At 67.8% G+C, this 55,352-nt stretch carries 55 protein-coding genes and 1 pseudogene (1 of these 56 running past the window's edge); 26 read left to right on the top strand and 30 right to left on the bottom strand.

Annotation, left to right across the window (positions count from 1 at the left end; translation table 11 throughout):
• Nucleotides 1-105: 105 nt before the first annotated feature.
• Entirely contained in the window at nt 106-1,476 is a 1,371-nt protein-coding gene (glnA, locus tag E4P24_RS01535; RefSeq protein WP_188148010.1) for a type I glutamate--ammonia ligase, read from the top strand.
• Nucleotides 1,477-1,608: 132 nt separating this feature from the next.
• On the opposite strand, the gene E4P24_RS01530 is transcribed toward glnA, so the two are convergent.
• The 3 genes from E4P24_RS01530 to E4P24_RS01520 all read right to left on the bottom strand — a co-directional run bounded on the left by E4P24_RS01530 (nt 1,609) and on the right by E4P24_RS01520 (nt 5,132).
• Complete coding sequence (locus E4P24_RS01530; protein ID WP_004065476.1) at nt 1,609-2,574, bottom strand: phosphatase PAP2 family protein; 966 nt, start codon at nt 2,572-2,574, stop codon at nt 1,609-1,611.
• A gap of 1 nt (nt 2,575) precedes the next feature.
• Nucleotides 2,576-3,913: a YhjD/YihY/BrkB family envelope integrity protein gene (locus E4P24_RS01525; protein ID WP_188148009.1), complete on the bottom strand. Its 1,338-nt coding sequence runs from the start codon at nt 3,911-3,913 to the stop codon at nt 2,576-2,578.
• An 88-nt stretch (nt 3,914-4,001) separates the two neighbouring features.
• The gene (locus E4P24_RS01520) at nt 4,002-5,132 is read right to left on the bottom strand and encodes a tRNA (guanine(26)-N(2))-dimethyltransferase (protein ID WP_188148008.1); all 1,131 of its coding nucleotides are present in this window, start codon (nt 5,130-5,132) and stop codon (nt 4,002-4,004) included.
• 144 nt (nt 5,133-5,276) lie between these two features.
• On the opposite strand from E4P24_RS01520, the gene E4P24_RS01515 reads away from it, so the two are divergent.
• From E4P24_RS01515 to E4P24_RS01480, 8 genes are all read left to right on the top strand, one after another.
• Complete coding sequence (locus E4P24_RS01515; protein ID WP_004065483.1) at nt 5,277-5,621, top strand: SWIM zinc finger family protein; 345 nt, start codon at nt 5,277-5,279, stop codon at nt 5,619-5,621.
• 96 nt (nt 5,622-5,717) lie between these two features.
• Entirely contained in the window at nt 5,718-6,545 is an 828-nt protein-coding gene (locus tag E4P24_RS01510; protein WP_004045348.1) for a hypothetical protein, read from the top strand.
• 60 nt (nt 6,546-6,605) lie between these two features.
• Nucleotides 6,606-7,457, top strand: a complete 852-nt coding sequence (gene prs, locus E4P24_RS01505; protein ID WP_004065487.1) for a ribose-phosphate diphosphokinase — start codon at nt 6,606-6,608, stop codon at nt 7,455-7,457.
• Nucleotides 7,458-7,511: 54 nt separating this feature from the next.
• Nucleotides 7,512-7,742, top strand: coding sequence for a hypothetical protein (locus tag E4P24_RS01500; RefSeq protein ID WP_004045346.1), 231 nt, complete (start codon nt 7,512-7,514; stop codon nt 7,740-7,742).
• Nucleotides 7,743-8,378: a uracil-DNA glycosylase family protein gene (locus E4P24_RS01495; RefSeq protein WP_006600772.1), complete on the top strand. Its 636-nt coding sequence runs from the start codon at nt 7,743-7,745 to the stop codon at nt 8,376-8,378.
• Between the two features lie 288 nt (nt 8,379-8,666).
• Nucleotides 8,667-9,083 (top strand): HIT family protein, encoded by a 417-nt coding sequence (locus E4P24_RS01490; RefSeq protein ID WP_008610406.1) that lies wholly within the window; start codon nt 8,667-8,669, stop codon nt 9,081-9,083.
• 88 nt (nt 9,084-9,171) lie between these two features.
• The gene (locus tag E4P24_RS01485) at nt 9,172-9,987 is read left to right on the top strand and encodes a hypothetical protein (RefSeq protein ID WP_004065504.1); all 816 of its coding nucleotides are present in this window, start codon (nt 9,172-9,174) and stop codon (nt 9,985-9,987) included.
• 68 nt (nt 9,988-10,055) lie between these two features.
• A complete protein-coding gene (locus E4P24_RS01480; RefSeq protein ID WP_188148007.1) occupies nt 10,056-10,799 on the top strand; it encodes a ParA family protein in 744 nt (247 codons plus the stop codon).
• Between the two features lie 87 nt (nt 10,800-10,886).
• Here the strand turns inward: E4P24_RS01480 and E4P24_RS01475 are convergent, their stop codons facing one another.
• The 3 genes from E4P24_RS01475 to E4P24_RS01465 form a co-directional block, all read right to left on the bottom strand.
• Nucleotides 10,887-12,020 carry a site-specific integrase gene (locus tag E4P24_RS01475; protein WP_006600775.1) on the bottom strand — a complete coding sequence of 378 codons (1,134 nt, stop codon included), beginning with the start codon at nt 12,018-12,020 and terminating at the stop codon, nt 10,887-10,889.
• A 1,269-nt stretch (nt 12,021-13,289) separates the two neighbouring features.
• The gene (locus E4P24_RS01470; protein ID WP_115802063.1) at nt 13,290-15,398 is read right to left on the bottom strand and encodes a minichromosome maintenance protein MCM; all 2,109 of its coding nucleotides are present in this window, start codon (nt 15,396-15,398) and stop codon (nt 13,290-13,292) included.
• A gap of 53 nt (nt 15,399-15,451) precedes the next feature.
• Nucleotides 15,452-16,057: a hypothetical protein gene (locus tag E4P24_RS01465; protein WP_004065519.1), complete on the bottom strand. Its 606-nt coding sequence runs from the start codon at nt 16,055-16,057 to the stop codon at nt 15,452-15,454.
• Nucleotides 16,058-16,226: 169 nt separating this feature from the next.
• On the opposite strand from E4P24_RS01465, the gene E4P24_RS01460 reads away from it, so the two are divergent.
• The 4 genes from E4P24_RS01460 to E4P24_RS01445 all read left to right on the top strand — a co-directional run bounded on the left by E4P24_RS01460 (nt 16,227) and on the right by E4P24_RS01445 (nt 20,401).
• Complete coding sequence (locus E4P24_RS01460) at nt 16,227-16,805, top strand: biotin transporter BioY (protein WP_115860596.1); 579 nt, start codon at nt 16,227-16,229, stop codon at nt 16,803-16,805.
• Nucleotides 16,806-17,507, top strand: a complete 702-nt coding sequence (locus E4P24_RS01455; RefSeq protein WP_008608952.1) for an energy-coupling factor ABC transporter ATP-binding protein — start codon at nt 16,806-16,808, stop codon at nt 17,505-17,507.
• Complete coding sequence (locus E4P24_RS01450) at nt 17,501-18,205, top strand: CbiQ family ECF transporter T component (RefSeq protein ID WP_188148006.1); 705 nt, start codon at nt 17,501-17,503, stop codon at nt 18,203-18,205. Before E4P24_RS01455 ends, E4P24_RS01450 begins: the two co-directional genes overlap by 7 nt.
• 81 nt (nt 18,206-18,286) lie before the next feature.
• On the top strand, nt 18,287-20,401 hold the full coding sequence (locus E4P24_RS01445; RefSeq protein WP_188148005.1) for a (Fe-S)-binding protein: 2,115 nt from the start codon (nt 18,287-18,289) through the stop codon (nt 20,399-20,401).
• 42 nt (nt 20,402-20,443) lie between these two features.
• Here E4P24_RS01445 and E4P24_RS01440 read toward each other — a convergent pair whose 3' ends face one another.
• The 9 genes from E4P24_RS01440 to alaS form a co-directional block, all read right to left on the bottom strand.
• Nucleotides 20,444-21,406, bottom strand: a complete 963-nt coding sequence (locus tag E4P24_RS01440; RefSeq protein WP_004065537.1) for an L-lactate dehydrogenase — start codon at nt 21,404-21,406, stop codon at nt 20,444-20,446.
• 192 nt (nt 21,407-21,598) lie between these two features.
• Nucleotides 21,599-22,051, bottom strand: coding sequence for a ferritin-like domain-containing protein (locus E4P24_RS01435; RefSeq protein WP_004045327.1), 453 nt, complete (start codon nt 22,049-22,051; stop codon nt 21,599-21,601).
• A gap of 117 nt (nt 22,052-22,168) precedes the next feature.
• The gene (locus E4P24_RS01430; RefSeq protein WP_188148004.1) at nt 22,169-22,543 is read right to left on the bottom strand and encodes a VOC family protein; all 375 of its coding nucleotides are present in this window, start codon (nt 22,541-22,543) and stop codon (nt 22,169-22,171) included.
• 44 nt (nt 22,544-22,587) lie between these two features.
• A complete protein-coding gene (locus E4P24_RS01425) occupies nt 22,588-22,911 on the bottom strand; it encodes a ferredoxin family protein (RefSeq protein WP_004045325.1) in 324 nt (107 codons plus the stop codon).
• 202 nt (nt 22,912-23,113) lie between these two features.
• Nucleotides 23,114-23,404, bottom strand: a complete 291-nt coding sequence (locus tag E4P24_RS01420) for a hypothetical protein (protein ID WP_004065541.1) — start codon at nt 23,402-23,404, stop codon at nt 23,114-23,116.
• A 108-nt stretch (nt 23,405-23,512) separates the two neighbouring features.
• Nucleotides 23,513-24,676: an acyl-CoA dehydrogenase family protein gene (locus E4P24_RS01415; protein ID WP_115860602.1), complete on the bottom strand. Its 1,164-nt coding sequence runs from the start codon at nt 24,674-24,676 to the stop codon at nt 23,513-23,515.
• A gap of 163 nt (nt 24,677-24,839) precedes the next feature.
• Complete coding sequence (locus E4P24_RS01410) at nt 24,840-25,553, bottom strand: type 1 glutamine amidotransferase (RefSeq protein WP_004045322.1); 714 nt, start codon at nt 25,551-25,553, stop codon at nt 24,840-24,842.
• A gap of 114 nt (nt 25,554-25,667) precedes the next feature.
• Nucleotides 25,668-26,444 carry an alpha/beta fold hydrolase gene (locus tag E4P24_RS01405; protein ID WP_115802058.1) on the bottom strand — a complete coding sequence of 259 codons (777 nt, stop codon included), beginning with the start codon at nt 26,442-26,444 and terminating at the stop codon, nt 25,668-25,670.
• Nucleotides 26,445-26,558: 114 nt separating this feature from the next.
• Nucleotides 26,559-29,327 carry an alanine--tRNA ligase gene (gene alaS / locus E4P24_RS01400; RefSeq protein WP_115802057.1) on the bottom strand — a complete coding sequence of 923 codons (2,769 nt, stop codon included), beginning with the start codon at nt 29,325-29,327 and terminating at the stop codon, nt 26,559-26,561.
• Between the two features lie 122 nt (nt 29,328-29,449).
• Between alaS and E4P24_RS01395 the strand changes: the two genes are divergently transcribed.
• Together E4P24_RS01395 and E4P24_RS01390 are read left to right on the top strand one after the other, a co-directional pair.
• Nucleotides 29,450-29,935: a TspO/MBR family protein gene (locus E4P24_RS01395; protein ID WP_188148003.1), complete on the top strand. Its 486-nt coding sequence runs from the start codon at nt 29,450-29,452 to the stop codon at nt 29,933-29,935.
• Nucleotides 29,936-30,082: 147 nt separating this feature from the next.
• On the top strand, nt 30,083-32,443 hold the full coding sequence (locus E4P24_RS01390) for a GAF domain-containing protein (RefSeq protein WP_188148002.1): 2,361 nt from the start codon (nt 30,083-30,085) through the stop codon (nt 32,441-32,443).
• Nucleotides 32,444-32,510: 67 nt separating this feature from the next.
• Here the strand turns inward: E4P24_RS01390 and E4P24_RS01385 are convergent, their stop codons facing one another.
• On the bottom strand, nt 32,511-33,494 hold the full coding sequence (locus E4P24_RS01385; protein WP_004065554.1) for a replication factor C small subunit: 984 nt from the start codon (nt 33,492-33,494) through the stop codon (nt 32,511-32,513).
• A gap of 105 nt (nt 33,495-33,599) precedes the next feature.
• Between E4P24_RS01385 and samp2 the strand changes: the two genes are divergently transcribed.
• The 3 genes from samp2 to E4P24_RS01370 all read left to right on the top strand — a co-directional run bounded on the left by samp2 (nt 33,600) and on the right by E4P24_RS01370 (nt 34,691).
• Nucleotides 33,600-33,800, top strand: a complete 201-nt coding sequence (gene samp2 / locus E4P24_RS01380; protein ID WP_004065555.1) for a ubiquitin-like modifier protein SAMP2 — start codon at nt 33,600-33,602, stop codon at nt 33,798-33,800.
• 7 nt (nt 33,801-33,807) lie between these two features.
• Nucleotides 33,808-34,227, top strand: a complete 420-nt coding sequence (locus E4P24_RS01375) for a GNAT family N-acetyltransferase (protein WP_006600780.1) — start codon at nt 33,808-33,810, stop codon at nt 34,225-34,227.
• A gap of 83 nt (nt 34,228-34,310) precedes the next feature.
• A complete protein-coding gene (locus E4P24_RS01370) occupies nt 34,311-34,691 on the top strand; it encodes a helix-turn-helix domain-containing protein (RefSeq protein ID WP_004065559.1) in 381 nt (126 codons plus the stop codon).
• Between the two features lie 9 nt (nt 34,692-34,700).
• Here E4P24_RS01370 and E4P24_RS01365 read toward each other — a convergent pair whose 3' ends face one another.
• The 3 genes from E4P24_RS01365 to larB form a co-directional block, all read right to left on the bottom strand.
• The gene (locus E4P24_RS01365; RefSeq protein ID WP_144858771.1) at nt 34,701-36,074 is read right to left on the bottom strand and encodes a phosphoglucomutase/phosphomannomutase family protein; all 1,374 of its coding nucleotides are present in this window, start codon (nt 36,072-36,074) and stop codon (nt 34,701-34,703) included.
• A 62-nt stretch (nt 36,075-36,136) separates the two neighbouring features.
• The gene (locus E4P24_RS01360; protein ID WP_004045312.1) at nt 36,137-36,376 is read right to left on the bottom strand and encodes a GIY-YIG nuclease family protein; all 240 of its coding nucleotides are present in this window, start codon (nt 36,374-36,376) and stop codon (nt 36,137-36,139) included.
• A 391-nt stretch (nt 36,377-36,767) separates the two neighbouring features.
• The gene (larB, locus tag E4P24_RS01355) at nt 36,768-37,529 is read right to left on the bottom strand and encodes a nickel pincer cofactor biosynthesis protein LarB (RefSeq protein ID WP_188148001.1); all 762 of its coding nucleotides are present in this window, start codon (nt 37,527-37,529) and stop codon (nt 36,768-36,770) included.
• A 184-nt stretch (nt 37,530-37,713) separates the two neighbouring features.
• Here larB and E4P24_RS01350 point away from each other — a divergent pair, with 184 nt between their 5' ends.
• The gene (locus tag E4P24_RS01350; protein ID WP_004045310.1) at nt 37,714-37,881 is read left to right on the top strand and encodes a DUF1931 family protein; all 168 of its coding nucleotides are present in this window, start codon (nt 37,714-37,716) and stop codon (nt 37,879-37,881) included.
• Nucleotides 37,882-38,045: 164 nt separating this feature from the next.
• Here E4P24_RS01350 and rpiA read toward each other — a convergent pair whose 3' ends face one another.
• From rpiA to E4P24_RS01330, 4 genes are all read right to left on the bottom strand, one after another.
• Nucleotides 38,046-38,738 (bottom strand): ribose-5-phosphate isomerase RpiA, encoded by a 693-nt coding sequence (gene rpiA, locus E4P24_RS01345; RefSeq protein ID WP_115802052.1) that lies wholly within the window; start codon nt 38,736-38,738, stop codon nt 38,046-38,048.
• Nucleotides 38,739-38,798: 60 nt separating this feature from the next.
• A complete protein-coding gene (locus E4P24_RS01340; protein ID WP_004045308.1) occupies nt 38,799-39,923 on the bottom strand; it encodes an ORC1-type DNA replication protein in 1,125 nt (374 codons plus the stop codon).
• Between the two features lie 134 nt (nt 39,924-40,057).
• Nucleotides 40,058-40,327: a hypothetical protein gene (locus E4P24_RS01335; protein WP_008606091.1), complete on the bottom strand. Its 270-nt coding sequence runs from the start codon at nt 40,325-40,327 to the stop codon at nt 40,058-40,060.
• A gap of 54 nt (nt 40,328-40,381) precedes the next feature.
• Nucleotides 40,382-42,376, bottom strand: a complete 1,995-nt coding sequence (locus E4P24_RS01330) for an endonuclease MutS2 (protein WP_115891745.1) — start codon at nt 42,374-42,376, stop codon at nt 40,382-40,384.
• Between the two features lie 177 nt (nt 42,377-42,553).
• On the opposite strand from E4P24_RS01330, the gene larE reads away from it, so the two are divergent.
• Nucleotides 42,554-43,450, top strand: a complete 897-nt coding sequence (gene larE, locus E4P24_RS01325; protein WP_004065572.1) for an ATP-dependent sacrificial sulfur transferase LarE — start codon at nt 42,554-42,556, stop codon at nt 43,448-43,450.
• A gap of 54 nt (nt 43,451-43,504) precedes the next feature.
• On the opposite strand, the gene E4P24_RS01320 is transcribed toward larE, so the two are convergent.
• Nucleotides 43,505-44,143, bottom strand: coding sequence for a histidine phosphatase family protein (locus E4P24_RS01320; protein WP_004065573.1), 639 nt, complete (start codon nt 44,141-44,143; stop codon nt 43,505-43,507).
• A 74-nt stretch (nt 44,144-44,217) separates the two neighbouring features.
• Between E4P24_RS01320 and E4P24_RS01315 the strand changes: the two genes are divergently transcribed.
• Entirely contained in the window at nt 44,218-44,700 is a 483-nt protein-coding gene (locus tag E4P24_RS01315; RefSeq protein WP_115802049.1) for an SRPBCC domain-containing protein, read from the top strand.
• Between the two features lie 30 nt (nt 44,701-44,730).
• Here the strand turns inward: E4P24_RS01315 and E4P24_RS01310 are convergent, their stop codons facing one another.
• Together E4P24_RS01310 and tatCo are read right to left on the bottom strand one after the other, a co-directional pair.
• Nucleotides 44,731-45,051, bottom strand: coding sequence for a hypothetical protein (locus E4P24_RS01310; RefSeq protein ID WP_115860611.1), 321 nt, complete (start codon nt 45,049-45,051; stop codon nt 44,731-44,733).
• A gap of 112 nt (nt 45,052-45,163) precedes the next feature.
• On the bottom strand, nt 45,164-46,531 hold the full coding sequence (tatCo, locus tag E4P24_RS01305; RefSeq protein ID WP_115860613.1) for a Sec-independent protein translocase protein TatCo: 1,368 nt from the start codon (nt 46,529-46,531) through the stop codon (nt 45,164-45,166).
• 130 nt (nt 46,532-46,661) lie between these two features.
• Here tatCo and tatCt point away from each other — a divergent pair, with 130 nt between their 5' ends.
• From tatCt to E4P24_RS01285, 4 genes are all read left to right on the top strand, one after another.
• The gene (tatCt, locus tag E4P24_RS01300; RefSeq protein ID WP_004065582.1) at nt 46,662-48,818 is read left to right on the top strand and encodes a Sec-independent protein translocase protein TatCt; all 2,157 of its coding nucleotides are present in this window, start codon (nt 46,662-46,664) and stop codon (nt 48,816-48,818) included.
• Between the two features lie 119 nt (nt 48,819-48,937).
• Entirely contained in the window at nt 48,938-49,114 is a 177-nt protein-coding gene (locus E4P24_RS01295) for a ribbon-helix-helix domain-containing protein (RefSeq protein WP_004045298.1), read from the top strand.
• A complete protein-coding gene (locus E4P24_RS01290; protein ID WP_004045297.1) occupies nt 49,107-49,826 on the top strand; it encodes a queuosine precursor transporter in 720 nt (239 codons plus the stop codon). The genes E4P24_RS01295 and E4P24_RS01290 overlap by 8 nt, the downstream gene beginning before the upstream one ends.
• A gap of 56 nt (nt 49,827-49,882) precedes the next feature.
• Nucleotides 49,883-50,059 (top strand): hypothetical protein, encoded by a 177-nt coding sequence (locus E4P24_RS01285; protein ID WP_004065585.1) that lies wholly within the window; start codon nt 49,883-49,885, stop codon nt 50,057-50,059.
• 72 nt (nt 50,060-50,131) lie between these two features.
• Here E4P24_RS01285 and E4P24_RS01280 read toward each other — a convergent pair whose 3' ends face one another.
• The 3 genes from E4P24_RS01280 to E4P24_RS01270 all read right to left on the bottom strand — a co-directional run bounded on the left by E4P24_RS01280 (nt 50,132) and on the right by E4P24_RS01270 (nt 52,424).
• A complete protein-coding gene (locus E4P24_RS01280) occupies nt 50,132-50,533 on the bottom strand; it encodes a hypothetical protein (protein ID WP_004045295.1) in 402 nt (133 codons plus the stop codon).
• A gap of 160 nt (nt 50,534-50,693) precedes the next feature.
• The gene (locus E4P24_RS01275) at nt 50,694-51,473 is read right to left on the bottom strand and encodes a 23S rRNA (uridine(2552)-2'-O)-methyltransferase (RefSeq protein WP_115802046.1); all 780 of its coding nucleotides are present in this window, start codon (nt 51,471-51,473) and stop codon (nt 50,694-50,696) included.
• Between the two features lie 165 nt (nt 51,474-51,638).
• Complete coding sequence (locus E4P24_RS01270) at nt 51,639-52,424, bottom strand: Lrp/AsnC family transcriptional regulator (protein WP_004065591.1); 786 nt, start codon at nt 52,422-52,424, stop codon at nt 51,639-51,641.
• 381 nt (nt 52,425-52,805) lie between these two features.
• Here E4P24_RS01270 and E4P24_RS01265 point away from each other — a divergent pair.
• Nucleotides 52,806-55,056, top strand: a pseudogene (locus E4P24_RS01265) (amino acid permease).
• On the opposite strand, the gene E4P24_RS01260 reads toward E4P24_RS01265, so the two are convergent.
• Nucleotides 55,053-55,352: the 3' portion of a low molecular weight phosphatase family protein gene (locus E4P24_RS01260; RefSeq protein ID WP_115860615.1), read on the bottom strand. 162 nt of this gene lie beyond the right edge of the window; only the last 300 of its 462 coding nucleotides appear in the window; the start codon falls outside the window, past its right edge; it ends in the stop codon at nt 55,053-55,055. The pseudogene E4P24_RS01265 and the gene E4P24_RS01260 overlap by 4 nt on opposite strands.

Genomic DNA, 55,352 nt, shown 5'->3' with positions numbered 1-55,352 from the left:
GGCATTAGAATTTTACGAATATCCAATTCTGTGGCGAGGTGCGGGGAATTGCATTAAGCGGAAATGTCTTTATAGTGCGGGTGTTCGAATCGCGTGTTCAGGAAAATGACGGAAGACAACGCACTCACCGACGGCGGCCTGAGCGACGAGGCACAGGCAGTCATCGACGAAATCGAAGAGAAGAACGTCGACTTCCTCCGACTCCAGTTCACCGACATTCTCGGAACGGTGAAGAACGTCTCCATCCCGGCTTCGCAGGCCGAGAAGGCGTTCACCGAGGGCATCTACTTCGACGGTTCCTCCATCGACGGCTTCGTGCGCATCCAGGAGTCCGACATGCGCCTCGAACCCGACCCGTCGACGTTCGCCGTCCTCCCGTGGCGGAAGAAGGAAAACAGCGCCGCCGGCCGTCTCATCTGTGACGTGTTCAACACGTCCACCGGCGAGCCCTTCAGCGGCGACCCGCGCGGCGTCCTCAAGCGCGCTATCGAGCGCGCCGAGGAACTCGGCTATGACGTGAACGTCGCTCCCGAACCGGAGTTCTTCCTGTTCGAAGAAGACGAAGACGGCCGCGCGACGACCGTCACGAACGACGCCGGCGGCTACTTCGACCTCGCCCCGAAGGACCTCGCGTCCGACGTGCGCCGCGACATCATCTACGGCCTCGAAAGCATGGGCTTCGACATCGAAGCCTCGCACCACGAGGTCGCCGAGGGTCAGCACGAGATTAACTTCACGTACGACGACGCCCTCTCGACGGCCGACAACGTCGCAACGTTCCGGTCCGTCGTCCGCGCCATCGCGGCCGAACACGACCTCCACGCGACGTTCATGCCCAAGCCAATCCCGCGCATCAACGGCTCCGGCATGCACACGCACATCTCGCTGTTCAAGGACGGCGAGAACGCGTTCCACGACGGCGACGACGAGTTCGACCTGAGCGACACGGCCAAGAGCTTCGTCGCGGGCATCCTCGACCACGCGCCCGCCATCACGGCGGTCGCTGACCCGACGGTCAACTCCTACAAGCGCCTCGTCCCCGGCTACGAAGCGCCGGTCTACATCGCGTGGTCCGACCGCAACCGCTCGGCGCTCATCCGCAAGCCGGCCGCCCGCACGCCGGCCGCCTCGCGCATCGAGGCCCGCTTCCCCGACCCGTCCTGTAACCCGTACCTCGCGTTCGCCGCGCTCATCCACGCCGGTCTCGACGGCGTCGAGAAGGACCTCGACTGCCCCGACCCGGTCCGCGAGAACATCTACGAGTTCGACGAGGCAAAGCGCGAAGAGTACGGCATCGAGACGCTCCCGAAGGACCTCGGCGGCGCCGTCGACGCCCTCGAAGAGGACGAAGTCATCCAGGAGGCCCTGGGCGACCACGTCTTCGAGAAGTTCGTCGAAGCCAAGCGCTCCGAGTTCAAGGACTACCTCGTCGACGTCTCCCAGTGGGAGCTCGACCGGTACCTCGAGACGTTCTAAGCGTCGCGCACGCCCAACACCGATTTTTCTTTCGCGCCCGCTCGCCGGAGAGCGACAGCCACCGGTATCGCAGTCGGCGAGAAACCAGAGACAACACTACCTAGAACCGGAGCAACACACCGAAACAGGCTCTCAGTCGGCGCGCCGGGTCGCTCCGTTTCCGAGCCCGAGTCGGCCCTGTATCCGCGGCGCGACGAGGATGAACGCGACCACCGCCGCGGTGACGAGCACCGTCACCGGAACCGAGGCGTCGGCAACGTCGACGCCGACCCAGAGGCCGCCCGCGCCGAGGAACGCGACGAGCGCGACCGGCGGCGACAGCGTCGGGAGCGACTCGTGGCCGGCGAGTCGCGTCCAGCCGAGGAGACCGCCGAGCGACCCGCCGAGCGCCGCCGCGGCGTTTTCGGTGTGCCCGGAGAGACCCGTGGCGAACACCACCGCGAGCGCGAGGACGCTGAGGCCGGCCGCGATGGCGAACAGGCGCGCCGGGTCGAGATGGCCGGTCGCGTCGGGGTCGTCCGCGGCGGCGACCACGGACACCGCCTTCAGGAAGCCGAGGCCAAGGAGGACGCCGACGACGATGTCGACACCGTAGTGGACGCCGAGGAAGACCCGCGAGAGCGAGACGATGCCGACGACGACCGCCGCGGCGACGAGCCGGCGGCGACGGTCCCACACGTCGAGAAGCGAGACCGCGGCCCCGTAGACGACGGTCGTCCCGAGGGCGTGGCCGCTCGGGAACCCGAAGCCGTCGTCCGTCGTGAACGAGACGAACAGGTCCGAAAGCGGCGACGGCCACGCGGGCGCAGCGGCGACGGCCGCGGTCGGCGGTCGCGGCAGGGCGAAGCCGACTTTCAGCGCGGTGACGAGCGCCAGCGACCCGAGCGCGAGGCCGACGAAGGAGGCCGCGGTTCGCCGCGGGCGCGCCGTGATTCGGGGCCGACAGAGCCAGTACAGCGAGGTGAACGCGACGAAGAAGAACCACTGGTCTCCGAGTTGGGTGACGAGACCGAACAGGAAGACGAGCGCGTCCGGGGCGTCCGCGAGCACCAACTCCCCGAACCCGCGGGTCTGAAGCGAAAGCGCGGACCGGAACATCTCAGCCGCGGCGTTTGCGGACCGCGTCGATGGCGCGCCCGGGGACGCCGAGGGCGCTCAGGCCGATGCCGAAGATGACGAACAGGACGTAGAGTCCGAGCGTCGATAGGAAGATGATGAGCATGGCGACGACCGCGATGAGGTCCGACTGGAGGTAGTGAAACGCGCCGAGCGTGAGGACGACGCCGTAGCCGAGCACGAGGTAGGGACCCCACCCGCGGGCCTTGCCGCGGCGCATCCGGCGGCGGACGTAGCGCTTCAACTCGGCTTCGAGCTTGGGCTTTTCGACCGTCCGGTCGGTCACGTCGTCCTCGAATGCGTCGAGGTCGGCCCGAAGTTCCTCGACCTGCGATTCCAGCTCCTCGATGTCGGGAGCGCCGCGCGGGGAGACGGACGCGCCGGTCTCCGCGTCGTCGGCGTCCTCCGTCCGCGGCCCATCGGTGTCACCTCGGTCGTCGCTCATATCCGTACGAGCGTCATGTCGGCCTCCCGTATGTTGTACCTGCCGGTCCACTCCGGGCGGTCCCCCCGGCGGGTCACGCGGTTCTGCGGGCGACGCGTCGCCCCCGACCCCCGCGAGGACCGCGTTGACGACCGCGCCGGAAAGCAGGATGAGCCCCGAGAAGTAGAACCACGTCACGAGCAACAGGAGCGTCCCGAGCGCGCCCGCGACCGACGCGCCGGCCACCGACGCGTAGATGCCGAAGCCGACCCCGAGGAGGGTCCAGCCGACGGCCGCGAAGACGGTCCCCGGCACGACCTGTCGCGGCGAGAGGTCGGCGTCGGGGAAGACGTAGTACAGCGGGAAGAACGCCGCACAGAGCGTGAGCAACAGCAAAAGCGGCGAGAGCAGTTGGAGAAACGGCACGTCGAGGAGGCCGAGCAGCGCGGTCAGCACCGCGACGCCGATGGTGCCGACGCCGATGCTGGCGAGGGCGATAGCGCCGTCGCGGAGCTGGTCGAGGAGGCCACCCGCCTCGGAGCCGTAGATGCGCGAGAAGGCGATGTCGAGGCCGCGAAAGAGCTTCAGCGCGCCCCACACCGTCAGCCCGAGGCTCACCGCCCCGACGCTTCCCTGCCCGGTTCGGTCGGAAAGCGCCTCCTCGACGAGGTCCTGTCCGGTCGGGACGAGGTACTGCTCGACGAGCGTCTGGAGTTGCGCCTGCAGTTCCGCGCCGCCGACGGCGGTGGCGACGACGACGCCGAGGACGAGAAGCGGAATCAGCGAGACGAGCGCGTAGTACGAGATGCTGGCCGCGAGAAACGAGATTTCCTTCTCCCGAATCGTGTCGACGACCGCCCGCGCGACGGGAACGGCGGTTCGGATGTTGGCGCTCACGTATCACCGAAACGACACGGGAGGCAAAGAAGCTACCCGCCGAAGCGGCGGTGTGTACCGGTTACGACGCGGTTCGCCGTCGCCCTCGTCACGCCTCGGGGTCGAGCGCGGCGGTCGCCTCGCGTATCTCAGCGACCGTCGCGTCGGTCTTGAACGCGGTGCCGTGGTAGTGGGCGGGGGTGGCGTCGTAGCCGGCGTCGCGGAGGGTTTCGAGGAACGTCTCCATCTTCGAGGCCGACCGGCCCCAGAGCTTACAGAGGCGGTGCTGGTCGAAGTGGGTCGGCGTATCGAGTTCGACCGCGAGCGTGTCGAGGAGCTTTCGGGCGCGTTTCGCGGTGCCGAAGTCCTCTGTCACCTCGTCGCGGACGGCCCCGGCGAACGCCGGTTCGGAGACGGGACCGAGCCAGATGGGGCCGGCTTCGAGAATCCGGGTCGAGTCGCAGTTGGCGCACGCCTCGGGCGGGTGGGCGATGAGCGAGCGCTCGGCCTCGCGGTGGAGGCAGTCCTCGCAGTGGTAGACGAAGCCGGTCGATTCGAGGAGTTTGTCGGCCTTCGTCGCCCGCTCGTCGAGTTCGAGATACGCCCGCGCGTAGTGACGCGTCGCGTGCGAGAGAATCGGGACGGCCGCCTTGTCGTAGCGGGCGGCGGTGCGGACCATCGCGCCGAGGAGCGTCCGAAGCCCCATCTCGGGGTGGTAGTCGGTGTTCTGCGGGAGACAGCCGTACTTCCGGATGCCGCTTTTCTGGTGTGCGCCGCACAGCGGGGCGGTGTCGGTGGCGGTGACGCAGACGAGGTCGCGGGTGTTGGCGAAGGCGGGGTCCGCGAAGGGTATCGGCGTGCCGAAGGGGTCGAGGTCGACCACGTCGAAGACCTCGTCGTACATGAGGGCGTTGGCGTTGCGGTGGACCGCCTCGCCGCCGTTGCCGGCGCGGTCGAGGTTCGACTGGGCGAGTTCGACGGCGTCGGCGTCGAGGTCGGCGCAGGTCACGTCGTAGCCCTCGGCGGCGGCGCGGACGCCCCGGATGCCCGAGGCGGCCATCGCGTCGAGGTAGCTCTCGGCGCGGGGTTCGCGCTCGCGGAAGGCGCGGAGGACGGCCGCGGTGATGTCCCGGTTCAACTCCTGTGTGGGGTTGTAGAAGACATCGTCGCCGGTCCCCGCTGACGCCCCGTCGCGGGCGTCGGGAACCTCGATTTCGACGCCTCCCTCGCTCACGTGCATACCCGCAGTCGCCCGCGCGGGCGGAAACCGGTTGCGATGCGATTGTGCGGTGCGGTTGTACGACGCGATTGCGACGCGATTGCGGCGGTCGGTCCACCCCGCGGCATCGAATGCGTTTTCACCGCCACCGACGAACTCGGGAGCGTGGATTCGGCCGACGACTGGCGAGCGGCGCTCGCGGAGACCGGGCGACTCTCGCCGCAAATCGTGCAGGCCATCGTCGACGCCCACGGCGACCGGGGCGTCACGGCCATCGAGGCCGTCTCCGAGCGGCGGGTGAAGCGCTACCGCGACTTCGACGTGGTCGTCGGCTACGACGACGAGTACGTGGTCGAAGACCGGGGCTGTACCTGCAAGGACTCCCAGTACAACCTCGACCCAGACGAGGGCGAGCGCTGTTGGCACGTCCTCGCGGTCGACGTGGCCGAGGCCCTCGACGAACTCGACCACCACGACATGTGGTACTCCGACGTGCGGGAGTTTCTGTAAGCACACGGCTCACTCGCGCGCCCGTTCGGCCCGTCGCCGCGCCGCGGGAACGACCACAATCCTTTCCGAACCCCGCCGCGAACCTCGGGCCAACGGATGGCTGATTTCGACCTCTCTATCGACGAAAAGCGGGTGTACGCGGACAAGTCCGGCAAGCAGACGGCGTACGTCGCCGCCGGCGTCGGGGTCGTGACCGTCGACGTCTCCGACGACCTCGTCGGGGGGTTCCGCATCGACCGCCGGTGTACCGCGCTGGACGCCGCCGGGTCGCCCGGGGAAGTCGTCGTCGCCACCGACGAGGACGTGCTGCTCGTGCAGGGCGACGACTACCACGAACTCGACTTCGGCCCCGCGGCGGCCGTCGGCTTCCACCGCAATCGCGTCGTCGCCGCCGACGACTCGGGTCGGGTCGCCCGCTTCGACGAGTCCGGGTGGACCGACCTCGGCGCGGTCGGGGCGGTCCGCGCCCTCGACGGGAGCCTCGTCGCGGCCGACGACGGCGTCTACCGAATCGGTGACGGCGGCCTCTCGCACGTCGGCTTGAACGACGTGACCGACGTGTCCGACCCCGCGGGCCGCCTCGGCGGCGACTCGGGAACCCCGCTCGCCGCGACCGACTCGGGACTGTACGCGCTCGGCAACGGCTGGATGGACGCGCTCGACGGGGCGTTTTCGGCGGTCGCGTCGATGCCGGACGGCCGCGCCCACGCGGTCGGCCCGGACGGCGTCGTCGCGCGCGACGAGGAGTCGGGCGCGTGGGAGGCCGCGCCGATTCCGCTGGACGAGTCGGTCGTCGCGCTCGCCCACGACGCGCGGGCCGCCTACGCCGTCACCGACGCGGGGAGCTTCTGCGTTCGGCTGACCGGGGGCGACTGGCGGACGCAGGTGCTCGGGTTAGAGACGGTCGGCGTCGCGGTTCGCTGACACGCGACGCGGCTGAACGCAACGAAAAGCGGTTTTACCCCCCACGAGAGACGAACGGGTATGCTCGTACCCGGCGCATCCTCGCAGGCACTCGCGGCCGCGCTCGCCGACGAACTCGGCGAGTCGCTCGCGGCCGTCGAGTACGACCGCTTCCCCGACGGCGAGACGCTGGCCGCGGTCCCCGGTTTCGACGCCGACGCCGCCACCATCGTCGCCAGCACCGCCAGCAACGACGCCTACGTCGAACTGCTCCAACTGCAAGACGCCGTCCGCGAGGCCGGCGCATCGGCGGTCACGACGGTCATCCCGTACATGGGCTACGCCCGACAGGACAAGGCGTTCGAGGCCGGCCACCCGATTTCGGCCCGCGCGGTCGCCCGCGCCGTCAGCACGACGACCGACCGCGTCGTGCTCGTCAACCCCCACGAGGACGCCGTCGCCGACTTCTTCGACGTGCCCGTCGACATCGTCGACGCCGCCGGGCGACTCGCGGAGCCGCTCCCCGAACTCGACGCCCCGCTGTTTCTGTCGCCCGACTCGGGAGCCATCGACATCGCGGAGACCGTCCGCGACGCCTACGGCGAGGGCGAGACCGACTACTTCGAGAAGGTGCGCCACTCCGGGACCGACGTGGACATCACGCCGAGCGACGCCGACTTCGCGGGCCGCGACGTGGTCATTACCGACGACATCATCGCCACCGGGTCGACCATGAGCGAGGCCGTGTCCGTCCTCGCCGACGGCGGCGCGAAGCGCGTCTTCTGTGCGACCGTCCACCCGCTTCTCGCGCGCAACGCCCGCACGAAACTCGCGCGCGCCGGTATCGAGCGCGTCGTCGGTACCGACACCATCGAACGCGACGTGAGCGAGGTGTCCGTCGCGCCCGTTCTCGCCGGCGAAATCGAACGATAACGTATCACACACTCTCTCGAAACGGTTTTGCCAGTCCCCGCATCTCGGGATAGTATGGGACGCTACGGAGACATCGACTACCCGCGGATGACCAAGACCGGCCTCGGACTGGGGCTCGCGCTGTTCCTGTTCGGCGCTATCGGCGCGAAAGTCGCCCTCGCCGTGAGCGGCGGTGCCATCCCCGGCTGGGAGCGAACGCTGTTTTTCGACGCCGAGTGGCTCGGCATCGCGCTGGTGCTGTTCTCGCCGATTATCTTCGGCATCGTGCTCCCGCTGACGGAGTAGATGGTCGACGCCGACCCGCGGTTCCCCGACGCCGACGAGACGCTCGTCCTCGAACCCGACTGCGCGCGCTGTCCGGCGCTCGTCGACTGCCGCAACCGCATCTCGTGGGGCGTCGGCCCCGACGACGCGACCGTGATGGTCGTCGGGGAAGCGCCGGGCGCGGGCAACCCCGACGCCGACCGCTGGCGGGGCGGCAACTGGACCGGGATGTCCTACACGGCCCGGCACTCCGGCCGCCGCATCCGCGAGACGATGGCCGCCGTCGGCTACGAATCGGGCGTCTTCTACACGAACGCCGTCAAGTGCTTCCCTTCGGACGGCGAGGGGTCGAACCGCGCGCCCACGGCCGCCGAGAAGGCGAACTGCCGCGACCACCTCGTTTCCGAACTCGAAGCCGTCGACCCCGACGTGGTGGTCCCGACCGGCCGCCACGCGACCGAAAGCGTCCTCGCGCTCGACGACGCCTCGCTGGACGGCTTCCTCGATACCGTCCTCGACCCCGTCGAGAGCGAGCGGTTCGGCTACACCGTGGTCCCGCTTTTACACCCCTCGTACCGCGACGTGTGGCTGTCGCGTCTCGGCTACGAGTTAGACGAGTATCTGGCCGACTTGGAGGCGTTGCTTCCCGAGCGGTAACCCACCGATCATTGCGCAATTCAGTAGATGTATTGCGCAATCTGAGATGGATTGCGCGCAATATCAACTAGTTCGCCGAGGGAACAGCGGGAGGTTGCGCAATCGAGGGTCGATTGCAGTTGCGATTGCGTGCAATTGGCGCAGTTGCGTCTCTCACAGACGAGACCCTCCACAATCGGCCGGGGAGGTTCGGTGGACACGCTCCACCTGTGCCGACAGCGAGACAGACGAGACGGCACGCACGGACCGGTCCGAACTTTCTTTTCCTCGCCAATCGACGTGCCACGTATGTCCGACTGCATCTTCTGCGCCATCGTCGACGGCGACATCCCGGGCCGAATCGTCCACGAGACCGACCACTCGCTTGCGTTCCTCGACGCCAACCCGCTCGCGCCCGGCCACACGCTCGTCGTCCCGAAAGAGCACCACGCCCGCCTCGACGAGGTTCCGGCCGACGCCGCGGCCGACCTGTTCGCCGCCGTGAACGACCTCGTGCCGCGCGTCGAGGCGGCGGTCGACGCCGACGCGACGAACGTCGGCATCAACAACGGCCCCGCCGCCGGCCAGGAGGTCGACCACGTCCACGTCCACATCGTCCCGCGGTTCGAGGGCGACGGCGGCAGTCCCATCCACGCCGTCGCGGGCGAGCGCCCCGACCTCTCCGACGAGGAACTGGCCGACATCGAGGCGGCCATCTCGGGCTGAGGGCACGCTGTCGCTCCAGCCGGCGCTACATCTCCCGCCGAACGTGTCGATGTAAAAACATATACGGGCGCCGTGAGTGCCGACTGTCGTGGCAGTCCTCCAATCGTTTCGAACGGCCCTCCGAATCGTCACCGAGACGCCGGTGCTCGTCGCGTTCGCCCTCGCGTTCGGCCTCATCGGCGCGTTGAACAACGCCTCCGGTCCGGCCGGGGCCGTCGGCTCGCTCCTCCAACTCCTCGCCGTGCCGGCGCTCACCGGCGCGTTCTACACCGTCGCCGACGGCGCGCGCCCCGGCTCCGACACCGACCTGCGCGCGTCCACCGCGGCACAGCGCTACTACGTCAGCCTGCTCGGCGCGACGCTCCTCGCCGGATTGGTCGTGTTCGTCGTCGCGATGGTCGTCGGCGGCAGCGTCCTCGGCTACGTCGGGTTCGACCGACTCAACGCGGTGCTGAACGGCTCCGCGAGCCTCACGCCCGCCGAACTCGCCGCGTCCGGGGTGGCGCTCGTGGTCCTGATGGCCGTCGTCTACGTCTTCACCTTCTTCGACACCGCCGTCGTCCTCGACGGGCAGACCGCCGGCGGGTCGCTCAGCAGAAGCGTCGACTTCGTCCTCAGCAACCTCCGGGCCGTCGTCGGCTACGCGGTCGTCGCGACCGCAGTGACCTCGGTCGTCGACCTGCCGGTGCTCTGGTTCGTCACCCTCGACGGGGCGACCACCGTCGCCGGCGCGGTGACGGCGTTCCAAGCGCCGATGTCGACGGTCGATATCGCCGTCGTGGCCGTCGGTTCGACGGTCACGACGCTCGTCGGCCGAACGTACAAGGTCTGTTTCTACCGGGCCTGCGCGGACGCCGCGCCGGGAGCGGACCCGGAATCGGGTGACGGCGAGTGGACGGCGTAGTCGCGCGTCCGGCGACGCCGGCGGCGGGCGACCGAAGCTATTAATCTGAGCACCCGACCACTCGCGGTATGTCCATTCCCACCACCATCGCGCTCGTCGGGGCCACCGGCGGCGCGGGCACGACCCGACTGTCGCTCGAACTCGCCGCAGCGCTCGCGACCGACGGCCGCGACGTGGCCGTCCTCGACGCGGCGTTCGCCACGCAGGGCCTCTCAGACTACGTTTCGGGGACGCTCGACCCCGACGCGACGGCGCTTGTCACCGACGCCGCCGACGTGCCGCTGGAGTCGGGGCTGGTCGCGTTCGAGACCGACGCCGAGGGACGCGTCGCCGTCTGCCCGGCCGCGGCCCCCTTCGAGCGGCTCGCGCGGGCGATGACGCCCGACGCCGCGCGGGCGTTCGAAGGTCGTATCGCCGAGGCCGCAGACGGCTTCGACCACGTCCTCGTCGACGCGCCGCTCCTCGCGTCGAACCAGACGGTCGCCGCCGCCGCGGCCTGCGACCGGGTCGCGCTCGTCGCGCCCGCCACGGACCGCGGTGCCGACGCCGTCGGTCGGCTCAGTGCGCGGGCCGCCGACATCGACACCGATATCGACGCCGTCGTCTCCACGTTCGGCGCGCTCGACGACGCGGACGTGGTCGTGCCCGAGACCGAGGCGACCGCCCTCGCCGACGCGCCGGCGTGCCGCGAAGACGCCGAGCTCGCGGCGGGCGTCGCCGCGGTCGCGGAGGTCGTCCTCGACGTCGAAATCGAACCCGCGGCCGCCACCGGCGGGGTCCTCGGCTCGGTCGGCGAGTACGTCCGTCGCTGAGCGCACGGGGCGTCGAGTACGTTGGGAGAACAGTCGTGCGTCTCGGCCGCTGGCGGTTGTTGGATTTCAATCCAGAGTTCAACCGCATCACAACGAGAATTCGGTAGAAAGACCCAGCGAGTACATATTTTCTAGATATACAGTCTCGATATCCTCATAGTATGTATGGATATAGCTGTCAATCGTCTCTCGATTCGGGTCAGCACTCTCAATTCGATCTCCACGCATATACTGAACCAACTCACGTGGGATCTCACACTCGACTTGCCAGTATGTGCTAAACCGATGCCGCCCGTAATGACTCGTCACCGCTCGATGAACATCGGTCTCGTCATACTCTGGCCTGAACACGCTCGTCCACACGCGGTTGATCGCTTCAGGGGTGATTTGCGAAGCTGTCGTGTGACTCTGGAACACCCACTGACTCCCCGTATCTGGTCGTACCAATAAGTGCTGCACGAGTGATTGGTACACCTCGTCATCTAGTGGGAGGAGTCGCGCTCGGTGTGACTTATTCCCCGGTTCCTCGTATCTCGACGGGATGTAAACCGCCTGGGAGAGGTCCTCGACGATGGGGGTTGTTCCAAGTCCAGGGTATGCTGTGTTCAGTTCCTCGTGGTCAACTGCGAGGTTCGCCAGTCGGAGATTACTCACCTCACCGGCCCGCAGACCCAGTTTGAGTTGTAAGACGACAATGAGACGGTCGCGGACATCGGTGATCGTGCGGACGATTTCACCGAGGCGCGTTGGCGAAATTCTCGGCGGGTCTTTCGAGGGGGGTTGTGACAAATCCGTTGTCGCGAACACGTACTCGAACGGATTGTAGCCAGGATCATGCGGGAACACTGAATCGGCCTGCCAGTAGCGATACACTCGATTGAGTCGGTGAAGCCGTGTCCGAATTGTCACGGGCTTCAGCTCTCGCGTTGAGAGACAGTTCTCCACGTACCGGAGGATATGGTCCTCGCTCGGACACGCCGGGTGCCGTCCTACACTGGACATATGGCGAGTCCACTCGTCGATGAGTTGCTGGTATGCTTGTGTGGTTCTAGGGGCAGGGTCGTCTGGCTCGAGGCCACATTTCAGGAAGACCTCAAATGGATCCACCGCCAGCGCTTCGAAGGTCGACTCGTACACCGACAGGGGATCACGTTCTCGTCCGAACGCGGCGCCAATTTCATCGCGAAGTGCATTGCCCGCCGAGTCATAGTCGTCGGTCATTGCGGTGCACCTCCCAACATCATTGTTCTCCTGTCTTCTTCGCCCACAGCGCTTGTGCCGTGGGATAGCTCGCCGCCGCCATCCACACGGGATGATACACGTGTGGGTATCCTGGATGCCGCTGAAGCCATGTGAAGAACTCTTCAACACGAATCCAGTATTCAGAGTAGACTGTGTTGAGCGTCCGCGTCTCCGTTAACTCTGCAAGCCACGCCTCCACGTCGACCGGTCTTGCACACGCGTGATGCCGACCCCGCGACTCTATGTACGACGTGAATGCGGAGCCTGCTTTCCGCAATGTTGCACGGTACGCGTTCGAATCGAAATTGGGGTTCCGTGAGTTGACGAATTCATCCCACACATCTCGTGTCTCAAACGTCGATGAAAACCGCTCTAGTCGTGATCGAGAGGGGACGTCATTCAGTTGTTTGTAGATGCCCATCCGCCGGTGTACGTTGTTTGATTTTTGTCGATTCATACGAATTCGACCGCTTCAGGCAGCCGACACCCCTGTCGGCTGCCAATAAAATCTCATGTTCGACTTGATGGCTGAGAGTGTACGATATCACCAGTACAGGGCACGGGTGTATCCGCAACAAGACGTTCACAAGGCGTCTTCGACATCTGTTCCGAGTGAGTTCGTATATAGTCTACATGGCCATGAATATCCGCGATAGGCCCTGAGGCCCGAATTAGTGAATTTTGGATTCCTACTCAACTCGTGTTCCGTACTGTACCGAAATTCCGTATTGCCGGTACACCTCGACGTAGGTAGGGTGTATCGGGGATATAGAAATATGCTGTCCACTCGAATAACCACCTGAGACTGACAGTGAGTCAGAGCGAATCACCAGTGGTTGAAATCGTCGTAGAGAGTATACAGCCCTGTTCGAGCTAGTATTCGACTTCACGTCGACGTCTCGAAATAGGTATCTGACGGCCGTTTCACGACAGCACCACGGGCGATAGCTGGCTACACCCCTGTTCGAGCCTTATGTTGCGGATACACCCAATCGGTGTACTCGAAGCGGGGAGAGTGAATCCGTCTCGATATGAAGTGGGGGTTGTGATGCAAAGGGAGATTTCTCTGACTGCTCTTCCGGAAGCTTCTCAAAGGATTCGGCGGCGATAGCTTGCCGGGAAGTGACTTCATAAACTTTGCAGTTTTGACTATCTCGGTACTTGTGAGAGGAAGAATTGAGACCGTCCACAGGCGCTCCCAGACCGGCTGACATCGACGCAGTCGGCCAAGACTCGGGCGATAAATGTCTACGTCGCGCGGTACACGTCGCCGCGGGGCTCGTAGATGTCGCCTTTCATCTTCAGCTTGTCAAGCTGGTCGTTGACCGTCTTTTCGTCCATGTTCAGTTCGCTGTTGGCGCGTTCGAGGACCTCCTCGTGGGGCGCGCCCTCCTCGTACTCCTCCTGCATGGTTCGGATGAGTTCGAGCAGGTTCTTGATGCGGTCGCGCTGGGTCTTCGAGCGGCCCGTCTCGACGATGTCGGCGTCGAACTCGCCGGTCTCTGGGTCCATGCCGATGTCGCGCAGGCAGGACTCGACGATGCCCGTGACGCGCTCTGCGTCCTCGCGAGTCACCTTGTCCGAGAGGCGGACGCGGGCCGAGGCCTCGCCGAGGCGGACGAGCGCTTCGAGCTTCCGGGCGGTCACGGGAACGGGCGCGTCCTCGTCGGCACCGCGGGCGCGGAAGTCGACGTAGAAGTCGCGGATGACCTCCTTCGCCTCGTCGGTCATCGTCGGGTAGCAGGTGCGCTTCGCGTAGGCGATGTACTTGCGGAGCAGGTCCGCGTCGATGGTGGGCGCGACCTCGTCGGTGACGGCGTCGACCTGCTGTTCCGTGAACTCGGAGTTGGCGACGTTCGTCCGCTGGGTGTTCAGCTCGCCCGCGTAGTTGGTCTTGAGGATGTGGTCCGCGAGCTTGGAGTCCTCGTCGGGGTCGGGGTCGTCCGTGACCGTGAAGATGAGGTCGAACCGCGAGATGAGCGCGGGTTCGAGGTCTATCTGCTCGCCGATGGGTTCGTACTGGTCGAAGCGGCCGTACTTCGGGTTCGCCGCGCCGAGGAGCGAACACCGCGATTTGAGCGTCGCGTTGATGCCGGCCTTGGAGACCGAAATCTGCTGTTGTTCGAGCCCCTCGTGCATCGCAGAGCGGTCTTCGGGCCGCATCTTGTCCAGTTCGTCGACCGCCGCGATACCCTTGTCCGCGAGGACGAGCGCGCCGGCTTCGAGCGTCCACTGCTGGCCGTCGCCGAAGTCGTCGCGGACGGCGGCGGCGGTGAGACCTGCCGAGGACGAACCCTTGCCGGAGGTGTAGACCGATCGGGGAGCAATATGTCGGATATATGATAACATCTGCGATTTGCCAGTTCCGGGGTCCCCTATCAACAGCATGTGCAGGTCGCCGCGAATCCGCGACCCGTCGGGCAGGTGCTTCGTGACGCCCGAGAACAGTTGGAGAATCATGGCCATCTTCTCCTGCTCGTAGCCGTAGATGGCGGGCGCGACGGACTCGACCATCTTCTCGTAGATGGCCGGGTCGTTCGAGAGTTCGACGATTTCGGCCACGTCCTCGTCGGATATCTCCATGTCCTCGAACTCCTCGTCCTCGATGGTGAGCGAGATGCCCTCCATGTAGTAGTCGAAGACGGGCGTCTTCTCGTTGCCCGATGTCTGCTGTTCGATGTGGAGGACGCCGACGACGGTGACGTGGTCGCCGGCGGTGACCTTGCCGGTCACGTCGTCGGAGAGGTTGATGTCGATGCTCTGCGGCGTCTCGCCCCCGCGCAGGCCCTCGGGGGACTCCTGGACGCGCAGTTTCTGTGAGTCGACGAAGTTCGACTGGTCGAAGTCGATGCGGAACGGCCCCTGGCGCTCGCATCCCTGACACTCGTGGGGTTCCTGAAAGCCGCCGTCGCCCTGCGGGATGTAGCTCATCGTCCCGCAGCGCTGGCACTCGAAGGCGGCTTCCGTGATTTTCGGACGCACGTCGGTCGCCTTCCGGACGATGCCCTGCACCGAGATGAGCGTCCCGATGTGGTCGTCGTTGACCCTGAGGTTCCGGATATCGACCGTCTCGGGGAGGTTTCGCATCCGGACGTGCGCCTGCCCGAGTTTCACGTCCGCGGGGAGGTCGAACAGGCGCAGCGCCTCCTCCGCGTACTCCTGGAACTGGCCGGGCTTCGTGATGTAGTCGTCCGCGAGTTCCGAATCGAACCGATAGAGGTCGTCGTAATCGATGTGCAGCGACCGCTTTTCCTTCGGGTACTGCTGTGCGAGCGTCCCGATCTCCTCTCGGTAGTAGTTTCGGTAGAACTCGATGAACCGTTCCGTCAGGTCTCGGTTCTGGGGGGCCTGCGCCATCGCACAGGGGTATGTCCCCAATCGGTTAAGAACCTTCGTCGTTCGACCGACCGTTACAGCGACACGTCGGTCTCGATATCTTCCGTCGCCTCGCGGAGGCCGTCGCGGCGGGCGTCCTCGGCCATCCGGTTCGAGAGGTCGTCGTCGGTCAGAAGCTCCGCGAAGTCGTCGCGGAAGCGGTAGTTGGCCCGGCTCGAACGGATGTCCGCCTCGGCGACGGGGCGGCACTCGGAGACGACCTCGACGGGCACGTCGAGCGCCTCGGCGATGGCCTCGTCGTCCGCGCCGTCGACGAGCAGGGTGTCGAAGCGGTCGGCGTCGAACGGGAACTCGCGGTCGGCGTCGCGGACGAGGTGGAGGTCGAACCGGGCGGTGCGAACCGCCTCGGGCGACGCGTCGAGTTCGACCGCGAGGTCGGCGTCGGAGTCGCCGTCGAAGAAGCCGACGACGAGCGCGACGAGCGCGTCGTCGTCGAACTCGGTGTCGAACGCGTAGCGCTCGCGCATCGTCGCCACGATGTCGCGGACGCGCTCGCGGACCGCTTCGGGATCGTCCACGTCGGCGAGCGACCCGCGCGACTCGGACTGCTGTTCGGTCACGGTGTCCGAGCCGGTCGCCTCGATGAAGATGTCGCGGAGTTCGGCGGTCTTCTCGTCCATACCCGGAACGTGGCACGCCCAGCGTCTTTAATGATGCTGACCCGACTAACCGGAGAGCCGCCCGAGCACCGGAGAGACGCCCCGAATCGGCCGACGAGCATCGAACCGACCTCCCGCCCCGAGTCTGTAAACCGATAAGTTAAACTGGGTTTACGAGACAGCGACGAGCATGGCAACCGAACACGAGTCAGTCGAACTCGTCGGCGACGAACTCGTCGGCAACATCGCCCGCGCGGCCCTGTTCGCGGCGCTCATGGGCGCGAGCGGGTACGTCTCGTTCCCGAACCCCATCTCACCGATTCCGGTGACGATGCAGGTGCTCGTCGTCTTCCTCGCGGGCATCTTCCTCGGCCCCGTCTGGGGCGGCGGCTCAATCGCGCTCTACCTCGCCGCCGGCGGTCTCGGCGCGCCGGTGTTCGCCGGGGGCTCGGCAGGGCTCGCGCCGCTCGTCGGGCCGACCGCCGGCTACCTCTGGTCGTACCCCGTCGCCGCCGTCGTCGTCGGCCTCGTCGTCCACGGCGGTATCAGCGTCGGTGACTACCGCGTGAGCACTCCCCGGCTCGTCGGCGCGATGGTCGCCGGGACCGTCGTCGTCTACGCCTTCGGCACGCTCGGCTTCGCGTACGTCAATCGCGTCGGCCTCGAATCCGCCTTCTGGACGGCCTCCGCCGCGTTCATCCCCGCCGAGGCGTTCAAAATCGCCGCCGCCGTCGGCATCGTCCGCTCCGACGCCATCGCCGCCCAGTAGATGATTCGCGTCGAGGGACTCGTCCACCGGTACGGCGACACGGTCGCGGTCGACGGGGTCGACCTCGCCATCGACGACGGCGAGTGCGTCGTCGTCGCGGGCGCGAACGGCTCCGGCAAGACCACGCTCGTCCGCCACTTCAACGGCCTGCTCGACCCCGACGAGGGAACGGTGTCGGTCAACGGCCGGACCGTCTCGGACCACCTCGTCGCCGCCCGGACCGCGGTGGCGATGGTGTTCCAGCACCCCGAAGACCAACTCGTCGCCGCGACCGTCGGCGCTGACGTGGCGTTCGGCCCGGAGAACCTCGGCCTCGACCGCGGCGACATCGACCGCCGCGTCCGCGAGTCGCTCGCCGCGGTCAACCTCGACGGCCGGGAAGACGAGCGCGTCGACGCCCTCTCCGGCGGCGAGGTCGAGCGACTCGCCATCGCCGGCGCGCTGGCGATGCGCCCCGACCACCTCGTCTTGGACGAACCGTTCACCGGGCTCGACGAACCCGCCCGGCGCTCCGTGCTCGCCCGCCTCCGCGACCTCCGCGCCGAGGGGACGAGCCTCGTCGTCGTCACCCACGACCTGCGCGACGTGGCCGAACTGGCCGACCGCGTGGTCGTCCTCGCCGACGGCGACGTCGCCCTCGACGCCGCGCCCGACGAGGCCGCAGACCGCCTCCCCGACCTCGACGTTCGCCCGCCGTGCTGACCTACGAACCGGGCGACACTCTCGCCCACCGACTCGACCCGCGGACCAAGCTTGCGGTGCAGGTCGCCTTCGCGGCGGCCGGCTTCGCGCACACGACGCCCGCCGGACTCGTCGCGCTCGGCGTCGTCGCCGCGGGCTGTCTCCGCGCCGCCGACACGTCCCCCGTTTCGGCCCTCCGCGACCTCCGCTACGCGATTCCGTTCCTCGCGCTCGGCCCGGTCGTCGAGGCCGCCCGCCTCGGCGCGCCGTGGTTCGACCCCGAGGCGGCCGTCGAACCCGCGCTCGCCAGCGTCCGCGTGCTACTCGTCTTCTTCGTCGCGGCGGCGTACGTCAGGACGACGCCCGTACGCGAGTCCCGCGCGGCGATTCAGCGGCTCGTGCCGGGTCGGTTCGGCGTCGCCCTCGGCGTCGGCGTCGCCCTCGTCTTCCGGTTTCTCCCCTTGGTCCGCCGCGACCTGCGCCGCGTCCGCGAGGCGCAGGCGGCCCGCCTCGGGAGCGAAAGACGGCTGGACGAACGGCTCTCGCTCGTCGCCGCCGGCGGCCTCCGACGGTCGTTCGCGCGGGCCGACGCCCTCGCGCTCGCGCTCCGCGCGCGGTGTTTCGCGTGGAACCCGACGCTCCCCGAGATTCGGTTCGGCCGGCGCGACGCCCCGGGGCTCGTCCTCGCCGCCGCCCTCCTCGTCAGCCTCGCGCTCTGAGGTCGCCCGAGGCGCTCGTAATCCGCCGACCGACACGCCTCGGGTGGCAAGATTTAACCCTCCGTTCTCCGGTGATTGATTATGGACTTTGCGGCACAGGCGGATGTTACGCGGGAGACGTTCTGGACGATTAGTCCGGTCGGCGAGGCGCTCTTCTACGGTCTCGCCGCCATCGCGTCGCTCGTGTTCCTCTACGGGGTGTACGAGCGGTTCGCGCGATACGCGAAAGGTGGTGAAGACCCGTTCGACCGGCTGTCCGACCTGCCGGGACGGACGGTTCGGGCGGCGAAAGTGGTGTTCTCCAACGAGAAGCAGTTCAAGCGCGACCGGTTCGCCGGCGTGATGCACGCCTTTATCATGTGGGGCTTCCTGACGCTCCTCATCGGGACGACCATCCTCGCCATCGACATCGACGTGTGGCGGCGGGTGACGGGCAGTTCCTTCTTCGTCGGCGACTTCTACCTCTCGTACTCGTTCGTCATGGACCTCATGGGGCTGTTGTTCGTCGTCGGCGTCGGGATGGCGCTGTGGCGGCGCTACGGCGTCCGACACCCGCGGCTGTGGGGCAAACACACCGGCTTCGAGGACGCCGCGTTCGTCTGGACGCTCTTTTTCCTCGGCGTCGGCGGCTACGTCCTCGAAGGCATCCGCATCGTCGGCACTGACTTCCCCGACTTCGAGACGGTGAGCTTCGTCGGCTACTTCGTCGCCCTCGTGTTCGACGCCGCGGGCATGGGACAGGGCCTCGCGCAGACGCTCTACTGGTTCGGCTGGTGGTCCCACGCGCTCCTCGCCTTGGCGTTCGTCGCGGCCGTCCCCTACGCCAAACCCTTGCACATGCTCACGTCCTTCGCCAACATCGTCACCGCCGACGAGAAGGCGGGCACGCGCCTCCCGAAGGTGCCCGCGGACACGCCGCCGGACGAAATCGGCTACGTCTCCGAGGACGACTTCTCGTGGAAGGCGATGCTCGACATGGACGCCTGCACGAAGTGCGGCCGCTGTACCGACGCCTGCCCGGCGAAGGCCTCCGGCCGCAACCTCGACCCGCGGGACGTGATTCTCGACCTGAAGGCCTACCGCGAGTCGGTCGACGCCGGCGGCGACTCCGTCGACATCGTCGCGGACGGCGGCACCTCCGTCGTCGACGCCGAGTCGATGGAGTCCTGCATGGCCTGCATGGCCTGCATGGACGCCTGCCCGGTCGATATCGAACACCTCACGCACTTCACCGAGATGAACCGCCGGCTCACCGAGACGGGCCAACAGCAAGAGCCGGTCCAGGAGGCGATGATGAACATCTTCCAGAACGGCAACGCCTTCGGGGACCCCCAGCGCAAGCGCCCCGATTGGACCGACGACCTCGACTTCGAGGTGCCCGACGCCCGCGACGAATCGGTCGAGTTCCTCTGGTACGTCGGTGACTACCCCTCCTACGACGAGCGCAACCGCGCCGTCGCCCGCTCTTTGGCCCGTATCTTCGAGGAAGCCGGCGTCTCCTACGGCATCCTCTACGAGGACGAAGGGCACGACGGCAACGACGTGCGCCGCGTCGGCGAGGAGGGCCTCTACGAGATGCTCGTCGAGGACAACGTCGCCGCGATGGCCGACTGCGAGTTCGACAAAATCGTCTGCACCGACCCGCACTCGTACAACACGTTCAAAAACGAGTACCCGGAGATGGACGACTCGTTCGACTACCCGGTGTACCACTACACCCAACTGGTCGAGCGTCTCGTCGGCGACGACCGCCTCGGCCTCGCGGGCGACGAACTCGCCGCCCAGACGGTGACGTACCACGACCCGTGTCACCTCGGCCGGTACAACGGCGAGTACGAAGCGCCCCGCGAGGTCATCCGCGCGACCGGCGTCGAACTCGCCGAGATGCCGCGCAACCGCGACCAGTCGTTCTGTTGCGGCGGCGGCGGCGGCGGCCTCTGGATGGACCACGAAGAGGAGTCGAAGCCGTCCGAGGAACGCCTGCGCGAGGCGCTCGACGACACGACCGGCGGCGTCGAGCGCTTCGTCGTCGCCTGCCCGATGTGCGCGACGATGTACGAAGACGGCCGTAAGACCGGCGACTACGAGGAAGCCATCGACGTCGTGGACATCTCCGAACTCGTCGTGGAGGCGCTCGACGCGAAGGCCGCCGCGACGGGGACGGGCGGGGACACGACGCCCGCGTCTGCCGACTGAGTCGGCGGCGCGGCTGTTCTGTTTTCCTCGCTTTCTTCGCTTCTATTCTAAGTCCAAGCGGTCGATGGACTCGCGGATGACGCCCGCCGACTCCCGGAGCGCCGCCGTCTCGCTCTCAGAGAGGTCGAACTCGTGGACGTCGCGGACGCCGCTTTGGTTGACGGTACACGGGAGGCTCATGTAGACGTCGTCGATGCCGTGTTCCCCCGAGACGAGCGTCGAGACGGTGAGGATGGAGTTGTCGCCGCCGAGGATGCGCTCGGTGGTCGCGGCCACCGAGCGGGCGACGCCGTAGTTCGTCCGCTCCTTCCGCTCGATGATTTCGTAGGCCGCCTCGCGGACCTCCTCTTCGACGCGGGCTTTGAGCGCGTCGATGTCGTCGACGCCGTGGCTGGTGGCGTACGACTCGAACGGGATGCCGCCGAGGTTCGCCGAACTCCAGACGAGTACCTCGCTGTCGCCGTGCTCGCCGACGACGTAGGCGTGGACGTTCGCCGGGTCGAGGTCGAACTCGCGGCTGAGCGAGTGGCGGAACCGCGACGTGTCGAGGACGGTCCCCGACCCGATGACGCGCTCGGCCGGCAGGTCCGACACCTTCCATGTGACGTACGACAGCACGTCGACGGGGTTGGTGACGATGAGCATCACGGCGTCGTCGTTCAGCCCCTCGGTGATCTGCGGAATCATGTCGGCGAAGATGTCGGCGTTCCGCTCCATCAGGTCGAGGCGGGTCTCGTCGGGCTTCTGGCTGGCTCCGGCGGTGACGATGACCACGTCGGCGTCCCAGCAGTCCTCGTAGTCGCCCGTCCGCACCCGGACCGGCGACGTGAAGTACGCGCCGTGGTTGAGGTCCATCGCCTCGCCCTCGACGCGCTCTTCGGCGATATCGACGAGGATGATTTCGCCCACGAGACTGCTCTCCATCAGCGCGAACGCCGTGCTCGACCCGACTGCGCCGGCGCCGCCGACCACCGCGACCGTACCTTTGCCGCGTTCAGTGCTCATACCGGTCGTTCGAGCGACGGATTGATAAAAATAAACCCCTGTTTCGAAGAACTGGGAATACTACTTTTGTAACAGATGATAATTTGTTAGATACGGGTCGATAATGACACATTTTTCGAAAAGTAGTGAATACGGAGCGCGGTCGAACCCTCGTGCGGTCGCCCGTCGGTCGGCGCTCGGCGCTCGGTGGACCTATTCGCGGTCGTACTCTTTCTTGAAACCGCGGAACTCGGTCCGGTGGGCCTCCTCGTCGGCGAGGATGGTCACGGCGAGGTCCTCGGTGACGGGGTCGTTTGCCTCCTCCGCGGCGTCGATGAGCGCGCGGTAGGTCTCGATGGCGTCCTCCTCGGCCGTGAGGACGCCGTTGATGACCGCGAGCACGTCCGTGCTGTCCTCCGGGGGCTGGAGGTCGTGCTGGCGCGCCTCGAATGACGCCGAGCCCGGCGGCTGCTCGTCGAGCTGCTTCAGCCGGTTGCCCAGCTGTTCGGCGTGGGTGAGTTCCTCCTGAATGTCGGTCTGGAGGGACTCCTTAATCTCCTCGGCCCGGACGCCGTCGAGGACGATGGAGTTGGTCATGTAGTTCATCACGGTCTCGATCTCGTCCTGATAGGCGCGCTTCAACAGCGCGGTTACGTCCTCAGACATAGCGACTTCGTATTGACGCTCTGGCAACAAATAGCTGTTCGCCGCGGCGAGTCGGGCGGGCGGTCGACCCGTCGGCGTCGGTGAAAATCGGCGTCTGAGACGGGTCGACGGCGCGGCTCAGTCTTCGAGCGCGATGAGTTCGACGACGTAGCCGTCGGGGTCCTTCACGAACGCCGCGCGGGCGTTCGCCGGGTCGATGTCGACCGGCGGCTTCACGACTTCGGGCGACTGCGCCTCGACGATGTCCTCGAACGCGCGGTCGGCGTCGGCGACTTCGACCGCGACGTGGTCGATGCCGGCGGGCTCGACGCGCGCCGCCGAGGTCGGGTCGTACTTGAACTGCAGTTCCATGTCGGTGTCGTCGCTGCCGACGTAGACGTTCCGGACGCCGTCGAGTTCGAACTCGTTGGTCCGTTCGAGGCCGAGGTCGGCGTAGAAATCGAGCGTGGCGTCGATGTCCGAGACGACGAGGGCGGTGTGGATGAGACCCATGGCCGACGCGACGCGGCGGGGAGAGATAACGTCTGGTCTTCGCGTCAGGCCTGCCGCGAGGCGTCCACGTCGATGGCGTCGACGGGACAGATGTCGACACAGAGCATGCAGTCGATACACTGGTCTTCGTTGGTCGGTTCGACCTTTTTCTCGCTCACCGGGTGGTCCGGCGTGTCGACCCACGTGAACACGTCGACGGGGCAGTTTTCGAGGCACGCGCCGTCCGCGAGACAGATGTCGTAGTCGACGGCGACGTGGGTGCCGTGGATGCCGAGTTTCTCCGGCGGTTCGACAGGTCCCCAGACGGCGACGCCGTTTTCCTCGCCCGCGCGTTCCCGGTTCTGGTCGAAGTTCGAGTCGATAGCCATCGCCGGGCGTTGGCCGTACCGCGTACTAAAACGTCCGCATCGAGACGCGAGAACTCGGAGACGGAGTCGGGGTCGAAGTCGGTGGTTGGGGCGGGGTCGGTCACCGAGACGACCGGGACGCGTCGGCGGCATCACCGGAGAACGCGGCCGCTCGGGGACCTCGAAAGCGGAAAAAGCCAGCGGGCGAGCGTCGGGCGGGCGACTAAGCCCGCGCGGCCTCGATGTGTTCGAGAACGCGCGAGATGTGGTGGTCGTCCCGGGCGGGAGCCTGTGTCCGATAGGTTCGGAGGGCGTCTACGAGATAGTCGAGTTCGGCGCTGTCGAAATCTTCGTCGCCGGCCTCGACCCGCGCGAGCAGGCCGGGGGCCGGCGTCGGCTCTTCGTCTGCATCGACCGCCCGCTCGATGGCGTCGAGCAAGGCGGCGTGGACGACCCACGTCTCTTCGCGAGACAGGTCGAGCGCCGTCGGACGGTCCTGGGCCGATGTGGTCATTGTGGGGCCTCTATCGTAACCTATGGTCGGGGAGATATAAATGTATGTGTGCTGTTGTCATACGGCACGCACGACCGCGAAAGCCACGGGGGCGTCCGCTCCCAAGCCCTAGTGGAATGCTTCGATTCCCGTCAGGTCAGCGCCGAGGACGAGCGTGTGGATGTCGTCGGTCCCCTCGTAGGTGTAGACGGTCTCGATGTTCTCCATGTGGCGCATCGGTGAGTAGTCGGTCGTGATGCCGTTGCCGCCGAGCATCTCGCGGGCGGTTCGGGTCACCTCGCGGGCGACGCGGACGTTGTGGCGCTTCGCCATCGACACCTGCTGGTGTCGCAGGTCGCCGCGCTCTTTCAGGTCGGTGAGGCGGTGGGCCATCAGTTGCGCGTTCGTGATTCGGGTCGCCATCTCCGCGAGTTTGCCCTGCTGGAGTTGGAACCGCGCGATGGGGCCGCCGAACTGGTCGCGGTCCTTCGCGTACTGACGGGCGTCCTCGAAGGCGTCGCGCGCCGCGCCGACGACGCCCCACGCGATGCCGAACCGCGCCTGCGTGAGACACGACAGCGGCCCGTTCATCCCCTCGACGCCCGGGAGCACGTCTTCCTCGGGCACGCGCACGTCGTCGAGGCCGATTTCGCCCGTGACCGACGCGCGCATCGAGAGTTTGCCCTCGATTTTGTTCGTCGTCACGCCGTCGCGGTCGGTCTCGACGAGGAACCCGCGGACCGGCGACCCCTCCGCCGACACGTCGCGCGCCCAGACGACCGCCACGTCCGCGATGGGCGAGTTCGTAATCCACGTCTTCGAGCCGTTGAGGACGTAGCCGTCGGCGTCGCGCTCGGCGCGGGTCTCCATCCCCGAGGGGTCCGAGCCGTGTTGCGGTTCGGTCAGGCCGAAACAGCCGACCGCCTCGCCCGACCCGAGCTTCGGGAGCCACCGCTCTTTCTGCTCGTCGGAACCGTAGGCGTGGATGGGGTAGATGACGAGCGACCCCTGCACGCTCGCCATCGACCGGAGGCCGGAGTCGCCGGCTTCGAGTTCCTGCATCAAGAGGCCGTAGGCGCGCTCGCCGAGACCGGGGAGGCCGTAGCCGTCGAGGTTGGGCGCGTAAAAGCCGAGGTCGCCCATCTTCGGGATGAGGTCGGTCGGGAACGTCCCCGCCTCGTAGTGCTCGCCGATGTCGGGTTTGACCTGCTCGTCGACGAAGCGGCGGGCCTCGTCGCGGACGAGTTTCTCTTCGCCGGTCAGGTCGCCCTCCAATTCCAGATAATCGAGCATGATAGACCCTGCGCTCGGCGCGGTGAAAAGCGATTCGCTCGGTCACGATTTGCGGGGACGGGAGGCCGAAAAGCCGGAGATGAGAGCGGGCTGGACGCGACTCGGCGGCGGCCCGGATGCGGCTCGGGTACGACTCGAAGACGGCTCGCGACCGTCGGAACGCTCAGGCCGCCGATTCGACCGAGCCCGCGTTCGTCCGGTTCACGTAGGTGACGAAGTTGTCGAACAGGCGCTTTGCCTCGCAGGCGGCGGCGTAGTTCTCCGGCGTGATACCGTCGACGACCGAGCGAATCCGCTCGTCGGGGAGGAAGTCCTTCTGGCGGGCGATGGCTTCTGCGGTGTCGGTGTCGTACTCGGGGTGGAACTGGACGCCGAAGGCGTGATTCCGGCGGAACGCGTGGACGCCGAACTCGTTTTCGGCGAGGAGGTCCGCGCCCGACGGGAGTTCCGTCACCCGGTCGCCGTGGGAGGTGAAGACGGTGAAGCGCTCACCGATGCCGGCGAGGATGTCGTTCCCGTCGTCCGGGCGAGTCCGCTCGATTTCGTTGTAGCCGAGTTCGAACGCGCCCATGTCCTCGACGGTGCCGCCGAGCGCCGCCGCGACGACCTGGTGGCCGAAACAGACGCCCAAGAGGGGGACGCCGCGCTCGTCGGCGTCGGCGACCCACGACACGAGGTTGCGAATCCACGGCTCGTCCCAGTAGACCGAGGACGACGAGCCGCTGATAACGACGCCGTCGTAGTCGAAGTGGTCGGGGAGACGGCCGTCGGTCACGTCGAACTCGACGAGGTCGGCGTCGAGTTCGCGCCTGAAGTTTCGTGACGTGCTCGAATCGCCGTGGGAGGCGTCCAAGAACGCGAGTCGCGGGCGAGTCATCGTGGAGAGACAATCGGTGCGGCTCTAAAGAAGTTGCGCCCGGAACGCTCACTGCCGGCATCTGCGACGGGGCGCGTCGGCGGCGACCGCGGGGAGAGCGCCCGACAGCGACGCTCAGTCGTCGTCGAGCGATTCGAGAAAGGAGACGAGCGCGTCGTTGACGAGCCGCGACCGCTCGACGGTGACGAGGTGGCGCGCGCCCGCGAACGACTCGAACTCGCCGCGCGGGAGACCCTCGGCCAGCGCGCGGCCACCCTCGACCGGCCAGACCGGGTCGTCGCCGCCGTGGAGGACGAGCGTCGGGACCGTCACCTCGTACAGCGGGCCGGCGTCGTAGTCGGCGACGGCGGCGGCCTGCGCGGCCCACGCCTCGGGGTCGGCGTCCTCTCGCTCGCGCCACGAGACGAGTTGCTCGACCACGTCAGGCTGTTCCGCGCGAAATTCTTCGGAGAGCGCCGGCGCGAGCGACTCGCGGAGCGCGGCCGGGTCGTCGGGCGCGGCGGAGAGCGGGTCGGGGTCGATGCCATCCCCGGAGGCGGCGGTGCCGACGAGCGTGAGGCTCCGGGCGCGGTTCGTCGTCCGCGCGGCCTCCAGCGCGACCAGCCCGCCGAGGCCGAATCCGACGAGGTGGGCCTTCCTGACGTTCGCGTCCGCGAGGACGGCCACGAGGTCGGAGACGAGCGTCGCGACCGAGTACGGCCCCGCGGGCGCGTCGGAGCGACCGGTCCCGCGGAGGTCGGTCACGAGGCTCTCGTAGGGGCCGGCGACGGCGGCGTGCTGCCACCCCCACTGCCACGCGCCGTAGCCCGCGTCGCCGACGAAGGCGACCGTCTCGCCGTCGCCCTCGCTGTCGTAGTACAGTTCGACCCCGTCCGCGACTGCCGTGGGCATACCGGGGGCTCGGCGGGCGAGCGACTTAGGGCGTCCGTCTCGCGGACGCGAAGCAAGCGAAACCGAACGTGAGCGCGACCCCGACCGCGAACTCGTCGGCGTCGCGCGACCGACTCAGGCGTTCAGGACCGTCCGAAGCACGTCGGGGGCCTCGTCGAGCGCGCCGTCGAGCGCGTCCACGTCGGGGCCGCCGCCCTGCGCGAAGTCCGCGGGACCGCCGCCGCCGCCGCCGACCTTGCCGGCGAGTCGACCGACGACCTGCCCGGCGTTGATGCCCACGCCGTCGGGGACGCCGACGACGAACTGGGCGCTGCCGCCCGCGGCGGAGCCGAGAACGGCGACCTTCCCCTCTTCGACCAGCGCGTTCGCGGTCGCGCGGAGTTCGTCCGCGTCGCCGTCGAGGCGCTGGACGACGGCGGGCGTACCGTCGATATCGATTTCGTCCGCCCCGGCCGCGGCGCGCGCCTCGGCGAGTTCCGTCTTCAGACGGTCGATGGTCTTGCCGCGCTCCTTCCACTCGGTGAAGAAGCGCTCTGCCGTCTCGGGCACGTCCGCGGGGTTCACGTCGAGCACGTCGGCCGCGCCGTACAGCGCGTCCTCGGTGCGCTGGGTGGCCTCGACGGCCGCGTCGCCCGCCGCGAAGACGACGCGCTCGACGCCGTCCTGCACGGGCTCCGTCGTCAGCACCTTGATGGCCCCGATGTCGCCGGTGCGCTTGACGTGGGTGCCGCCGCAGGCCTGCACGTCGCTGCCGACGTGGATGAGGCGAATCTGCTCGCCCGGCGGGATACCGCCCTGATAGAGGTCGAAGCCGTACTTCTTCTCGGCGTCGCGGCGGTCCGGCCACTCCTGTTTGACCGGGATGTTCCGCATCACGATTTCGTTGGCGACGCGCTCTATCTGCTTGACCTCCTCGCGGGTGATGCGCTCGTAGTGGGTCACGTCGAGCCGCGAGCGGTCGACGCCCTTCGACGCGCCGGCCTGCCGGATGTGGTCGCCGAGGACCGTCCGGATGGCGTGGCCGATGACGTGGGTCGCCGTGTGGTGGCGCATGAGCCGACGGCGGCGCTCGGCGTCGAGCTGGCCGCGGACGAACTCGCCCTTACCGGGGTCCTCGTCGGTTCGGTGGAGCACCACGTCGCCCACGATTTGCACGTCGGTCACTTCGACCGTCGTGTCGTCGGTGGCGAGCGAGCCGTGGTCGGCGGGCTGACCGCCGCCTTCGGGGTAGAACATCGTCTGGTCGAGGACCACGTCGTAGCCCTCCTCGCGCTCGAACACGTCGAGGACGACGGCCTCGAACTCGGTGCGCTCCTGGTCGTCGTAGTAGAGCTTGTCCGTCGCCGGCAGGTCGCCGAGGCGGTCGTCGCGCTCGTCGGCCTCGCCCTCGCCGTCGACCTGCTCGTGGCGGTCGGCGACGAGCGAGTAGAAGTCGTCGGGGATGTCGACGGTCGCGCCGCGCTCTTCCGCGATGTCCTGCACCATGTCGGGCTGGATGCCGTGGGAGTCGTACAGCTCGATGAGCTCGTCGAGCGGGATGGGCTCGTCCGTGTCGGCGTAGTCGTCGGCGAGCTGCTGGACCTTGCGGGAGCCGCGTTCGAGCGTCTTTCTGTACTTGCGCTCCTCGCTGCGGACGATGTCGCGGATGGTGTCGCGGTTCTGGTAGTCGAGGCGCTCGGCCTGCATGTCCACGAGCTCGTCGAGCGGGGCGTCCACGCCGAGGTTGTCCACGAGGCGCTTGGTGCGCCGGAGGACCATACGGGCGAGGTAGCCCGTCCCGACGTTCGAGGGGACGATGCCGTCGCCGAACATGTACGCGAGGGTTCGGCAGTGGTCCGCGATGGCGTAGATGTCTTCGAGCGGGCGGAGCAGCGAAGTGAGTTCGGCCTCGTCGACGCCGAGTTCGCCCGCGACTTCGGCGCGCGCGGTGGCGAGGTCGTCGATTTCGTCGATGTCGAGGTGGCCCGAGAGCTTCGCCGCGCGGTGGATGAGTTCCTCCTCCTCGTCGGTGTGCTCGATGCCGACGTTGTCCTTCAGGAACTCGATCATGTCGGGGTAGACGGCCTCGTACACCGTCGGCGTCCCCTGCGACACCCACGTCCACCGTTCGAGCCCGTAGCCCGTGTCGACGATGTAGGTGTCCATCGGCGAGTAGGTGTTGCCGTCCTTGAGTTCGTAGTCGCCGTCGGGGTCCTGCTTCATCGACATGAAGACGAGGGTGGCGAGTTCGGCGCCGCGGTAGAGCACCTCGAAGGCCGGACCGGCGTTGCCGCCGCCAACCCACGGGTCCTCGATGTAGGTGATTTCGGAGATGTCAGCGCCGAGCGACTCGAAGAACTCGTCGCAGAGGCGGACCGTCTCGTCCTTCCAGTAGACCTCGCCCTCGTAAGCGTACTTGTCGCCGGCCTCCTCGCGGGCGTTGAACGCGTGGTGGGCCATCATCTCGAACGCCATCGTGTGGCGACCGGTCTTGCCCACGTTGTCGATGTCCTGCATACGGATGCAGGGCTGGGAGACGGTCAGCGGGTTGGCCGGCGGCGGCGTCTCGCCGGACGTGACGAGCGGCTGGAAGTCGTAGATAGAGGCCTGCGTCAAGAGCACGTCGTCGCGCCAGCGGTTCGCGGCGACCGGGTAGGGGTCGATGCGCTCGTGGTCGTGGTCCTCGAAGAAAGAGAGGAACTTCTCGCGCATCTCTTCGAGGGTGTACTCCTCGTCGAAGCCGGGGTTGTCGATGAAGGTGTAGTCGTCGGCGGGCGGTTCACCGCAGGTCTCGCGGTCGGGGTCTCGTGTCCAGAAGTGGACCCCCGTCACGGGGCACTGCTTCCGGTAGAAGCCCTCCTCCTCGAAGTAGTCGAGGCGGTACTCCGCTTCGAGTTCGCTCATTGCCAAACTCTGGTCTACCGTCGGGTAAAACAGTTCCGGGAAATGGACGCAGACGCCCGATTCCCCACAATTTCGCCCGCACGGGCCGCGTCGTTCTTTTCCCACCCGAGCGAACGAGGAGTATGAAACTCGCTTCGCTCCGGCGGCGACCGGCGGTCGAACTGCTCACGTGGGTCGCCCTCGCGCAACTCGCGGGCGCGCTCGGGAGCGTCTTCACCGTCACCGACGCGGGGTCGTGGTACGCGACGCTCGCCCGCCCGTGGTTCGCCCCGCCGAACTGGGTGTTCGGCCCGGTCTGGGTGACGCTGTTTACCCTCATGGGCGTCGCCGCGTGGCTCGTCTCCCGGCGCGACCACCCCCGCCGCGAGCGGGCGCTCGCCGTCTTCGTCGGCCACCTCGTCGTCAACGTCGCGTGGTCCGCGGCGTTCTTCGGACTGCGGTCGCCCGCGGTCGGCCTCGCCGTCATCGTCGTCCTCCTCGCGGCGATTCTGGCGACGACGCGCGAGTTCGCCGCCGTCAATCGGCGCGCCGCCGCCCTCCTCGTCCCCTACCTCCTGTGGACGTGCTTCGCCGCCGCGCTCAACTACGGATTCTGGTCGCTAAACTGAGGAATCCGGCGAGGTCAAAGCGCCGCGCCGCCGAATCGGACCGCTCGCGGCGTGTTCTTGCTCATTGAAAACATGCCGCAACGATTATAGTTCTCGTCGCCCTCCAGTAGGGGGACTGCCGTGCACGCGACGGACCCAACGGTTTTCGTGGACGACGACTTCGACGATATCGACCTCGGCGACGGGGTCACGGTGGCGTCAGCGAGTGACGAGAACGACCCGAGCGACGCGGCGTGCGTCGTCGTCACGGACCCGGACGCCGAGATACCCCGCGACGTGCCGACGATTCTGTACACCGAGGTGTCGCCCGAGGCCGTCGAGCGGCCGGCCCGATTCGACGCCTACGTCAGCCGCGGCGACCGCGCCGGACTCGAAACGCAGGTTCGCTGGGCGCTGTCGTCGGCCGGTTTCGCGAGCGGGCACGACGACAGGGCGGAGGGCGGAGCGGTGACGGGTTCCCGAACCGACGCCGAGTGGGACCGGCTCAAACGGCTCTACGAGGGGACGACCGACCTCATCGCCGCCGAGACGGTCGAGGAGTTGTACGAGCGAGCCATCGGTCTCACGGAACACATCCTCGAATTCGACAACACCTCGTTTTTCCGCCACGACGGCGAGGGCTTCTACGTCGTCGCCAACGACGACGACGTGGCAGAAACGGGCCCGATTTCGACCGACATGGGCCTGCTCGGGGAGACGTACCGGACCGGCCGCTCGTTTCTCGTGGACGACGTGCGCGACCACCCGGTAGCCGACCCCAACGACCCCGCCTATCGCTCGGCGGTGAGCGTCCCCGCGGGCGACGACGGCGTGTTCCAAGCCATCTCGAACGAGGTCGGCGCGTACGACGAGACCGACCGCACGCTGGCCGAACTCCTCGTGTCCTACGTCTCCGAGACGCGGAGTCGCATCGAGTCCGAAGCCGCCGTCAGAAAGAGCCGCGAGCAGATAGAGCGACTCCACCGGGGAGCCACCGAACTGGCCGCGGCGACGAGCCTCGACGAACTGTTCGAACAGACCGTCGAAATCACCGACGACATCCTCGAGTTCGACATCAGCTACGTGGGCGTCGTCGAGGACGGCTACATCGTTCCGGCGGCTATCTCGTCGGACGCGCCGGCCGACGGCGCGGAGCGCGTCCCGCTCGACGACGGCGGCATCGCGGCCGAGGTGTACCTGTCGGGGAACACGGACATCACCGACGACGTGCGCGACCACCCCGAGGCCAGGCCGGTCAAGCGGATGTACCGCGCGGTCCTGAGCGTCCCCATCGGGGACCTCGGCGTCTTTCAGGCGACCACGTTCACCCCCGGCGCGTTCGACGAGCGCGACGCCGAACTGGCCGAACTCCTCATGGCGCACGTCGCGGTCACGGCCGAGCGCATCCGCGCCGAGTCGCGGCTCCGCGAGGAGCGCGACCGCTCGACGGCGCTGTTCGAACACGTCTCCGACGCCGCCGTCGCCTACGACGTGGAAGCCGGCGCGGTCACGGTCCGCGACGTGAATCGGGCGTTCCAGTCGGCGTTCGGCTACGACGCCGACGACGTGGTCGGAAGCGACCTCCTCGGGCGAATCGTGCCCCCGGTGCCGGACCCGGACCCGGTGCCGGAACCGGGGGACGACGAGACCATCCCCGAACTCCTCGTCGCCACCGGCGAGAGCTACCGCGGGGAGGTCCGCCGCCGGACCGACGGCGGCGTCCGCGAGTTCATCCTGAACGTCGTCCCGCTGTCGCCCGGCGAGGAGCGCGGGGCGGGCTACGCCATCTACACCGACATCACGGAGCGGAAGACCCGCGAAAGCGAGCTAGAGCGACAGAACGAGCGATTGGAGGAGTTCGCGAACATCGTGAGCCACGACCTTCGCAACCCGCTTTCGGTCGCCCGCGGGAACCTCGAACTGGCCCGCGAGACCGGCGACGAGGTGCGCTTCGACACCGCCGAGCGGGCGCTCGAACAGATGGAGGAACTCATCGACGACCTGCTGTCGCTCGCCCGTCGCGGCCAACTGGTCGACGAGACGGAGCGCGTCGACCTCGGGGCGGTCGCCCGGCAGGCGTGGGCGACCACCGACACCGGCGACGCCGAGTTGGTCACCAGCCAGTCGGTCGTCGTCGACGCCGACGAGGACCGCCTCGCCGAACTGCTTTCCAATCTGTTTCGGAACGCCGTCGAACATGGTTCCACGGGCAACCAGACTGCGTCTGGTGACGCCGTCGAGCACGGCTCGACGGGCAGTCGGGATACTCCCGACGACGCCGTCGAACACGACGGCCGCGACGTGCGCGTCGAGGTCGGCGGCGTCGACGGCGGCTTCTACGTCGAAGACAACGGCCCCGGCATCGAGCCCGAGCGCCGCGACGAGGTGTTCGAACCGGGCGAGACGACCGGCGAGGACGGCATCGGCTACGGGCTGGCCATCGTCCAATCCATCGCCGAGGCCCACGGCTGGTCGGCCATCGTGACCTCCGGAACGGCGGGCGGCGCGCGCTTCGAGTTCCGGGCGTGACGGGCGCGAAAACGAGTGGAGAGACCGGAGACCGCGGCGTCGAAACGACCGGTGCAGTGTCCTGCGTTCAGTTCTGCGAGAGCGCGAGCGACGCGAGGAGCGCTTCGAGTTGGACCTGCTCGTTCGCGCCCTCGGAGATGCGGTAGTCGGCCTCGCCGATGCGCTCCATGAGGCGGACGGCGTCGCGCTCGTCGAGGTCGAACTCCCAGACCGAGCGGTGAAGCTGGTCGATGATGTCGCCGCCGGCCATCCCGGTGTCGACGATGAGCGTCTCTAACTGCTTGCGCGCGGCCGTGAACTCGCCGTCGATGGCGGCCCGGACCATCTCCTCGATGTCCTCGGGGCGGGCCGTCGAGGTAATCATGTAGACGGCCTCCTCGTCGACGACCTCGCCGGTCGTCGCGGCGGCCTGCAGGGAGTTGATGGCGCGGCGCATGTCGCCGCCGGCGGCGTAGACGAGCGCGTCGAGGCCGTCTTCCGTGACCTCGATGTCCTCGGCGGTGGCGATGTCGCGGACCTGCTCCGCGATGGCGTCATCGCCGAGCGGGGAAAACCGGAACACCGCGCAGCGCGACTGGATGGGGTCGATAATCTTCGAGGAGTAGTTACACGAGAGGATGAACCGGGTGTTGTCGGAGAACTGCTCCATCGTCCGGCGGAGCGCCGACTGCGCGTCGTTCGTCAGCGAGTCGGCCTCGTCGAGGAAGATGACGCGGTAGTCGTGGCCGCCGAACGACGAGCGCGCGAAGTTCTTGATGCGGTCGCGGACCACGTCGATACCGCGCTCGTCGGAGGCGTTGAGTTCGAGGAAGTTGCCGCGCCAGTCGTCGCCGTAGATGGCGCGGGCGATGGCCGTCGCGGAGGTGGTCTTGCCGACGCCCGCCGGCCCCGCGAACAGGAGGTGCGGCAGGTCGTCGCGCTCGATGTAGCTGCGCAGGCGCTCGACGATGTCGTCCTGCCCGTAGACGTCGTCGAAGGTCTGCGGTCGGTACTTCTCGATCCAGATTTCACGACCCGCCGGGGCGTCGCCCGACTCCGCGGCCTCGCTCATATCCGTTCTACCGACCGCCCCGCACATAAACCGTGCGAGACGGAGACCGCCCCCGGCCGACGCCGAGCCGACGGACTGAAACCCGCGCCCGACCCACGAGCGACCATGAACGTGACCGTCGAGGTCGTCGGCGAGGAGACCAGCGAGGTCGCCGTCGGCGACGACGGGACCTACGCGGACCTCGTGCGGGCGGTGGACCTCAGCCCCCACGAGGTGACCGTCCTCGTCGACGGCCGCCCCGTCCCCGAAGACCAGCCCGTCGAAGTCGACCGCGTGAAGGTGCTCCGCCTCATCAAAGGCGGGTAGTCGGCGCATGGACGACACCGAAGAGACCGACGACACCGCCGAGAACCCCGATATCCGCGTCCGCGAGGGCGACCCCGACGAACTGGTGGCCGTGATGCGCGTCCTCGACGCCGGACTGCTCGAAGCCGACGCGGGCGCGGTCCGCGACCGACTGGCCGCCGGCGACTGCCTCGTCGCGGAGGCGTCCGGCCGGGTCGTCGGCGCGCTGGCGCTCGACGGCGACTATATCGAGGCCGTAGCCGTCTCCCCGAGTCGCCGCGGCCGGGGGGTCGGAACCCAACTCGTCCGTGCGGCGCTCGACCGCCGGGGCCGACTCGTCGTCGACTTCGACGGGGGCGTCAAGCCGTTCTACGAGTCGCTCGGATTCGACATCGAGGAGCGAAGCGACGACGAGGGGCGGTTTCGCGGCGTCCTGCGCGACGAGTGACGGCCGCGCCGCCTCGGATGTTGAGAGTTAACAATCGACACAGATTTAGCCGCCGGTCGTCAAGCGCTAGGGAGTCAAGGCCCATGGCACACCGAGACCGGAGCGACCGTATCCTGACCGACTGGGACCGCGTGTTCGACGCGCTCGCGGACCCGTCGCGCCGCTACGTGCTGGAGTACCTCCACGACCGGTCGGAGCCGGCGACGGTCTGGGACCTCGCGGTCGCCCTCGCGGTGCGGACGACCGACCTCCCGCCCGACGAGGTGGACGTGCAGGTCGTCCAGCAGGCGGAGGTCGGCATCATCCACGTCCACCTGCCGAAGCTTCAGGCCGCGGACCTCGTCGAGTCCGGGGGCGACGGCGTCTCGCTGACCGAGCACGCGGAGACGCTCCCGCTTTTCACGCCGGCGTACCGCGGGGTCGTCAGACCGGTCGGCGACGAAGAAGAGAGACGAGAGCCCTGAACCGTCCGCTCAGACGAGCGGTTCGACGAGTTCGCGGCCGGCTTCGAGGAGCGCCGAGACCGCGTCTTCGCTCCCGGCTTCGGCGTAGACGCGCATCTTCGGCTCCGTCCCCGAGGGGCGGACGAGGAGCCACGAGCCGTCTTCTAAGAGGAGTTTGAAGCCGTCGAGCGTGACGACCTTGGCGATATCGCGGCCGGCGACCGTCTCCGGAAGTACGTCTTCGAGGTCGTCGATGACGCGCGCCTTCTCGGCGTCGGGGCAGGCGACGCTTATCTTGTCGGCGACGATGTCGCCGTGTTCGGCCTCGATGCGGTCGAGGCGGGCGTCGAAGTCCTCCTCGGCGGTCGCGGCGGCCGCGAGCAGGCCCATGAGGACGCCGTCCTTCTCGCGGACGTGCCCGCGGACCGAGAAGCCGCCGGACTCCTCGCCGCCCATGAGCGCGTCGTGTTCGCGCATGCCGTCTGCGACCCACTTGAAGCCGACCGCGGTCTCGAACACCTCCTCGCCGTGCGCCTCGGCGATGCGGTCGATGAGGAACGTGGTCGAGACGGTCCGGATGGCCGGACCGGAGTCGGATTCGAGCAGGTAGTCGTAGACGGCGGCGAAAAAGAGGTTCTCGTCGAGGACGCCGCGGTCGGGCGTGGCGATGCCGATGCGGTCGGCGTCGCCGTCGTTGGCGACCCCGAGGTCCGCGTCGTGTTCGGCCATCGCCTCGGCGAGGCCGCCGAGGTTCTCCGCGGAGGGCTCCGGCGAGATGCCGCCGAAGTCGGCGTCGCGCTCACAGCGCAGGCGGACGACCTCCGCGCCGGCGGCTTCGAGGAGCGCGTCGGTGACGCCGCGGCCGCTGCCGTGCATGGCGTCGTAGACGACCGTCAGGTCCGAGAGGTCGTCGCCGACGAGGTCCATCGCGTGGTCGGCGTGCGGCGAGACCACGTCGACGCGCTCGATGGTGCCGCGCTCGGACTCGGGGAGGAGGTCCGGTTCGGCGAGTCGCTCTGCGACCGCGTCGGTCACGTCGGGGAGCGCCGGCGCGCCGTCCGAGGGGATGAACTTCACGCCGTTGTACTCCGGCGGGTTGTGCGAGGCCGTGACCATGAGCGCCCCCGAGAGGCCGCGGTCGGCGATGGCGTAGGCGACGAGCGGGGTCGGGCAGTCGCGCTCCGGCAGGAGCACGTCGAAGCCGTTGCCGGCGACGACCTCCGCGAGCGACTCCGCGAAGCCGGGGGAGGTCTCGCGGGCGTCGTAGCCGACCAGCACCGGCGCGGTGAACCCCTCGTCGGCGAGATAGTCCGCGACCGCCTGTCCGACGACGCGGACCCGGTCGTCGGTGAACGTGTCCAGCGTGGCGCGCCACCCGTCGGTCCCGAATGAGATTTCGTCCATACGCGCACCACTCCGCGGTGGAGCAAAAAACTACGTTACGAGCCGACGGGGAGGAGAAGCGCTCACGACTCGACGAGTCGCTGTTTCTCCCGGCGGCGGAGCTGTTTAATCTCGTACTCGCGGGACATCGCGGCCGACTTCGAGTCGAACTCCTCGACGTGGACGAGTTCGACCGGGGTCCGACCGCGGGTGTACTTCGCGCCCTCGCCCGCGTCGTGTTCCGCGACGCGTCGCTCCACGTCGGTCGTGTAGCCGGTGTACAGCGAGCCGTCGTTACACTCGATGACGTAGACGAAGTGCACGAGAGAATGGTTCAGGGGCGCGGGTATGAACCCTGCGCCCGACCTCGCGCACGAGGAGTTGGCTTCGCGTGGTGGTCTTTTGTCGCTTCAGTGGTCATGCAGTGCGGGCACGCTGTCGAGCGACCTCCGCGATACCCGCGTTCGCCGAGCAGTTGGGACAGGCGAGAACCTGCCCATTCTTGTCGGCGAACACGCGTGCGAAGCGCTCGGAGACGTGTGACCCGCAGTGGTCACAGACTGGCATTGTTGCGGTCCGGCAGCCACCAAGCCGGTGTGTGATACACAGTCCCCCACCCATATGAGGGCTTCGCGCGTGTGCGTACGCACGCGAAATCGCGCACGACCACGAGGGGACAGACGTGGGCGACGACGGGGGACAGACTGCGCCCGGTCAGGCGTCGTCGTCGCGGGCGTCAGCGACCGCGCGGGCGATGAGTCCGGCCTGCGCGCCGGCGATGTAGCCGGCGTCGACGTTCACCGCGGAGAGAACCGTACACGACTGGAGCATCCCGAGGACGGCCGCCTCGCCGTCGCCGCCGTGGCCGTAGCCCGTCGAGACGGGCAGGCCGATGACGGGCGTATCGACGAGACCGGCGACGACGGTCGGCAGCGCCCCCTCGCGGCCGGCGGCGACGACGACCACGTCGGCCTCGCGGAGCGTGTCGAGGTTGTCGAGCACGCGCCCGAGGTGGGCGACGCCCACGTCTTCGATTCGCTCGACGTCCACGCCCATCTCGCGGAGGACCGCGGCCGCCTCGCCCGCGGCCTCGGCGTCGGAGGTGCCGCCGGTGGCGATGGCGACGGTCGCGTCGAGGTCGGGGCGCTCGAACGCCGGCGCGGCCGCGACGACCGTCTTCGCCCGGGCGTCGCGGTCGATATCGGCGTCCGGGAGGGCGTCGGCGACGGCCTCCGCGTGAGCGGTGTCGGCCCGAGTGACGAGCGCTCGACCGCTCGTTTCGACCGCCGCGACGGCCAGCGTGGCCGTCTCGTCGGGCGTCTTCCCCTCCGCGAGAATCGCTTCGGGAACGCCGCGCCGCGTCTCTCGGGCGGCGTCGAACCGGCCCGCGTCGGTCGTCGCGTACCCGGAGAGTCGTACCTCCGCCTCGGCGGGCGAGAGCGAACCGTCCGCGACCGCCTCCAAGATGTCGCGCATGGCCGCACGTTGGGCCGAGGCGTACTCATACCCGTCGTTCCGCCCGCTCGGGGATAAAGCATATATAAGTGGAGATTGTTCCCGGTAAATCCGTCCTCATAGAAGCGCCATAACCCCCAAATCCGGCGGTATTAACGTCCAATATAGGAAAGTTTATTAAAGGAGAATCGGTAGGATATCCTGTATGGCAGACCTCATTGTCAAGGCAGCCGTCAAGGAAGCGCTCAAGGACAAGAACGTGGCCTCGGACTTCTACGACGCTCTCGACGAGGAAGTCAAGGAGCTTCTCGAAGACGCTGCTCGCCGCGCTGAGCAGAACGACCGTAAGACGGTCCAGCCCCGCGACCTGTAAACTCGGTCTTTAGACCTCTCGTTCTTTTATCGCCGACCGAAGAGCGCCGGTTGTGTCTCTCAGAGAGAGCGACCCGCCCCGTGAGCCGGGGCGGTCGAGGTGGGACGTTCGAGCGTCGAACCACTCGGTCTGCCGGATTCCGTTCGAGCGCCGGACCAATCGAGTCAGAGTTCAGTGACTTCCACGCCGTCGTCGGTGCCGACGTAGACCGCGTCCGCGAGGCCGACGAACAGACCGTGTTCGACCGCGCCGGGGAGCGACGCGAGGTCGGTCGCGAGCGACTCGGGGTTCGGAATCGCGCCGAACTCGCAGTCGAGGACGAGATTTCCGTTGTCGGTGACGACGGGGCCGTCCTTCCGCTCGGCGCGGCGGAGCGTCGCCTCGCCGCCGAGGTCCGAGACGCCCGCCGCGACGGTCGTCCGCGCCGACGGGAGCACCTCGACGGGGACGGCGTGCGAGAGCGTTTCCGCGATTTTCGAGGGGTCGGCGACGACGAGGAACCGGTCGGCGAAGGCGTCGACCACTTTCTCGCGGGCGTGGGCCGCGCCGCCGCCCTTGACGAGCGCGCCGTCCGCGAGCGCAACCTGGTCGGCCCCGTCGATTGCGAGGTCGACAGCGTCCACCTCGTCGAGGTCGACGACGGGGATGCCGCACTCGCGGGCGAGTTCGCGGGCCGCGAAGGAGGTCGGGACGCCCCGGACGTCGAGGCCGTCGGCGACGCGGTCGCCGATGGCGCGGATGGCGAACGCGGTGGTGCTGCCGGTGCCGAGCCCGACGACGGCCCCGTCTTCGACCGCTTCGACCGCCGCCGCCGCGGCGCGGCGCTTCTGCGCGTCGGTTCCGCCGGTAGTCTTCATGGCTCAGCCGACTCGGCCGGCGAGTAAAAATTGTCCTGAAACGGGGCGGGAGAGACGCCCTCAGAGGCGGTCCAAGACCGCGTCCGCGTCGTAGGCGAGCGAGATGGCGCGGGTGCGACCGCGTCCCTCGATTTCGGTGTATCGGGCCTCGATGACGCCCAGTTGGTCCAGTTTGTTCACGAGTTCGGAGTAGCGCGTGTAGCCGAGGCCGGTCGCCTCGTTGAACGCGTCGTACACCGCGCCGGCGCGCTCGCCGTCGTACTCGGCGACGACCCGGACGAGTTCGCGCTCGGGGTCCGAAAGCCCTTGCAGACACCGCGAGAGGTGGACGTACTTCGACTTGTCGTAGGCGGCCTCCACGTCCTCCATGTCGACGGTTCGGGAGGCGCGCATCTCGGCGTGGAGGCCCGCGCGACGGAGCAGGTCGATGCCGACCCGGAGGTCGCCGCTATCGGCGGTGAACTCCGCGACCTGGTCGAGTTCGGGCGCGCCGATAACGTCCTCGTGGAAGCCGCGTTTCGACCGCCCGCGGAGGATATCGACGATTTCGTCCACGTCGTAGCGGGGGAAGAACACCTCCTCGGGCCGGAAGACGCTCTGGACGCGCCCGTCGAGTTCGTCGATGACGTCGAGCGAGAGGTCCGACGAGATGATGATGACGCCGATGCGCGCGCCGGAGTGCGCCTCGTGGGCGCGCAACAGCGAGTAGAGCGTGTCGGACGCCTCGTTCTCGTAGAACAGGTAGTTCACGTCGTCGAGCGCGACGACGAGCACCTCGTCGTCCTCGACGAGGCGGTCGGTTATCTGGCCGAACAGTTTCTTGAACGAGATGCCCGACGACGGGGGTTCGTACTCGAAGATGTGCTCGAAGACGCGCGAGAACACCGCGTAGCGCGTCGAGTCGACCTGGCAGTTCACCCGGACGGTCCGGACGCCCGACTGCGTGCCCAACTCGCCGAACAGCTTCTGGACCGCGGTGGTCTTGCCCGTCCCCGGCGGCCCACGCACCATCGTGTTCAGGGGGCGAGAGCCGCGGACCGCGGGCCGAAGCGCGTACTTCAGGCTCCGCAGTTGGCTCTCGCGGTGGTTGAACGTCTCCGGAACGTGGTCGATTTCGAAGACGTGTTCGTCGCGGAACACCGTCTCGTCCCACGACAGCATCCCCTCTTCGGGGTCCTCCCTCATCGAGTAAAGTACCACGCGCGGGGGACTTAATCGTTTACCGCGCCGGCGTCCGACGGGGGGCGGACGGGCGTCGTCTCGCTCGCGGTCGGCGTCGTCGCCGCGGTCCGGTGGGAGGTCGCGAGCCGGTACGTCACTTACTGAAGGAGCCGGACGATTCGGTAGCCGATGGCGACAATCAAAATCAGTCCGACCGCGCCGATACCGAGGACGACGGGCGTCCCGCCGGTCCGCGAGAGCGCGCTCAGCGCCGGAAGCACGAAGACGGACAGCACGAGGAACCCGCCGAACAGCAAAAACAGCAGATAGACAGCGGTTCCGAGCACGTCCCAGATGGCGTTCTTCGTGGCGTGGTAGACGAGGTCGTACTGCTGTCGTTCCTCGGGGGAGAGCGAATCGGAGGGCACGGGCGAAGTTGTCGGCGTGTTAAGATAAATCGTGTGTTGGCGCTGGCGGCCGCGTCAGTCGAACTTCTCCAGCAGTCGCCCGTAGAAACTCGTCTCGTTCTCGCCGGCCAGTTTCTCCACGATGAGTTCCGGGGTCGACCGCGCGAGGTGGTCCTTCACGGGCGAGCGGTTGACGACGAGTTCGCCGTCTTCCAGTCCGACGGCCTCGATGCCGTCGACCGCGACCGACACGTCCGCCGCCTCGCGGATGCCGCCGGCGAGGTGGGAGACGAACACGGCCGCCGCGCCCTGTTCCGCGAGTTCTTCGAGGATGCCGGCGATGATTTTGGCCGACGCGCCGGGTTCGGTGATGCTCTCCAGTTCGTCCACGAGGACGAGGCGGTCGGCCGCGCCGTCGGTGAGCGCGGCGAAGTCGCGGAGCGTGCTCTCGAACGCGCCGGCGTCGAGGGTGCCCTGCGACTTGGCGTAGTAGTGGAGTTCGGAAAACCGCGAGAGGCGGACCGACTCGGCGGGGACGGGAAGCCCCATGTGCGCGAGGACGACGACGAGGCCCACGAGGTCGAGCGTCGAGGTCTTGCCCCCGCTGTTGACGCCCGAGAGGAGCGTGACGCCCGACACCTCGTAGTCCACGGGGTCGACGTCCGCGAAGTCCACGTCGAGGAGGGGCGAGCGGCCGGCCTCGATGGCGAACGAGCCGGCACCGTCGTTTCCGGCCGCGCCGGTGAACTCGGGGAAGACGCAGTCGAAATCGTGGGCGAACCGCGAGACGGCGAGGCGCACGTCGAGTTCGAGCGCGTCGCGGACCAGCGTCTCGACGGGGTCGCGCAGCTCGCCGAGGTCGGCGGCGAGACCGGCTTTCAGCTTCGCGGCGCGGCGGTCGCGGGCGGCCTTCAGTTCGGTTCGGAGGCGGCCGACCGCCTCCTCGTCGTGGCCGAGCGGGAACGACGGGTCGTCGGGAAACACCCGCTCCGTGAGGTCGGCCTCGCCGGGGCGCAGCGACAGCGACTCCACGAGGTGGTCGCGGGCGGCCGAAAGCGCCTCGTCGAACTCGTCTTCGAGTTCGCGCGACAGCAGGGAGTCGACGCGCGCGCCCTGCTCGACGAGCGACAGGAAGTCGGTCCCCTCGATGGTCACGTCGCGCTCGCGAATCACGTCGCGGAGGCGGTCGTTGGCGACCGATTCGGCGGTCGAGACGGCGGTGTCGAGGTCGTCCACCGCGTTCGAGAGGCGTTCGAGTTCGTCGTCTCCGAGGACGGTCCCGTCGTCCGCCAGTCGGGACAGGGCGTCGCGGAGGGCGGCGAGGTCGCAGGGCGGGTCGAGTTCGGCCGCTTCGTGGACCGCGGCGGCCGCCTCCAAGGCCTCGCGGTTCGCGGCGAAGAAGGCCAGCAGTCGCTCGGGGACGACCTCGTCGGTCCGCTCGGCGGCGTCGGGGAGGACGCGCACGTCACCGTCCACGTCGATGCCGGCGAACGACTCGTCGAGGACGACCACCGTCGAGTACGACCGCGCGAGTTCGGCGATGTCGCGGCCGTCTTCGACGACCTCGATTGAGAGTTCGGGAAACGCCTCCTTGGCGGCGGCGTAGCGCTCCGCGTCGGCGGTGGCGATACAGCGCTCGCGGACGCGACGCGGCGTCGGGTCCGCGAGGGGTTCGACGCCCGACAGCGCCGCGAGCACGTCCGGGTCGGGGTCGAGGTCGGTCGCGTCGGCGGCGAACGCCCGGACCTCCTCGATGCGCGAGGCCGACCCGGTGGGAAACAGCGTCTCCAGTCGCTTCTCGGCGTACGTCGTGACCGTCCGCGCCTGCAAGAGACCGAGCGCGTCGCGGTAGATTTCCGAGGCGCGGTCGGTGGCGAGGAAGCCGCCGGGGTCGTCGTGGTCGCGGCGAATCGCGCCGCGGGCGATGGCCGCCGCCCTGCCCTCCGTGAGCCCCGGTGCCCGCGCGAGCGCCGCCACGTCGCCGTCGGTGAGGGCTCGCTCGGCGTCGTCGAGTTCCGCGAGCGCGGCGGCCGTCTTCTCGCCGACGCCCGGGATGGTCTCGAAGTCCATTCGGGCGGACCTATCGCGGCATAGGACAAAAAGTCGCGGGGTGGTGACTCCGGGACGACGGGCGGGTCGCATCGACGCGGGAGCGCCTGTCGCGGCCGATTCGACGGCGCGTGCGCCCTTCGCGGTCGTTCGCGCCGGGGGCGAGGGGCTTTTGCCCGTCGGCCGGGAAAGGAGGCCATGAGCGAGCGAGACGTCGCGGCGAAGGCCGACGCAGTACGCGAGGCGCTCGCGGAGCGCGAGAGCGTCCTCATCGCCTTTTCGGGCGGCGTGGACTCCAGCGTGGTCGCCGCACTCGCCCACGAGGCGCTCGGTGACGACGCGGTCGCCTGCACCGCGAAAAGCGAGACCCTGCCGGACGCCGAGTTGGACGACGCGAAGCGCGTCGCCGAGGAAATCGGCATCGAACACCTGACCGTCGAGTTCTCCGAGTTGGACAACCCCGACTTCGTCGCCAACGACGACGACCGGTGTTACCACTGCCGGACGATGCGCCTCGGCCGGATGTACGAGGCCGCCCGCGACCGCGGCATCGAGGCCGTCTGCGACGGGACCAACGCCTCGGACCCCGGCGAGGGTCACCGCCCCGGCCTCCGCGCCGTCGAGGAGTTAGAGGTGCTGTCGCCGCTTTTGGCCCACGACATCACGAAAGAGGAGGTCCGCGCCATCGCCGACGACTACGACCTGTCGGTCGCAGACAAGCCCTCGATGGCCTGTCTCTCCTCGCGGATTCCGACCGGCCTCGAAGTCACCGAGGAACGGCTCTCGCGGGTCGAGCGCGCGGAGACGATTCTCCGGACGTGGGGCTTCGAGCAGTTCCGCGTCCGCGACCACGACGGCCTCGCCCGCATCGAGGTCGCGCCGGAGGAACTCGACCGCGCCCTCGACGCCGACTTCGTCCGCGCCGCCCGCGACCACCTGAAGGACGCCGGCTTCGACCACGTCACGCTCGACCTCCACGGCTACCGGACCGGGAGCGTCAGCCCCGGGGCCGAGGCGGAGACGGACGCCGACGCGGGCGACGACGACCTCCTCGTGGACGACGTGTTCGCGCAGGACTATCCGATGCGGAAGTAAGGAACCGCGAGGAAACGAGCGCCGCGACCGCGCCGAAAATCGACCGCAGAACGCTTACGCCGTCAGAAATCGCGTCTCGTTCTCGGCGACGACGTGGACGAGCGGTTCGTCGCCGTCGTTTCTCAGTTCGACTTCGAACTCGCAGATGCCGCCGTTGTCGAGCGGTTGCGACAGCATCGTCTCGACGATGTCGAGGCCCTTCACCTCACCGAGCGACAGCCGAATCGGCGCGCCGTGGCTGACGACGAGCACCGTCTCGTCGGCGTCGAGCGAGTCGGCGAGTCCCTCGTGAGCGTTGAGGACGCGGCGGCGGACCTCGACGAGGCTCTCGCCGCTCGGAGGGCGCTCGCGGGCGGCGGGCGCGCCGACCGCCGAGAGGAAGTACTGCGGGTACCGGTCGGTGAGTTCGTCGAATTCGAGCCCCTGAAACGACCCCACGTCGCGCTCGCGCCACGCCGAGTCGAGGACGGGTTCGAGGCCGAGCTCGCGGGCGACGGGGCGGGCGGTCTCTTGGGCGCGTTCGATGTCGGAGGAGACGAGGCGGTCGACCTCGTAGCTGTCCGCGACGTGGCGCGCGAGGGCGTCGGCCTGCTCGCGGCCGCGCTCTGTGAGCGACACAGGGGCCCACCCCTGTACGCGCCCGGCGCGGTTCCACGTCGTCTCGCCGTGTCTGGCGAGAAGGAGGGTTGCCATACGTCCGTCTCTCTCCTCACCGGCAATGAACGTTCCGCGCGAGATTCACGGTCTCGGCCGCCCAACTGTTAGGTATGGCACACGAACTCGTCACGAGCATCGAGATAGACGCCCCGCCCGAGCGGGTGTGGGAGGCGCTCGTCGACTTCGACCGCTACCCCGAATGGAACCCGTTCATGCGAATCGCCGGGCGGCCGAACGAAGGCGCGACGCTCACCGTCCACCTGCGACCGCCGGGCGGGCGCGAATCGGAGTTCGAACCCGACGTGACCCACTGCGAGAAGCACCGCGAACTGCGCTGGGTCGGCCACCTCGTGGTTCCGGGGCTGTTCGACGGCGAACACCGGTTCCGCCTCGAACCGCTCGACGGCGGCGAGCGCACCCGGTTCGAACACGCGGAGACGTTCTCGGGCGTCCTCGCCGGACTCCTGTTGCGGTTCGTCGGCGAGCAAACCCGGGCGGGATTCGTCGCCATGAACGAGGGGCTGAAGACGCGCGTCGAGGGAGTGGTCGCGGCCGAGAATCGGAAGGCGACGGAGTCGTCGGACGCAGTGTGATTCCCCGCGGTCTCGGGGAGATTCGGCGCGTTACAGCGACTCGCCGCAGAAACGGCAGGTATCCCGGTCGGCTTCCTCCAGCGAGTGGCAGTTCGGACAGGAGACGGTCTCGGTACGGGCGGAAGAGATGCCGTCCGGCGACCGCGACTGACCCGCGCGGCGGCCCACCCCGGGTTCGTCGCGCCCGAGGTTGAGGTACAGCGTCAAGCCGAGAATCCCGCCGACGAACACCGAGAGGCCCCAGAGGAAGGCGTTGTGCGAACTGTGTCTGGTCGCGTCGATGCCGGCCCAGACGCTCACGGCGAACCAGAGCGGGAGGGCGACCGCAGACAGGGCGACGAGGTCGGCCATCGTGTCACTATTTCAATCATTATGACATAGGTCTTCTGAACGGGCGGCCGTCGCTGAAAGCGAGGCAGAACGACCCGGCCGAGGGAGCGACGGGAGGAAAACGAGACGCCGGTCAGTTCCCGGTCCAGCGTAAGGCCGCGAGCGTCCCCTCGAACAGGGTAATCATCGTCGCGCCGATGATGATGGGGGCCATCCCGGTCGGGTCGGGGCTGACGAGGAACGCGAGGCCGAGGAACGCGCCCCAGAACAGCAGGCGGCGGTCTTCGAGCCACCGTCGGGTGACGAGGTTCATCATGATGGCCAGTTCCACGAACAGCGGAATCTGGAAGACGACCGCCATGTAGCCCATCAGGATGAGAATGAGGTTGAACGTCTCCTTGAGGCCGAACGCGACGACCGCGGTCCCCTCGGTGTAGGAGGTGAAGTACGCGAAGATGGCCGGCAGCACCACGAAGTGGGCAAAGAGGACGCCGACGAGCGCGAGGACGAGGCTCGTCGGGACGGCCGCGAGGTAGTACTTGCGCTCTTTGGGGTAGAGGCCGGGGCGCATGAACAGGTACGTCTCGTAGACGAACACGGGGAGGCCGATGACGGTCCCGGCGAGGCCGGCGACCTTCAGTTTGGTGAGGATGAGTTCGAGCGGGCCGTAGAGCCGCGGCCGGCGGTCGACGATGGTCTCCGCGCCGGGGATGTGGGAGTTCCAGAGGAAGTTGATGACGTCGGTCGCGCTCGGGATGTGGACGCCGAAGGCGGCCTGCGTGTCCACGAGCGCGTTGAGGATGTCCGCGCCGGGAAACAGCACGAGCGTAATCGCGCCGGCGACGCCGAGGACGACCGCCAACCGGCGAATCATCTCCTCGATGTGCGCGGTCAGCGGCATCTCCTGGTCGCTCTCGGGGGCCTCGCCGACGAGGCCGCCGGCGTCCTCGTCGTCGAAGTCGTCGCTCTCGAACTCGGGGTCGTCGAAGTCGGCGTCCTCGGCGGAGACGGACGACGGGGCCACACCGCCCATCTCGTCCTCGCCGGTCAGCGCCGGGCTCGCGCCGTCGGCCGCCGCGTCCGGGTCGGCGTCGTCAGCCGACTCGTCGCTCGAATCGTCGTACGTCCCCTCGGGAACGTGCGACGTGTGTTCGTCGTCCGCGAGGAGACGCGGTTCGTCGTCAGAGTCGGCGTCGGAATCGGCGTCGGAATCGGTAGCTGAATCATCTGCGTCGTCGGGAGCCGCATCGGTATCGGAATCGGAGTCGTCGCCGTCGTCGGCCGTCTCGGCAGCAGCGTCGGCAGAAGCGTCGTCGTCAGACCCATGGGTGACGGTCTCGTCTCGCGGGGTGACTCGACCGTAAACCGGACCGTCGGACGACGAAGACGCGTCGTCGGCGTCGTCGGCGTCGCCGTCGGACGAGCGCTGGTCGGTGTCGTCCGAGGCGTCCGTCTCGTCGTCGGCCGCAGAGAGCCCTGCGTCACGCTCCTCGTCCGCCATTCAGGTGTCCTACGCTTCCGGCCAGTTATAGGTCTTTTCGCATCGCCCCGAGGAGGCGCGCCGAGGGAGCCGAACTCACGCCCGCGGTGAAAAAGATTGATAACCGCCAGACTGCTTTCGCCACGTACGTATGTCCAGCGCCCTCGACGAGGACACCCAACAGACCATCGCGGCGGGCCGCGAGACCGCCGGTGCGATGCTCCGAGCGGCGCAAAAAGACCTCCAGAAGGTCTTTATCGTCTTCCTCGTCGGGTTCCTCGGCACGTTCTACGCGCTCCGACTCTACGTCTGGGAGTTCTTCCGTGGCGTGACCAAGGCGCAGATGGACGCCAGCGTCTCCGGCAACGTCAGCATCATCGCCCAGACCCCCTTCGACGTGATTCTCTTGCAGGCCAAAATCGGTCTCGTCGTGGGGGTGCTGTTCGCGCTTCCGCCGTTTATCTACGTCTCGCGGGACGCGCTGAAAGCGCGGGACGCGTGGCCTAAATCGCCCGTCGCGCCGTGGAAACTCGCGCTCATCGGACTGACGATGGTCGCGCTGTTCGCCGCGGGGGTCGCCTACGGCTACTTCGTCTTCTTCCCGTTCACGTTCGCGTTCCTCGCGCAGAACGCGATTTCCGCCGGCTTCACGCCGAGTTACTCCATCGTGAAGTGGGCGCAGTTCATCTTCCTGCTCACGCTCTCGTTCGGCCTCGCGAGCCAACTCCCGCTCGCGATGACCGGGCTCTCGTACGCCGAAATCGTCCCCTACGAGCTGTTCCGCGACAAGTGGCGGCACGCCATCGTCGGCATCTTCGCCTTCGGCGCGCTGTTCACCCCGCCGGACCCGTTCACCCAAATCATGTGGGCGGTGCCCGTCATCTCGCTGTACGCCTTCAGCCTCTATCTCGCTCGCGTGGTCGTCACGGCCAAACGCGGCAGCGAGAAGATGGACGTCAAATCGACCGCGACAACCCACTGGAACCTCCTCGCGGGCGTCGGCGTCGTCGGCGGCCTCCTCGTCTACGCCTTCTACGAGTACGGCGGCGTCGAACTCGCGAACGACGGCCTCGCCGCAATCGGCAGCGACTACGTGTTCCTCGCTCCCGGTTCGGGGGTCGCGTTGGGCGCGTTCGTCGTCGCCGGCGGCGTCGTCGGCCTCGCGTTCGGACTCGCCTACCTCGTCTACCGCGACATCGAGCGACTCGAACGGACCGAAGTCGGCGTCGGTGACCCGACGAAACTCGACCTCTCGGCGCTCGACGTGGCGGGCGTCCGCGCCGCGCCGCCGGAGGCGTTCGCAGACCTCGAAGAAGACGAGGTGATGGCCCTCGCGTCGGCCGCCATCGACGACGGGGACAAGGCCAAAGCGCAGGCGCTCATCGACCGATTCGACGAGGCCGAGGCGGACCGCGAGGCCGAAGCGGCCGACGCCGAAGACGAACCGGGCGAACTCGAAGACCGGACGACCCGCGCGGGCGGCGCGTTCGTCTCCGAACTGACCGAAGGCGAGACCGACGAGGACGACATCGGCGGCTACTACACCGACATCGCGTTCATCGTCGACTCGCTCACCTCGCGGGCGTTCTGGGTCGTCGGCTGGTTCATGCTCGTCCTCGCGACGACGTTCGGCTGGCTCTACACCGGCGGTATCAGGGACGTGTACGACGACTTCCTCGGCCGACTGCCAGCCGCCGTGCGACCCGAGGAAGTCCTCAACGTCGTCGCGCTCCACCCGATGGAGGCGCTCATCTTCGAGGTGAAGTTCTCGACGATTCTGGCCGTGCTGGCGACGCTCCCGCTCGTCGCGTACTTCGTGTGGCCCGCGCTCCGCGAGCGCAACATCATCCGCAAGCGTCGCCGGACGGTCTTCGTGTGGACCGGCGCGCTCGCCGGCGGCCTCCTCGGCGGCTTCGCGCTCGGCTACACCTACGTCGCGCCGACGGTCATCACGTTCCTCGTCGAAGACGCGCTCGCGGCGAACATGATAATCTCCTACCGCATCACCAACTTCTTCTGGCTCATCTTCTTCACCACCGCGGGCATCGGCCTCCTCGCCGACGTGCCCATCCTGATGGTGCTTCTCAACACCGCCGGCATCAGCTACCGGATGATGCGGAATCGCTGGCGCGAGGTCACGGTGTTCATCCTCGCCATCTCGGCGGTGTTCACCCCCGCGAGCATCACGACGATGTTCATGGTGACGCTCCCGCTGATGGCGGCCTACGGCGTCGGTCTCGGCGTCCTGTTCGTGCTGACGGTCGGCGGCCGGCGCGACCTCTCGCCCGCCCGCGGCGCGGCGGAGTGAGCGCGGCGCACCCGCGAGGGGCGTCACGACCCCGTCGACTCGACGACGCGAAGACGCGCCAGATATCGCCGCTGAGGCCGTTGAAAAGGCGTTAAGTATTCTCACGAGAATCCCCGAGTATGGCCAAGATAAGCGTCGAGATACCCGACGAACTGCTCGCGGACTTAGACGAGCACGTCGGCGACGACAAGAAGTTCGTGAACCGAAGCGATGCGGTTCGGGCGTCCATCCGGAAGACGCTCGACATCCTCGACGAAATCGACGACCGACACAACCGCCTCGTCGAAGATGAGTGAGGGGCGCTCGGCCATCGGACAAGTCGCCCTCGTCGGCCTGTTCGTCACCGCGCTGACGACGGCGCAGTTGACGGCGTCGAAACTGCTTTCGATTCCCCTGCCGTCGGCGGTGGGCGAACTCCCGTTCGTCGGCGCGGCCATCCTCATGCCGGGAGCGGCGCTGGCGTACGCGCTCACCTTCTTCGCGTCCGACTGTTACTCCGAACTGTACGGCCGCCGGGCGGCGCAGGTCATGGTGAACGTCGGCTTCGCCATGAACTTCGTCCTCCTCGGCCTCGTCTGGAGCACCATCGCCGCGCCTGCCGCGAACCCCGAGTTCGCCGCGCAGTTCGCCACGGTGCTCTCGTCGGGGACGAACGTCGTCGCCGGGAGCCTGCTCGCGTACCTCGTGAGTCAGAACTGGGACGTCGTCGTCTTCCACGGCATCCGCGAGCTGACCGACGGCTCGCTCCTCTGGCTCCGCAACATCGTCTCGACGGCGACGAGTCAGGCCATCGACACGGTCATCTTCGTCGGCGTCGGGTTCTACGCCGCGCCGACGGTCCTCGGCATCGGAGACGTGCTCCCGTGGAACGTCCTCGTCGGCCTCGCCGTCGGGCAGTACCTCCTGAAGCTCCTCATCGCAATCGTGGACACCCCGTTCGTCTACGGGACCGTCGCGCTCCTCCGCGGCGACGACGAGTCCTCGACCGACGGCTGGGTCGCGGACTGAGACGCCGGCCGGGGCGACGGACGGCTTATCTCTTTTGGTAGCATACCACACGATGTATGGCCGACGAGCACCGCCACAGGCTCACCGAGCGAGACGGGATGGAGATGGGGATTCGCTGTCCGAACTGCGGGACCTACACGTCGTTCGGCGACATCCTCGCCACCGGGGCCTGTCGCGGCGGTTGGAAGGGCTGCCGGACGGGGCTCCGACTCGACCTCGTGGTCGTTGAGTGAAAAGATGCGACGGGGCGGCGGACCGCCAGAACGTCGAGACGGCGGGGCGACGGGTCGAACGCGGGACGTGGCTCAGGCGGCCCCGTCGGTCTCGGGCGAGTCGCTCAGATAGAGGTACGCCGCCGCGGCGCTGAAGACGGCCTCGCCGCCCTTCGAGAGAATCGCCATCTCGCTGACTCGCCCGCTCATGACGGCCCACGCCGCGATTTGAGCGAGCGCGAACGCGATGGCGACGAGGTAGAACTCGCGCCGCCAGAACTTGCTCAGGTAGACGGCGATGCCCGCGAGGAAGCCGACGCCCGCGAGGACGAACAGAATCGCCTGCGTCTGGTCGAACTGCATCAACACCGGCGCGAGAGAGAGGTGGGCGTACACGGACGCCAACGCCCCGAGGATGGCGACGTACGGAACGATACCCGACGGGAGGCCGGTGAACAACGGTTGGGACTCGGTGGTCGTCGTATCTGCTGACATGGGTGACACGAGCAGAGTCGTGTCAAACACGGATAATGGTTGCCCGAAGTTAGACACAAATTGCGGCGGGCGCGGAGCCGTCGGCGCGGTCGCGGGCGGGCACGGGACGCGCCGGACTCGACGCGGAAACCGACGTGAGAATCGGCGCGCAGTCGTCGTCTCAGTCTTCCTCGTCGATTGGTTCAGCGAACGCGAACCGCGGTTTCACGTCGGTGACGCGGACCGTCGGCGTGTCGCCCGCCTCCGTCCCGGAGACGAACAGCGTGAACTCCTCGACTTTGGCGATGCCGTCGCCCTCGCTCCCCACGTCGACGATTTCCACGTCGAGTTCGTCGCCCTTCCGAACCGGGGCGGTGAGGAAGTGCTTGCCGACGAGGTACTGCTCGGAGGAGCTATCGCGGGAGGCGTCGGGGCGCATCGACCGAACGTACTGGAACTCCCGTTCCATGTCGGCGCGGAGGTCCGCCACGTCGGGGCCGTCGAACACCTTCACGGCGAAGTCGCCGCCGGTCGCCAACAGCTCCTGTGCGACCTCGAACGCCTGTCGGGCGAGGTAGACCGAGCGGGCGTGGTCCAGCGAGTACTCGCCGGTCATGTTCGGTGCCATGTCGGAGACGACGGCGTCGGCTCCGCGCTCACCGATGACGGCCGTCAGTTCCTCCTTCGTCTCGTCTTCGGTCATGTCGCCGCGAATCGTCTGGACGTTGTCGCGGTCGATGCCGCGGATTCGCTGGAGGTCGACGCCGACGACCTTGCCGTGGTCACCGACTTCTTCGGAGGCGACCTGGAGCCACCCGCCGGGGGCGGCACCGAGGTCGACGACGGTGTTGCCGGGACCGAACAGACCCGCGTCGCCGTCGAGTTGCTTCAGCTTGTAGGCCGAGCGGGCGCGGTAGCCCTCCTGTTTGGCCTTGTTGTAGTAGTGGTCTTTCCGTGCCATACTTACCTCGTTGAACTGCCCGTGATGTTCCGCGTGGGAACAGCCGGCGAATTCGCGTTCATATCGGGTGTGACGTGGTCAGCCCGGAAAGGCACATCGGATAGCGCCCGGAGACGGGGCGGCGCGGCTGCCAGCGCGGGGACCGCGGACGCGACACCGCCGAAGTCAGCCCGGAGACGACTCCGTCTGTGGACCGCGGAACGCCGACAGCGCGTCCGCATCCGCGTCCCCGCCGGCGCGGGAGAGAACCGTCACGATGTCGTCCGGCTCGATGACCGTGTCCCCGTGCGGGGTGAGTTCGCGGTCGCCCCGCTCGATGGCGATGACGAGCGTCTCGTCGTCGAGAATCCCCCGCTCGGAGGCGTCTTCGAGCGTGAGGCCGGCTATCGGCGCGTCGGACTGCACGGGGACCTCGACGACGCTCGCGTCGCCGGTGAGGCTGATGAAATCGTTGGCTTCGGGCGCGTGACCGCCGTCGTCGGGGTCGAACGGGCCGTAGGGGGCGAACAGCTCCTCTTCGAGCAGGTCTTCGTCTTCGATGTGGATGCCGATGTCGGTGAGCAACCGCGCGACGCGCCGGAGGTCGCCGGTGCTCTCGCCGACCGCGAGGACGTGGAGGTTGCGGCGACCGGTCATCAGCGTCCGGACGTTGATGACGCCCGGAATCGCCCGCGCCTCGTGGGCGAGCGCCTCTCGTTCGGTCACGGGAACGTCGCAGAGATAGAGGTTCGTGAGCTTCCCGCCGGCGAGTTCGAAATCGACCTGCGCGGTGCTGCCGCGGATGATGCCGGAGTCTTCGAGCTTGTGGATTCGGTTCCGGATAGTGGCTCCGGAGACGCCGGCCTCCGCCGCGAGCGTGCTGGCGGACGTGTTACGCGCATCGTCCATCAGGGCGTAGAGGATGCGGCGGTCAATCTCGTCGAGCCGGTGGTCGGTGTTACGATATGGCATCGGTGACTGTGTCGAGTTTCGGTTTGCGAAGTTAGCTACCCCGCGTTTTCATATAAGGCTTGTCTGGACGACGCCCGTCTTGCGAGACGGAACTGCTCGACCGAGGAGCCGCGAGGTGAGGACGGCCCCGTACCGGCCCGTGAGGGACCGCGAAGACGAGCCAGCCCGGAGACGGATGACCCACGGGGATTTCGTTCTTAGAAATTATATTCAGTTCTATTTTCGAATTCGAAGTGAAAAGGTAGAACTTATATCGTTACACAACCGGGTAGCGACTATGCACGAGACGAACGTCACCGAGACGGCCGACAGCGCGGCGCTCCGACCCGAACAGCGGGTTCCGAAGCGACGGAGCGAGGGTCCCAGCACGGAGGCCAACGGATGAGCGACGAGGAACTCGCGAAGGACCTCGGCCTCCTGTCGGCGCTGACTATCGGCATCGGGACGATGATCGGCGCGGGCATCTTCGTCCTACCCGGCGTCGCGGCCAGCACCGCCGGCCCGGTCGTCGTCGCCTCGTTCGTCGTCGGGGGGCTCATCGCGCTGGTGAACGCGCTTTCGGTCTCCGAACTCGGCACCGCGATGCCGAAAGCCGGCGGCGGCTACTACTACGTCAACCGCGCGCTCGGGCCGCTGTTCGGCTCTATCGCCGGCCTCGGCGACTGGATGGGGCTGGCGTTCGCCTCCGCGTTTTACAGCATCGGCTTCGGGCAGTACCTCGCGACGCTCGTGCCGATGCCGGAGTTCCTCTTTCTCAACGAGGTGCAGGTCGGCGCGCTCGTCGCCGGGGCCGTCTTCGTGGGCGTCAACTACATCGGTGCCAAGGAGACCGGCGGCGTACAGACGGTCATCGTCACCGTCCTGTTGGCGATTCTGGCCCTGTTCGCGGTCCAGGGCTGGCTGTCGTTCGACGTCGCAACGCTCGTCGGTGACGGCGGTATCGCGCCGTTCGGCTACGGTGCCATCCTGCCGGGGACGGCGCTCGTGTTCGTCTCGTTTCTCGGCTACGCGAAGATTGCGACCGTCGCCGAGGAGCTGAAGAACCCCGGCCGGAACCTCCCGCTGGCGGTTATCGGGAGCGTCGCCATCGTCACCGTCCTCTACGCGATTCTCGTGAGCATCATGCTCGGCGTGGTGCCGTGGCCGGACCTGAGCCAGAGCGCGCCGCTGACGCAGGCGACGCAACTCGCGTTCCCCGGCGGGCTGGCCGGCCTCGCCGTCACCGTCGTGACGCTGGGCGCGCTCCTCGCGACCGCCTCCAGCGCGAACGCGTCGATTCTGGCGTCGGCCCGAATCAACTTCGCGATGGGCCGGGACCGAATCGTCACCAACTGGCTCAACGAGATTCACCCGAACTACGCGACGCCCTACCGGTCGATTCTCGTCACGGGTGCCGTCATCATCCTCTTCATCGCGGCGCTCGGCCGAGACATCGAGGTGTTGGCGAAAGCCGCGAGCGTCCTCCACCTCGTCGTCTACGCGCTCATGAACGCGGCGCTCATCGTCTTCCGGGAGACTGACCCGGAGTACGACCCGGCGTTCACCGTGCCGCTGTACCCGGTTACGCCGCTCGTCGGCATGGCGCTCTCGCTCGGACTGCTGGCGTTCGTCGGCGGGGAAGAGCTCCTGCTTTCGGGGCTGTTCGTCGTCGGTGCCGTGGTCTGGTACTTCGTGTACGCACGCAACAACGCCGACAGACAGGGGCTTCTCGGTCGGCACATCCTCTCTCGGGGCGACGAGCTACCGAACACGGTCGTCGACGCCGCGGCGACGGTCGCGCCGAACGGGTCGGGTCGCATCGACGACGCGCCCGCGACGACGACGATGGTCGCGGTTTCGAACCCCCGAACCGAGCGGGCGCTCGTGACGCTCGCGGCCGCGCTCGCGAAGTTCGACGGCGGGCGGGTCCTCGCGACCCACGTCATTCAGGTCCCGGACCAGACCTCGCTGGCGGCCGCGGCCGACCAACGCGACCGCATCTCGAAGGCGTCCGAACGGCTCATGGCCGACGCGCGAGCCGACGTCGAACAGCTGGACGTGCCGGTCGACACGCGGACGATTCTCTCCCACGAGGGGCTCGCGGAGGTGTTCGACGCGGCGCGCCAACACGGCGTCGACCGGGTCATCATGGGCCACAGCGGCGCGAAACTCGCCGGCGGACGGGTCGAGGGCGCGCTCGACGAACTGACGCACGACCTCCCGTGCGACGTGGTCGTCCTCGACGGGGAGGAGTTCGACCCGAGCGAGGTGCTGCTCCCGACGGCGGGCGGGCACTCGTCTGACCTCTCCGCGGAGGTCGCACGAGCGCTGCAAGCGACGACCGACGCGCACATCTCGGTGCTGCACGTCGCTGACGAGGTCGCGGCCGGTCGGGAGTTCCTCGAACAGTGGGTCGCGGAACACGACCTACACGGAGTGGAGCAACTGGTCGAGACGGGCGACGTGGAGACCGTCATCGGCGAGGCGGCGGCGGACAAGTCGCTCGTCCTCGTCGGCGCGACGGAGACCGGCCTGCTGTCCCGACTCGTCGGCGGGTCGCTGGCGCTGTCCGTGCTCGACGACCTCGAGACGACCGTGTTGCTGGCCGAGCGCCCCCCGGCGACGGTCGCTCCGAGAGCGGCTGTTCGGCTAACCCGCGAGTTCGTCGAACAGCGCCGAAACGCGCCCCTCGATGTCGTCGCGAATCGCCCGGACCGCATCGAGGTCCCGGCCGTCCGGGTCGTCGAGGTCCCAGTCGCGGGCGTCGCCGCGCCACGTCATGGGACAGATGCCCTCGGCCGAACAACCCATCGTGACGACGATATCCACGTTCATAATCTCGTCCTGCTCGATTGCGCGGGGCGTCTCGTCGGCGAGGTCGAACCCCTTCTCGCCCATGACCTCGACGACCTCGTCGTGGACATGGTCGGCGGGGTCGGTGCCGCCGGT

The sequence above is a fragment of the Haloferax sp. AS1 genome, from assembly GCF_014530665.1.
GTDB lineage: Archaea > Halobacteriota > Halobacteria > Halobacteriales > Haloferacaceae > Haloferax > Haloferax volcanii.
The sequence above is the reverse complement of the archived record's forward strand: the minus strand, read 5'-3'. Positions and strand labels throughout refer to the sequence as shown.

Bases quoted from the DNA above. Each gene is read 5' to 3' on its own strand.
- E4P24_RS01285 (WP_004065585.1), top strand. From the start codon at position 49,883: ATGGCCGACGAGCACCGCCACAGGCTCACCGAGCGAGACGGGATGGAG.
- E4P24_RS01465 (WP_004065519.1), bottom strand. From the start codon at position 16,057: ATGGACGAGAAGACCGCCGAACTCCGCGACATCTTCATCGAGGCGACC.
- E4P24_RS01470 (WP_115802063.1), bottom strand. From the start codon at position 15,398: ATGGCGCAGGCCCCCCAGAACCGAGACCTGACGGAACGGTTCATCGAG.
- E4P24_RS01270 (WP_004065591.1), bottom strand. From the start codon at position 52,424: ATGCCATATCGTAACACCGACCACCGGCTCGACGAGATTGACCGCCGC.
- E4P24_RS01370 (WP_004065559.1), top strand. From the start codon at position 34,311: ATGGCACACCGAGACCGGAGCGACCGTATCCTGACCGACTGGGACCGC.
- E4P24_RS01510 (WP_004045348.1), top strand. From the start codon at position 5,718: ATGGCTGATTTCGACCTCTCTATCGACGAAAAGCGGGTGTACGCGGAC.
- E4P24_RS01405 (WP_115802058.1), bottom strand. From the start codon at position 26,444: ATGCCCACGGCAGTCGCGGACGGGGTCGAACTGTACTACGACAGCGAG.
- E4P24_RS01495 (WP_006600772.1), top strand. From the start codon at position 7,743: ATGGTCGACGCCGACCCGCGGTTCCCCGACGCCGACGAGACGCTCGTC.
- larE (WP_004065572.1), top strand. From the start codon at position 42,554: ATGAGCGAGCGAGACGTCGCGGCGAAGGCCGACGCAGTACGCGAGGCG.
- E4P24_RS01365 (WP_144858771.1), bottom strand. From the start codon at position 36,074: ATGGACGAAATCTCATTCGGGACCGACGGGTGGCGCGCCACGCTGGAC.
- tatCo (WP_115860613.1), bottom strand. From the start codon at position 46,531: ATGGCGGACGAGGAGCGTGACGCAGGGCTCTCTGCGGCCGACGACGAG.
- rpiA (WP_115802052.1), bottom strand. From the start codon at position 38,738: ATGAAGACTACCGGCGGAACCGACGCGCAGAAGCGCCGCGCCGCGGCG.
- E4P24_RS01440 (WP_004065537.1), bottom strand. From the start codon at position 21,406: ATGAGCACTGAACGCGGCAAAGGTACGGTCGCGGTGGTCGGCGGCGCC.
- samp2 (WP_004065555.1), top strand. From the start codon at position 33,600: ATGAACGTGACCGTCGAGGTCGTCGGCGAGGAGACCAGCGAGGTCGCC.
- E4P24_RS01490 (WP_008610406.1), top strand. From the start codon at position 8,667: ATGTCCGACTGCATCTTCTGCGCCATCGTCGACGGCGACATCCCGGGC.
- E4P24_RS01420 (WP_004065541.1), bottom strand. From the start codon at position 23,404: ATGACCACATCGGCCCAGGACCGTCCGACGGCGCTCGACCTGTCTCGC.
- E4P24_RS01295 (WP_004045298.1), top strand. From the start codon at position 48,938: ATGGCCAAGATAAGCGTCGAGATACCCGACGAACTGCTCGCGGACTTA.
- E4P24_RS01475 (WP_006600775.1), bottom strand. From the start codon at position 12,020: ATGACCGACGACTATGACTCGGCGGGCAATGCACTTCGCGATGAAATT.
- E4P24_RS01455 (WP_008608952.1), top strand. From the start codon at position 16,806: ATGATTCGCGTCGAGGGACTCGTCCACCGGTACGGCGACACGGTCGCG.
- E4P24_RS01435 (WP_004045327.1), bottom strand. From the start codon at position 22,051: ATGTCTGAGGACGTAACCGCGCTGTTGAAGCGCGCCTATCAGGACGAG.
- tatCt (WP_004065582.1), top strand. From the start codon at position 46,662: ATGTCCAGCGCCCTCGACGAGGACACCCAACAGACCATCGCGGCGGGC.
- E4P24_RS01375 (WP_006600780.1), top strand. From the start codon at position 33,808: ATGGACGACACCGAAGAGACCGACGACACCGCCGAGAACCCCGATATC.
- E4P24_RS01280 (WP_004045295.1), bottom strand. From the start codon at position 50,533: ATGTCAGCAGATACGACGACCACCGAGTCCCAACCGTTGTTCACCGGC.
- E4P24_RS01290 (WP_004045297.1), top strand. From the start codon at position 49,107: ATGAGTGAGGGGCGCTCGGCCATCGGACAAGTCGCCCTCGTCGGCCTG.
- E4P24_RS01460 (WP_115860596.1), top strand. From the start codon at position 16,227: ATGGCAACCGAACACGAGTCAGTCGAACTCGTCGGCGACGAACTCGTC.
- E4P24_RS01445 (WP_188148005.1), top strand. From the start codon at position 18,287: ATGGACTTTGCGGCACAGGCGGATGTTACGCGGGAGACGTTCTGGACG.
- E4P24_RS01310 (WP_115860611.1), bottom strand. From the start codon at position 45,051: ATGGCCGACCTCGTCGCCCTGTCTGCGGTCGCCCTCCCGCTCTGGTTC.
- E4P24_RS01415 (WP_115860602.1), bottom strand. From the start codon at position 24,676: ATGCTCGATTATCTGGAATTGGAGGGCGACCTGACCGGCGAAGAGAAA.
- E4P24_RS01315 (WP_115802049.1), top strand. From the start codon at position 44,218: ATGGCACACGAACTCGTCACGAGCATCGAGATAGACGCCCCGCCCGAG.
- E4P24_RS01425 (WP_004045325.1), bottom strand. From the start codon at position 22,911: ATGGCTATCGACTCGAACTTCGACCAGAACCGGGAACGCGCGGGCGAG.
- E4P24_RS01350 (WP_004045310.1), top strand. From the start codon at position 37,714: ATGGCAGACCTCATTGTCAAGGCAGCCGTCAAGGAAGCGCTCAAGGAC.
- E4P24_RS01520 (WP_188148008.1), bottom strand. From the start codon at position 5,132: ATGCACGTGAGCGAGGGAGGCGTCGAAATCGAGGTTCCCGACGCCCGC.
- alaS (WP_115802057.1), bottom strand. From the start codon at position 29,327: ATGAGCGAACTCGAAGCGGAGTACCGCCTCGACTACTTCGAGGAGGAG.
- E4P24_RS01430 (WP_188148004.1), bottom strand. From the start codon at position 22,543: ATGGGTCTCATCCACACCGCCCTCGTCGTCTCGGACATCGACGCCACG.
- E4P24_RS01385 (WP_004065554.1), bottom strand. From the start codon at position 33,494: ATGAGCGAGGCCGCGGAGTCGGGCGACGCCCCGGCGGGTCGTGAAATC.
- E4P24_RS01410 (WP_004045322.1), bottom strand. From the start codon at position 25,553: ATGACTCGCCCGCGACTCGCGTTCTTGGACGCCTCCCACGGCGATTCG.
- prs (WP_004065487.1), top strand. From the start codon at position 6,606: ATGCTCGTACCCGGCGCATCCTCGCAGGCACTCGCGGCCGCGCTCGCC.
- E4P24_RS01330 (WP_115891745.1), bottom strand. From the start codon at position 42,376: ATGGACTTCGAGACCATCCCGGGCGTCGGCGAGAAGACGGCCGCCGCG.
- larB (WP_188148001.1), bottom strand. From the start codon at position 37,529: ATGCGCGACATCTTGGAGGCGGTCGCGGACGGTTCGCTCTCGCCCGCC.
- E4P24_RS01530 (WP_004065476.1), bottom strand. From the start codon at position 2,574: ATGTTCCGGTCCGCGCTTTCGCTTCAGACCCGCGGGTTCGGGGAGTTG.
- E4P24_RS01480 (WP_188148007.1), top strand. From the start codon at position 10,056: ATGTCCATTCCCACCACCATCGCGCTCGTCGGGGCCACCGGCGGCGCG.
- glnA (WP_188148010.1), top strand. From the start codon at position 106: ATGACGGAAGACAACGCACTCACCGACGGCGGCCTGAGCGACGAGGCA.
- E4P24_RS01275 (WP_115802046.1), bottom strand. From the start codon at position 51,473: ATGGCACGGAAAGACCACTACTACAACAAGGCCAAACAGGAGGGCTAC.
- E4P24_RS01500 (WP_004045346.1), top strand. From the start codon at position 7,512: ATGGGACGCTACGGAGACATCGACTACCCGCGGATGACCAAGACCGGC.
- E4P24_RS01395 (WP_188148003.1), top strand. From the start codon at position 29,450: ATGAAACTCGCTTCGCTCCGGCGGCGACCGGCGGTCGAACTGCTCACG.
- E4P24_RS01340 (WP_004045308.1), bottom strand. From the start codon at position 39,923: ATGAGGGAGGACCCCGAAGAGGGGATGCTGTCGTGGGACGAGACGGTG.
- E4P24_RS01320 (WP_004065573.1), bottom strand. From the start codon at position 44,143: ATGGCAACCCTCCTTCTCGCCAGACACGGCGAGACGACGTGGAACCGC.